This is a genomic window from Myxococcus hansupus, from assembly GCF_000280925.3.
GTDB classification, from domain to species: Bacteria; Myxococcota; Myxococcia; order Myxococcales; family Myxococcaceae; genus Myxococcus; species Myxococcus hansupus.
Genome location: NZ_CP012109.1, coordinates 6,150,061 through 6,207,129 on the forward strand (window position 1 = coordinate 6,150,061; position 57,069 = coordinate 6,207,129).

Genomic DNA, 57,069 nt, shown 5'->3' on the forward strand with positions numbered 1-57,069 from the left:
TCACGCCAATACTGGAGGCCGGGGGCTGGAACTACCAGCCTTCCTTGTTCCGGACTTCGCGCAGCAACCGGTCAATCTTGTCACCTTCCCCCACGGACTCGTCGAAGGAGAAGAAGATTTCCGGCGACACGCGCAGGTTGACGACCGACGTCACCTCGCGGCGAACGAAGCCCTTGGCGGCCTCCAGGCCCTTCTGCGTGTCCGCGCGCTCCTGCTCGGTGCCCATCATCGAATAGAAGACACGCGCCACGCGCAGGTCCGGGGAGACCTTCACGCCGGTGATGGTGATGTAGCCGATACGCGGGTCCCTCAGCATGCCCCGGGTGAGCAAGTCACCGATGGCCGCCTGGATTTCCTGCCCCACCCGCTCCGGTCGGGAATGCGTCGTCATTTCTTCTCCCAGTCTCGCGGGTTGCGCAGGGAGCGGGCCCGAGCCCGCGCCTCATCAATCGTCATCCGTCCACCGCTCGACGGAGACGGGCGGCCCGTGCCGCCGTCCATGCCGCCCTCGTGGCGGCTGTCCCAATCCCCCAACCCCTCGGCCTCCGCCAGCGACGAGCGCTCGCCCCGCAGGAAGCGGGCGATGGCGGCCTCCGAATGCGCCGCAGCCTGCTCCGCGGAGAGCGGAAGCCCTTCCAAATCCTCATCCACCCCCTCCGCCGAGAAAGCCGCCCGGACAGAGGGCCTGACGGCCGGGCCGCTCGCGAAGAGCTGGTCGCCCATGCCCAGGATTTCCGTCTCCCGCGACAACAGCGGGGCGACGTACATCTCCTCGACGTGGTGGATGATTTTCTCGAGCTGCTCATCCACGTGGCGGCGGTCATTGCCCACCACCGCGAGCGCCAGGGAAGCCTTCTGCCAGAGGTCCTGGTCCTCGACCTCGGCCACCGCCACGTTGAAGCGGGCCTTGAGCCGGTCCGTCACCCGGCGGACCACCTGCCGCTTGGACTTCAGCGAGCCGCTGTCCGGAATCTGCAGGGTGAGGCGTGCGACACCAACGAACATACGAGTCCCCCATGCCACGGGTCACCGCGCCAGAGGCGGCGGCAACCCGGGCTTCAGCACCCTGGGAAGATGGGGTCTTCCCAGGGTTTCAGGGAGGCGCTGACGCTCTCCTTGCGACTAGGTGAGGCTCTGGCGGGTCTCTTCGATTTCGTACGCCTCGATGATGTCGCCCGGCTTGAGGTCGTTGAAGCTCTCGATGCCGATACCGCACTCGAAGCCCTGCGCGACCTCCTTGACGTCATCCTTGAAGCGACGCAGCGACGCCATCTTGCCTGAGAACAACTGCTTGTTCTCGCGCATGAGGCGAACGAAGGCGCCGCGCTTCATGACGCCATCCAGCACCGCCGCACCGGCGATGGTGCCCAGACGCGGCACGTTGAAGGTGTTGCGCACCTCCGCACGGCCCAGCTTGCGCTCGGTGCGGATGGGCTCCAGGAGCTCCTCCATCTCCGTCCGAACCCCGTCGATGAGCTCGTAGATGATGGAGTAGCTCTTGAGCACCACTTCCTGCGCCTTGGCCGCGGCCTCGGCACCGGACTCCGGGTTGACGTTGAAGCCCAGCACGACGCCCTTGGAGGCCGCCGCCCGCATCACGTCGCCCTCGGTGATGGCGCCCACGCCGGAGTGAACGACCTCCACCTTGACCTTGTGCGTGGTCAGCTTCTGGACGGCCTGCTTGACGGCCTCGGACGAGCCCTGCACGTCCGCCTTGATGACGACGCGCAGCTCCTTGGGACCGCCGCCCGCCTTCGTCTTGGCGAAGAGCTGCTCCAGGGACTCGCGGCTGACCTTGGACAGCTCGGTCTGCCGCTCCTTCATGTTGCGGTGCTCGGCGATCTGCTTGGCCGCCTTCTCGTCCGCCACCACGTTGATGGCGTCACCCGCGCTCGGCACGCCGGAGAGACCGACGACCTCGGCGCAGTAGCCCGGCTTCACTTCCTTGACCTGCTCGCCGCGGCTGTTCGTCATCGCGCGGACGCGGCCGTAGTGCGAACCGGTGACGACGGCGTCGCCCAGCTTCAGCGTGCCTTCCTGCACCAGCACCGTGGCGACGGGGCCACGGCCGCGGTCCAGCTTGGCCTCGATGATGGCACCCACCGACGGGCGGTTCGGATTGGCCGACAGCTCGAGCACCTCGGCCTGGAGGGCCAGGTTCTCCAGCAGCAGCTCCAGGTTCTCCTTCGTCTTCGCGGAGACCGGAACCATGATGGTGTCGCCGCCCCACTCTTCCGGGGTGAGCTCGTGGTTGGCCAGGTCCTTCTTCACGCGGTCCGGGTTCGCGCCCGGCACGTCCATCTTGTTGATGGCGACGACGATGGGCACCTCGGCCGCCTTCGCGTGCTTGATGGCCTCCACCGTCTGCGGCATCACGCCGTCGTCGGCGGCGACCACCAGCACCACGATGTCCGTCACGTCGGCGCCGCGGGCGCGCATGGACGTGAAGGCCTCGTGGCCCGGCGTGTCGAGGAACGTCACGTCACCGCGCGCGGTGCTGATGCTGTACGCGCCGATGTGCTGGGTGATGCCACCGGCCTCGCCCTGCGCGACGTTGGCCTTCCGGATGGCGTCCAGGAGGCTCGTCTTGCCGTGGTCGACGTGGCCCATGATGGTGACGACCGGCGGACGGGGACGCTCGTCCTCGGGACGGGCCTCCACCTCGGGCAGGTAGTCCTCCACCTCGAAGCCCACGCGTTCGATCTTCCAGCCGTAGTCGCTGGCGACCGTCTCCGCCGTGTCCGCGTCCACCATCTGGTTCGCGGTGGCCATCTTCCCCATGCCCATCAGCTTCTTGATGAGCTCGTTGCTGCGCACACCCATGCGCTGGCCCAGGTCGGACACCGAGATGCCCTCCTGCAGCTTGATGACCTTCTTCTCCTCGGCCATCTGGGTGATCTGCGTCTTGGCGCCCTTCTTCGTGGGCTTGCGCTTCTTGCCACGGATGGGGATGGTGACGCGGCCCCAGACCATGTCCGTCAGTTCCTGCTTGGACACGCTCTGCGTATCACCGCTGGTGCGCTTGCGCTGACCACGCTCCTTGTTCTTGGAGACGTCCACCAGCTCGCGGCCACGGCCCAGGTGGTCCGGGACCACCTTGTACTCACGCCGCTCGGGATGCCCGTGCGGCCCGGCGCCATGGGGTACTGCTTGGCGGCGCCCGCCGTGGGCGTCACGCGGCGCACCTGGATGAGCGGGCGCGAGATGACGACGGCCTGCGTCGCCGTGGGGCGGGCCTGCGAGCCCGTCGGCGTCACCTGGGCGTGGGGCACGCCGCCCACCATGATGGTGGGACCCTGCGGAACCGGAGAGGCCGAGGCCGAGGCCTGGACACCCGTGCCGGGCGCGGAGGTCGGACGCACCGGCCCCTGACCGGGACGCGAGCCCGGGCCCTGGTACGAGCCCTGACCCTGGTACGAGCTCTGCCCCTGGTACGACGGACGACCGCCCGGACCACCGGGACGACCACCCGGGCCGCCCGGACCACCGGGACGACCACCCGGGCCGCCCGGACCACCGGGACGACCACCCGGGCCGCCCGGACCACCGGGACGACCACCGGGACCACCCGGGCCACCGGGGCGACCACCACCGGGTCCGCGCTGCTGATAGCCAGGCGCGGGGCCCCGGGAGACGACGGTCGCGGACGAAGGAGTGCTCGAAGGCGTCCGGACAGTCGGCGGTACCGGTGAGCGTGGGGGGGGTTGGGGCAAGGTGGTGCTCTCCTGAACAGGGGGACGAGGCTGCGCGACGGCAGGAGCCGGGACGGCAGCCGGAGGAGCCTCCGCAGGGGCCGCAGGGGCCTCGGCGGTGGGCGTGGCGGGAGCCACCTCGACGGCGGCGGGGGCCCGAGGGACCTCGGCCACCGGCGCGGGGGCGTAGAAGTGACGGGAGTCGCGGCGACCGGCTCCGGCGTGGAGACGGGGGCTTCGACCCGCTGGGGTTCCGGCGCGCTCGGCGCCTCGACGGGCGCTCGCGGCGCCTCCGGGGGCTCGGCCTGGACCGGGACCTCGGGAGCCTGGGCGACCGGCTCGGACTGTGCGGAGGACGGCTCGTAGCCCTGAGCGGACTCCGCAGCGTAGGCCGCCTCGGCGCCATCCGCCGTCGCACCGGCGGGCGGGCCCACCTTGCGGCGCACGACGAAGCCCTTCGCCGTCACGGGCGGCGTGGCCTGCTTCGGCTTGCGCTTGTCCAGAATCTTCTGGACGGCAGCGGTCGCCTGGTCGTCATCGAGAGACGACGAGTGGCTCTTGACGTCGTAACCGAGGCTCGACAGCTCGGTGACGACCTCCTTGTTGTCGAGCTCAATCCCGTGGCTCTTGAGTTCCTTGGCGATTTCGTGGACGCGCTTCTTCGACATATTGCCCTTGTTGGCCTTCTGCTCCGCCGACTCCGGGGCGCAGCACCCTAGTCCGAACCCGAAAATGTGTGCGAGTGGTGACTAACACCCACTCCCCCCCGCACCCCTCCGCTCACCGACCCCCGGCTCCCATGCCTGTCCGAGCTGCGACGGGTCAACCTGGCCCGCCTTTCCGCGAAAGGCCCTACCAAACGCCTTCCGCTTCAGCGCCGCCGTCAGACAACCGGCACCGCACAGGTAGGCGCCCCGTCCAGGCAGCCGCCTCTTCCTGTCGACCTCGATGGCACCCTCGGGATTGACCCCGAACCGGGTGAGCTCCCTCTGAGGCCGCCGCGACCCGCATCCGACGCACGTCCGGACCGGACCTGACTCCGTGTTCTGCGCATCCGGCCCAGGCCGGCCTGCGGGGCGCCGCACGTCCCCTCCCTTGCCTAGCTTACGGCGACTTGGTGGCTTCCGCGCCACCCTCAAACGTCGCCGCCGTTGCGCCGCGCTCGGCATTCAGCTCCGCGCGCAGCTTGGCTTCCTCCACCAGGTAGTTTTCCGCCGCGCTCTTGAGCTGGCGGGCCTTCTTGATACCCACGCCCGGAACATCGCCCAGCTTCGCCAGGTCCTTCTCGTTGGCGATGTCCTCCACCGAGCGGTACCCGGCGAGGATGAGCTGCTCGATGGTCTTCTCACCGACGCCCCGGACACGGGCCATGCGCTCGGGCTGGCTGAGCTCGTCCGGATGCCGGCGGGCTTCCGCGATCCGGGCCTGCTCCCTTTCATAATCCATGCGAGAGAGTTCCGCCTGATCCTCGACCATCCGGGTCCGGGCAGCCTCCTGCATGGAGGGGATGCGAGCCGGGTCGATACCCGGCAACTGGGCCAGCATCTCCGCGTTGGCCTCGGCGATGTCCCGGGCCTGGCGGAAGCCGTGAGCGTAGAGCGTCTCCACCAGCATCTCGTTGACGCCAGGGAGCGAGCCCAGCGAGCGGTTGGCGAACTCGCGCAGCTCGCGCACCCGGCTCTCGCTGTTGATGTCCAGCTTCCAGCCCGTGAGCTGGGCGGCCAGGCGGACGTTCTGGCCGCGGCGGCCAATGGCCAGGCTGAGCTGGTCGTCCGGGACGATGAGCTCCATGGCGTGGTTGGCCTCGTCGATGATGACGCGGCTGACCTCCGCCGGTGCCAGGGCCGAGCACACGAACCGGGCCGGGTCCTCGTCGAACGGGACGATGTCGATCTTCTCGCCGCGCAGCTCCTGCACCACCGCCTGCACGCGGCTGCCCTTCATGCCGACGCAGGCGCCGACCGGATCCACGTCGGAGTCCCGGCTGGAGACGGCGATCTTCGCGCGGCCACCCGGCTCACGCGCCGCCGCCTCGATGACGACGATGCCCTCTGCGATTTCGGGCACCTCCATCTCGAACAGCTTGGTGAGCAGGTTGACGGACGCGCGGCTGAGGACGATCTGGGGGCCCTTGGACTCACGGAGCACGTCCAGCACGTAGGCCTGGACGCGGTCACCGGGGCGGTACGTCTCGCGCGGGACCTGCTCGCGCACCGGCAGCACGGCCTCGGCGCGGCCCAGGTCCACGATGATGTTGCCGCGCTCGAACCGGCGGGCGATGCCGGTGACGATTTCATTCTTCCGGTCGCGGTACTCGTTGAAGACGTTCTCGCGCTCGGCGTCGCGCGTGCGCTGCAGGATGACCTGCTTGGCCGTCTGCGCGGCGATGCGGCCAAAGCCGCGGCGGAAGGTCTTCAGGCGGAGGATGTCACCGTACTGGTCGTCCTGCGCCTTGGCCTCGGCGGCGTCCTCGTCCCGGTAGAAGATCTGGAACACGAGCTCGTCGCCCGGCTCCACTTCCATGCCCTTCTTGTGGGCCTCGACCAGGGAGATCTGATTCACGGCCTGGACCGGATCGACAATCTCCTCCACCACGGTGATGGCCTGGAACAGCTCCACAACGCCCTTGTCCGGGTCGTACTTCGCCTCAAGCTCGCGGTCCTGGCCAAAGTGCTTCTTGGCCGCGGTCTTCATCGCGTCCTCGAGGGTGGCAATCAGCACAGCCCGGTCGATGCCCTTGTCCTTGGCGACCTGGTCCAGGACGAGGTTGAGGTTGACGCTCGGGTTGGCTTGCTGCGTGGGCATGGTCTTCTCCTAAAAGGGTCCACGGGCGCCCTCGCGCGGAGGGGCACCCTGTATGTCGGCGTCTAGAACTGAAACTCCAGATTCGCCTTGGCGATGTCCTTGAACAGGATGTGGAAGGTTCCGGCACCTTCCACTTCCACCGCGATCCCGTCGCCCGCCACCTCGGTCAGCGTGCCGGTGAAGTTCTTGCGCGGGGGCTCTCCCACCGGGCCGAACGTCTTCACCTTCACCTTCTGACCCTTCACCCGTTCGAAGTGCACCGGCTTCCTCAACGGCCGGTCCACTCCGGGACTGGAGACCTCCAGGCTGTACTCGTGGGGAATGAAATCCTCCACGTCGAGCGATGGATCCACCGCTCGCGACACCTGGGAGCACTCGTCCAGCCCCACGCGGCCACCCGGCTTGTCGATGAACAAACGGAGAACCCAGCCCTCGCGCTCCCGGAGGAATTCCAGGTCCGCGAGCTCCAGGCCTTCACCCGCGACAATGGGTTCGAGCAGGGCCAAGGCCCTCTCCTCCACCGTCTGCTTGAGGTTCTTCTCCGACATAACCGGGAAACCAGTCTCCAAAAACACGAAAAGCGGGCACGGGGCCCACTTTTCGAAGTGCATCATCGAAAAATGTCGGGGCGTCCGTAGCACACGCCCCGTCGGGGTGTAAAGGAAGGACGCACCCTCCTGCTCCGGGTGAAACCCGCCCGACAGCGCGAGGAATTCCCAGGGGTTCCGCGCTTGTGCGGGAGTTATAACGCGGCCATGCACCTCATCGCCGCCGCGCAGATGGTGTCCACCGCCGACAAGGCGCACAACCTGGAGTCCGCCACCCGGCTCGTCCGGCGGGCCGCAGGATTGGGCGCCAGACTGGTGGGCCTCCCCGAGAACTTCTCCTGGATGGGCCCGGAGCCCGAGCGCCAGGACGCCGCCGAGGGACTCGACGGTCCGACACTGTCCCGGATGGCCAGTCTGGCCCGGGAGCTGAAAGTGACGGTGCTGGCCGGCAGCGTCCTGGAGACGGGCGCCCCGGGGGGCCGCCTCTACAACACCAGCGTCCTCTTCGGTCCCGGGGGCGAGCGGCTCGCCGTCTACCGGAAGATTCACCTGTTCGACGTGAATGTAGGAGATGGTGCCACCTACCACGAGTCCGCGGCGGTGGCGCCGGGCACGGAGGTGGTCTCCGCCGATACGGAGGTGGGACGGCTGGGGCTGTCCGTCTGCTACGACCTGCGCTTCCCCGAGCTGTACCGGCGGCTGGCGAAAGACAACGCCACCCTGCTGGCGGTCCCCGCGGCCTTCACCTTGATGACGGGAAAGGACCACTGGGAGGTGCTCCTGCGGGCGCGCGCCATTGAAAACCAGGCGTACGTGCTGGCGCCCGCCCAGGGAGGACGGCACTCCGCCAACCGGCTCACCTATGGCCATGCCATGGTGGTGGACCCGTGGGGCCTGGTCACCGCCCGCGCCTCCGAAGGCGAGGGCCTGGCATTGGCACCGGTGGACCCGGAGTTGCAAACCCGTATTCGCCGCAACCTGCCCTGCCTGGAGCACCGCCGTTTGGACTAGCGTGCGTGTGCCCGTGCCCGCCCCCTCGGGTCCACCTTCGATAGACTTCGGGTCCCCGGAACTCCACTCGTGAACGGACGACGCTGGTCACCCATGCTGCTTGTGCTCGCGCTTTCGGCCCTTCCCGCCGGCTGCACCGCCGACGAGCGCCCGTCCGCGCCCGACGCGGCGACACCGACGCCCGTGGCCACGCTCCGTGCCCACCTGCGCACCATCAAGGGGGGCGTCCAAATCAAACGCGCGGCGGCGGATGAGTGGAGCCCCGCGCGCGAAGGCCAGCCCCTCTTCGAGAACGACAAGGTCCGCACCGAGGCGGGCGCCGGCACCGACATCGTCTTCTCCGCCAACGGCAGCACGGTGCACCTGGGCGGGGACTCGCTCATCAGCATCGCGGAGACGCGCCCACGCCCCGGACAGCAGCGCACGGACCTCACCGTGCTGCGGGGCCGCATCGACGCGGAGCTGGAGAAGCCCGCGACCCAGTCCCTCTCCGTCACCACGCCGTCCGCCACCATCCAGGCGGGAAGGGAGATTGTCTTCCAATGAAGGCGGCGCTCCTGCTTCTCACATGGCTGGGCGCCGCGCCGCCGGACACCGTGGTGGTTGGCCCGAACGAGTCGCTGCGACAGGTGGCCGAGCGAACCCTGGGCGACCCGAAGGCCGCGGAGGAGCTGCAGTCGCTCAACGGGCTGTCCTCGGAGGTGGTGAGCGCGGGGACCCGGCTGAAGGTGCCCGGCCATGAGCGCGTGCTGGCGCAGAAGGCGATGGAGACCGCGCGCACGCTGCTGGCCAGCGCCAAGGATACGAACGTGCCACCCGAAGCCTCGGCGCACCTCCAGGACGCGGAGACGCACTTCCGCGGCGCCCGGTACGCCCAGGCCTCCGAGGCGGCCAACACGGCGGGGAAGCTGGTGGCGGCGGTCCGCTCGCCGCAGTCCTCCGCGTTCTCCGTGGAGGTCGGCGACAGCGGCGACAGCACCACCGTCACCGTGAAGCAGGGCCCACCGGTCCGCGTGGAAGCGGAGGGTGTCACGCAGCCCGTCGCCAAGGGTGAGGCCGTCCGCGTGGACAAGGGCCGCCCTCCCCCGGTGCCCACGCCGCTGCTGGTGGCCCCTGCGCCGGCGCAGCCGGAGAACGCCGCGAAGCTGAAGCGTCGTCCGGACGGCGACGGGCACCTGGGCCCGGTGAAGCTGACCTGGGCGGCGGTGTCCGGCGCCGAGCGATACGAAGTGGAGGTGTCGCGCGAGCAGGAGCAACGCGCCGTCTTCACGCAGACGGTCACCACCCTGGAGGCGAAGCTGCCCGTCCTCCCCGCGGGGCGCTACCGATGGACGGTGCGCGCCCAGGGGGCCGCGGGCCGGTCCGAGCCCAGCGCGCCGCGCCACTTCGAGTTGGTGCCCGAGCGGCTCAAGCTCGAGGTGAAGAAGGGGCAGTGGCAGTAACCCCCGGAGGAGCCACACCGTGCGCCTGTTCAAAGCCATCCTCCTCTTGATGCTGATCGTGGGCGTCGTCCCCACGCTGATGGTCGGCTGGCTCTCCGTCTCCCACACGCGCGAGCTGCTGGTGCGCGACGCGCAAGAGCTGGCGCAGGAGCGGGTGAAGCAGCTCCGCCTCAAGGCCGAAATCTTCCTGGGCGAGCCCACCGACGCCGTGCTGGGCCTGGCCCGCATCCCCGGCTTCTTCGGCCTGCCGCTGGAGGCGCAGCAGACGCATCTGGCCTCGGTGCTCAACCAGCGGCGTGAAGTGCTGGCGCTCACCGTGTTCGACGCGGAGGGCAAACGACTGCCGGGGCTTCAGGCCTTCTCCAAACACGACGTGCCCCCCACCGCCCTCGCCGGCCATGAGGAACGCGCGCTGGCGCTGCTCCGAGGCATCGAGGGCGTGCGTTACGCGGACGTGGTGAAGGACACCAGCGGCGGAGAGCCCGTGCTGACGCTGGCCTTCCCCGTGGGCGAGCCCGTCCGCGGATACGTCGCGGCGGACCTGTCGCTCGCGGACCTGCGGAACATGCTGGAGCAGGAGCGCGTGGGCAGCACCGGCTTCGCGTACCTGGCGGACCGGCGCGGGCACCTCGTCGCGGGAGGCGGCGGCATCGCGGACCTGGGCGAGGACGTGTCGAAGCGCGGCCCCGTGGCGCACGTGCGCCAGCAGCTCGAGGGCAAACCGGACATGGAGATGTTCCACGTCGGAAACTTCGGCGAGGGACGGGACGCGGTGGTGGCCGCGTACACGGCGCTGCCCGTGCTGGGCTGGGCCATTGTCTCCGAGCAGCCCGTGGAGCACGCCTACCGCCAGGTGGACACCATGGAGCAGCGCATCCTGCTGGGCCTGGGCGCCGCCATCCTGGTCGCCGTGGTCCTGGCCGCGCTGTTCTCCCGGAACCTCACCCGGCCGCTCAAGGGATTCATCAGCGGCGCGCTGGAGCTGGCGCACGGCAAGTTCGGCGTCGAGGTGGACATCCCGCAGAAGAACGAGCTGGGCGAGCTGGCCCAGACGTTCAACTACATGAGCAAGCAGTTGCTCGCGTATGACATGGAGAACCGCGGTCTCTACGAGAGCCTGGAGAAGGGCTACCTGGAGACCATCGTCGCGCTGGCGAACTCCATCGACTCCAAGGACGCGTACACGCGAGGCCACAGCCAGCGCGTGGGCGACGTGTCCGTGCAGATTGGCCGGGAGCTGAAGCTCACCGAGCGCGAGCTGCGGCAGCTTCAATACGGCGGCATCCTCCACGACATCGGGAAGATTGGCATCGTGGAGTCCATCCTCTGCAAGCAGACGAAGCTCACGGACCAGGAGATGGCCATCATGCGCGAGCACCCCGCCATCGGTGACGCCATCATCGGCCCCGTGAGCTTCCTGGGCGCGGTGCGCGCCTGCGTCCGCCACCACCACGAGCGCTGGGACGGCACCGGCTACCCGGACAAGCTCAAGGGCGAGGACATCCCCCTGCTGGCCCGCATCGTCGCGTGCGCGGACACCTTCGACGCCTGCACCTCCACCCGCCCGTACCAGAAGGCCATGCCGCTGGAGAAGGCGATGGAAATCCTCGACAACCTCTGCGGCGCCCAGTTGGACCCCAAGGTCGTCCAGGCCCTGAAGCAGGTGCTCGCGAAGCAGGGCGTCCGGTTGGAAGGGCACCGGTTGCCCGTGAAGCTCGCCTCCTGACGCCGGAAGGATGGTAGGGAGGACGCCGGACTGTTGAGACGCTGGAAGGTGAAACGTTGAGCTTCTGGGACCGCATCAAGCCCGCCCCCCAAGCCGTCACCGCGACGGATGCACGCCTGTCCTCGGACGGTGGCCGCCTGGACCTGACCTGGGATGATGGCGTGAAGTCGGGCGCCACCGCGCAGGTGCTGCGTCAGCAGTGCCCCTGCGCCGCCTGTGTGGACGAGTGGACGAACAAGCGGACGCTGGACCAAACCAAGGTCCCCGCCGACCTTCGCATCCAGCAGGTGCAGCCCGTGGGCAACTACGCGCTGGCCTTCAATTTCAGCGACGGCCACACCACCGGCATCTACCCCTGGAAGCTGCTGCGCGACGTCACCCAACCCGCCACCTGAACGGGTGAGGGCCACCCCGGCCTGGAGGGCCCGTGAACGAACGTTACCGGCTCGTCCGGCCGCTGGCCTCGGGAGGCATGGCGGAGCTGTTTCTCGGCGTGGCGCGCGGCGCGGAGGGCTTTGAACGCCCGGTGGCCATCAAACGCGTGTTGCCACACCTCGCGCGCGACCCCGACATCGCGCGCATGTTCCTGGCCGAGGCGCGGCTGTCCACGCTGCTGCAGCACCAGAACATCGCCACCGTCCACGACGTGGGCCAGGGCCCCGAGGGGCTCTTCCTCGTGATGGAGCTGGTGGACGGCTGGGACCTGGGCGTGTTGCTCGCCTCGGCCGCGCGTCGGGGCATTCGCTTCCCGCCGCAGTTGGCCGCGTTCATCGTCCACCAGTGCCTGGCGGGGCTTGGGCACGCGTACCGGAAGGTGCATGACGGGCGGCCGGTGATGATGGCCCACCGGGACGTCTCCCCTTCCAACATCCTCGTGTCGCGCGAGGGAGAGGTGAAGCTGACGGACTTCGGCATCGCCCGGATGGCCGGCCCCCAGCACACCGCGCCCGGCATCTTTCGCGGGAAGGAGGCCTACAGCGCGCCCGAGGTGCTGCGCGGCGAGCCCGCGACCGCCGCGAGCGACCAGTTCTCCCTGGGCATCGTGTTCCATGAGCTGCTCACCGGACAGCATCCGTTCCATGCCGAGCAGGACCCGGGCGCGGTGGCCTACGCGATTCTGACGCGACCGGTGACGCCGCCTCGGGACGTGCCCGGGCCGCTGGCGGGCGCGGTGACGCGCATGCTGGCGACAGTTCCAGCAGCGCGCTTCCACTCGCCGGAGTCACTGAGCGACGGCTTCGCGCGGTGGCTCGCGCAGTCGGGATTGCCGGCGACGTCGCAGACGCTGGCCGCGTTCATGCGCGAGCTGGGCTTGCCGCCGACACTGCGCGAGCAGGCTGAGGCGTCGGGGCTCCGCGTCGAGACGGCGTCTCCCGCGCACGCGCCCTATCGTGCCGAATTCGAGGAGGAGCCCCTCTCACTGCCGGGTGGCCCGGCCCTCAGCAGCAGTGGGCGCATGGTGCATCGGTGCCTGCGCTGCCAGCACGTCCTCGCCGCGCCGGGCGCCCCGTGCGAGCACTGCCCTCCGTCAGCGCGGAGCATCGGTACGCCAGCGTCCACGCTGCCGCGAGATACCGCTGGGGTCTCCCGCCCGACAGCGCGCGCCGCGCCGGGTCCGCACCTGGAACTCTCGCCGCAGCAGTCGCTCGCGGAGAGCGTGCCCCAGTCGTTCTCCACCGCGGGCGTGCGGAGCGTGCTCCAGACGGATGCGGACGCGCTGGAGCTCGCGGAACGTGACCTGCCTCCCGACAGCGACTGGCCCGACGACGCGGTCCGGCTCAAGCGACAACGGCGCAAGCGAGTGGTGGGCATCCTCGTCGCGCTGGGAGTGCTCGCGGGCGGCGTCTGGCTCTGGCCCCAGCGCTCCACCCTGCTCATCCAGGTGCTTTCCGCGACGGGGCTCCGCCTGACGACGCCGACGCTCACCGTCGAAAGTGAGCCTCCGGGCGCCGCCGTCTGGGTGGATGACGTGCAACTCGGGACGACTCCGCTGCGAATCGACAATCGATTCCCGGCGGGTCGTGTCTCCCTCCAGGTGCGCCTCAAGGGCTACCGCACGTGGAAGGGAACGTTCACGGGCGGAGCGCCCACGAGCCTCGAGGTGAAGCTGAAGCGGTGAGCGCGCTCCGGCACGGATGCGATGGCCCGGCCAAGAGCAGCAGGTCAGCGTGAAGCACGCGCCTCACCTCACCAAACGTCGCTGTCCCCGGCACGGATGCGATGGTCCGGCCGGGAGCAGCACGTCAGCGCGGAGCAAGCGCCTCACTTCACCAGGCGCAGGTGTCCCCGGCGCGGCGGTGATGGCTCGTCCGGTGGCCCGTCCGTGGGCGGTGGAACCTCGGCGGGGGGCTCGTCGCGCCGCTCGCCTTGCACCTCTCGGAGGAAGGTGCGTGGACGCTCCGCGACGGCGGGCGCCGGGGCCATGGGCAGCGGCTGGGCCGGACGCGACGCGGCCGTCTGCTGCAGCAGCTCCGGCGGCATGTCCTCCGGATACATCCAGAACTCCTTCGTCACGTGGCTGGCGATGGCGAACAACGCCGACCACGGCACCGCGATGGTGAATCGCGAGCCCGAGAAGCTCAGCGTGGAGCGCACGCCCCACTCCCCACCGTCAGGTCTGGTGGGTCGAAGCGGTACGAGAGATTGAGGCGCAGGTGGGCCTCCGTCTTGACGGAGGCTGGGACGAGCACGCCCGGACGTCGCGCGTCCAGGTGGATCATCACCATGCCCTGGTCGAGCGCGGCCAGCAGCCGCTCCTTCTTGTCGAGAACCTTCTTTTCGTCCATCGGTGTACGGCGAAAGAACTTCGGGCGCCCCTCTCAACGTCGGCGCATCGCCCGGTCCATCTCCCGCTTCGTCTCCCGCTCCTTGATGTCGTGGCGCCGGTCCTCGTGCGTCTTGCCCCGGCAGAGCCCCAGCTCCACCTTGGCACGCCCTTTCCTGAAGTACAGCACAAGCGGGATGATCGAATAACCCCGCTCACGCACCTTCGCCGCCCAACGGTCGATTTCTCCTCGGTGCAGCAACAACTTGCGGCTCCGGGTGGGAAGGTGGTCGAAGAAGCTCGCCGCCTTGTACGAGCCGATGTTCGCGTTGTGCAGGAACATCTCGTCCCCCTTGGGGAGCGCGTAGGAATCCGACAGATTGGCGATTCCGTCCCGCAGCGACTTCACCTCGCTTCCCGTGAGCGCCAGCCCGGCCTCAAGCTTCTCGTCGACCGTGTAGTCGAAGCGCGCACGACGGTTTTCCGCGATGACCTTCACGCCGGGCTCGCTGCCCACTCCCTTCGCCTTCCCTCCGGATGTCATACGGGTCCCGCGTTCTCCTCACCACCCAATGGCATGTTGTCGATGAGGCGCGTCGTGCCACTGAAGGCCGCGACAAGCAACCGGGCAGGCTGCCCACGCTCCACCGAGGCCAGGGGCGTCAACCGCTCCGCATCCACCAGTTCCACGTAGTCTTCCCGAAGCCCCACCGCTTCCAATTCGCGCCGAACGGCCCCAACCAGGGGGCCCGACTCCCGCGTGCCCTCGCGCACCAGCGCCTGGGCGGCCCGCAGCCCACGCGAGAGCGCCAGCGCCCGCTGCCGCTCCTCGGGGGACAAGTAGGCATTCCGGCTGCTCATCGCCAGACCATCCGCCTCGCGCACGGTGGGCATGCCGACGATGTCCGCGCCCAGGTGCAGGTCGCGGTTGAGCGCCCGGATGACCTGGAGCTGCTGGTAGTCCTTCTCGCCGAAGAGCGCGACGTCCGGACGGAAGAGGCTCAGGAGCTGGGTGACGATGGTGGCCACCCCTCGGAAGTGCCCCGGCCGCCGCGCGCCACACATCCCCTGGCTGACGTCCGTCACCTCGACGTACGTCTGATAGCCCGCCGGGTACATCACCCCCGGGCCCTCCGGCGCGAAGATGACCTGCGCGCCCGCGCTGACACACTTGGCGACGTCGCCCTCGAAGTCGCGGGGGTAGCGGGACAGGTCCTCGCGCGGCCCGAACTGCGTGGGGTTGACGAAGATGGACACGGCCACCGCGTCGGCGCGGCGACGGCCCTCGCGAATCAGCGAGAGGTGACCTTCATGCAGGAAGCCCATGGTGGGCACCAGCGCGAGCCGGTGCCCCTCCCGGCGCAGCCCCGCCGTCCAGTCCTTCACATCCGCGACGGTTTTCAGGACGGCGGGAGCCATGACTAGGCGGGTCTCCCGTAGACGGGGCCCATCTTCTCGCCGCCCTCGGCGGGCGCGGACGGCTCCACCCGGGCCGCCGGAGCCGGAGCCCCCGCCGCCAGCCGGATGTTCTTGTTCGCCTTGAAGGAGTGCTCTTCGTCCGGGAACGCGCCCTTGCGGACCTCCGCGAAGTACGCGCCCGCGGCCTCCGTAATCGAGCCGTGGAGGTTGGCGTAGCGCTTGACGAACTTGGGCTTGAAGTCCGGGTTCATCCCCAGCAGGTCGTAGCAGACGAGCACCTGACCATCACAATCCACGCCGGCGCCAATGCCGATGGTGGGGATGGACAGGCTCTGCGTCACCGTGCGGGCCAGGTCCATGGGCACGCCTTCGAGCACCAGCGCGTAGGCACCGGCCTGCTCCAGCGCCAGCGCATCATCCAGAATCTGGCGCGCCTGGTCCTCACCCCGGCCCTGCACGACATAGCCGCCCATCTTGTGGACGGACTGCGGCGTCAGCCCCAGGTGCCCCATGACGGGGATGCTGGCGCGGACGATGGCGCGCACCGTGTCCGCGAACTCGGCGCCGCCCTCCAGCTTGATGCTGCCCGCGCCGCCTTCCGCCACCAGCCGGCCCGCGTTGCGGACCGCGTCCTGCGTCGACACCTGGTAGCTCATGAAGGGCAGGTCGGCCACGACGTGCGCCCTGCGCGCGCCCCGGGCGACGGCGGCCGTGTGGTAGACCATCTGGTCCATCGTCACCGGCAGCGTGGAGTCGTGCCCCTGGATGACCATGCCCAGCGAGTCGCCCACCAGCAACACGTCCGCGCCCGCTCCTTCGAGGATGTGGGCGAACGTGGCGTCGTAGGCAGTGACCATGCAGATCTTCTGACCGATCTGCTTGAAGCGCTTCAGCGTGTGGATGGTGACCTTGTCCTTCACGGTTCACCTCCTATGGCAACGGGTGGAACGGCCTGACGTGCCCATTCGCACCTCGCCGTCCGCTGGGGATCGCCGGGAGCTCAGGGCACGCCACCGCACTCTAACGCCCCCGGGCCGGCCGTGGGGCATTGAAGGCGGGCGTCCCACCAGGAGCCTGGCTTTCAGCCCCGGCGGGATGCCTTCGGAACGTAATGCTGCGTTCCCGGCTTCGCCTTCCGGATGGTGGCGAGCAGGTCTTCCCTGTCTGCCTCGACATTCACGAAGTCGATGTCTGAGGTATCCACGACCAGGAGCGGGGTGTCCGTGTAGTGGAAGAAGAAGTTGTTGTAGGAGTGGACGAGCCCCTCCAGGTACGTGGAGTCGAACTTGCGCTCGAACTCCCGGCCGCGCTTCTTGATGCGGTGCAGGAGCACGTCCAGCCGGGCCTGCAGGTAGATGACCAGGTCGGGCTTGGCCACGCGGGGCCCGAGCGCCTCGAAGACGCGCTCGTAGAGGGCCAGCTCATGCGCGTCCAGGTTGAGGTGCGCGAAGATGCGGTCCTTGGCGAACAGGTAGTCGCTGACCGTCATCGAGCTGAACAAGTCCTGCTGGAACAGCTCCTGCTGCTGCCGGAAGCGCGAGAGCAGGAAGAAGATCTGCGTCTGGAACCCGAACTTCTGCCGGTCCGTGTAGAAGTTGGAGAGGAAGGGGTTCTCCTCCACCACCTCGAGGACGCGGCGGCCCGACAGACGTTCCGCGAGGATGTTGGAGAGGCTCGTCTTGCCCACGCCAATGGGCCCTTCCACCACGATATACCGGTAGTCCATCCGCCCGAGGCCTCCCGCCCGCGGAATGCGCGTTGAGACCGCGCGCGCGAGACTTCGCGCGAAAGCGCGGCCACGCACGCGGGCGGATAACACAACACGGCCGCTGGAATCCGGCAATTTTCCACGGCGGCGGGCGTCCCTTGACGCTCCGGGACGCATCCCCTACGGTCCGCGCGACTTCATTGGTGTGTGCGCGGGGCGTTCTCCGGACATGAGTGGCAGACAGCGGGCGAAGACAGTGGTGCGGCTGGAAGAGGCTCGCCAGAGCACGCCCACCGCCCAGCGCGCGCCCACACCTCCCGTGGAGCCGGATCCGCTCTACGGCGTGGTGCTCCTGAAGACGGCCATGGAGCTGAAGCGGCGACAGGACGGCAGCGTGGAGGACATCCTCCGCAGCGTGCTCGCCCGCATGCGCATCCCGGAGGCGGAGTTCTTCGCCTACCTGGAGCAGCAAGGCGGCCTGCTCCAGGCGCTGGGAATGCGCGCGCGCTAACGCCTAGGCCGCGGGAGGCGCCGTCACCGGCCCCAGCGCGCGCTCGATGGCCGCGAACTCCTCCACGGACAGGGTCTCCGCGCGTCGCTGCGGATCCACCCCCGCCGCCGCCATGGCCGCGAGGAGCGCCTCCTGCGTGCCCAGCGTCGGGTCCGACTTGATGGAGTTGAGCAGCGTCTTGCGCCGGTGCGAGAAGGACGCCTTCACCACGCGCGTGAAACGGGCCTCGTCGATGATGGGCGCGCGAGGTGCCTTGCGGCGCGTGAGCCGCAGCACCGCGGAGTCCACCTTCGGCGGCGGGTGGAAGCGCCACGCCTCCAGCGTGAGGACGTTCTCCGCGTCGTAGTGCATCCCGAGCAGCACCGTGAGCAGGCCATAGTCACGGTTGCCGGGCTCGGCGGCGAGCCGCTCCACCACTTCCTTCTGCAGCGTGAAGACGGCGCGCGACACGTGGGCGCGCTGCTCCAAGACGCGGAAGAGGATGGGGCTGGTGAGGTGGTACGGGAGGTTGCCCGCCACCGCGACGTCAGGCGCGCCGGCCACCTGGGCGAAGTCCACCGTGGCGGCGTTGCCGGAGACCACGCGCACGCCGGGGATGGCCTCCTTCTCCAGGACCATCACCATGTCGCGGTCCCGCTCCACGGCGGTGACGCGAGCCCCGGTGGCGGCCAGGAAGCGCGTGAGGTGTCCCAGGCCCGGGCCCAGTTCCACCACCGGCTCCTCCGCGCGGAGGGTCAACGCGTCCGCGATGGCCTCCAGGGCGTCCTCGTCTCCGAGGAAGTTCTGTCCCCAGCTGTACTTGGCGCGCAGGCCATGCCGCTTGAGGATTTCTCTTGGCGATTCCACCCGTCTGCTCCCTCTACATGCGCCAGGCCGGGTCTGCGGCGAGGCGGAAATCTCCGCGCAGGCCGCGGCGGTACGCCTCATACCCCGCCACCGCGATCATCGCCCCATTGTCCGTGCACAGTCGCACCGGGGGCAGGAACATGTTCAGCCCGCGCTCCTCGGCCCGCGCCTGACACAGCGCGCGCAACCGCGAGTTCGCCGCCACGCCGCCGCAAATCACGAGCTGCTTGTGGCCCAACCGGCGCGCGGCGGCCACCAGCTTCTTCGACAGCACGTCCGCCACGGCCTCCTGGAAGGACGCGCACAGGTCCGCCAGGGCCTGCCCCTGGGGCACGCCGTGCTTCTGCACGTGGTGCAGCACCGCCGTCTTCAGCCCGGAGAAGGACACGTCGAAGTTGTCGCCGGGCAGCGCGCGCGGGAAACGGATGGCCTCCGGGTTCCCCTGCTGCGCGAGCTGGTCGATGGGCAGACCGCCGGGGTACGGCAGTCCGAGGATGCGCGCCGTCTTGTCGTAGGCCTCGCCGGCCGCGTCGTCACGCGTGCTGCCCACCAGCCGGTACTGGCCGTACGCCTGCACCTCGTAGAGGCTCGTGTGCCCGCCCGAGACGACGAGCCCGAGGAACGGCGGCTCCGGCGCCACCTCCAACAGCCGGATGGCCAGCAGGTGGCCCTCCAGGTGGTTGGCGCCCACGAAGGGCTTGCCCGTCGCCAGGCTCAGGCCCTTGGCCACCTGCACACCCACGAGCAGCGCGCCGATGAGCCCGGGGCCGGAGGTGACGGCGATGAGGTCCACGTCGTCGAGCGTCTTGTTCGCCCGCGTCAGGGCCTCGTGGACGACGGGCAGCACCTGGACGATGTGGTTGCGGCTGGCCAGCTCCGGCACCACCCCACCCCACCGCCGGTGGATGTCCACCTGCGTGGAGACGACATCCGACAACACGCGCCGGCCGTCCTCCACGACGGCGGCGGCGGTCTCATCACACGAGGTTTCCAGTCCAAGGACGAGCAAGGCGGCTCACTTCTCGGGGCCATTGAGGGGAAGTGGGACCGCCACCCGCTCAGTTGCCCAGCCCCCTGAGCAACGTGCGGACCTCTTCGGCGGAGGACCCCGTGGGTTCCAGCAACAAGTACTGCTTGTAGGCCTCGGCTGCCTGGGAATTCTTACCCGTGAACTGCAGCGCCATGCCGAGCGAAATCCAGGCCCGGGCGTTGGTGGCCTCCTCCTTGACGACTTCCTGGAGCAGCTTGGCCGCTTCGCGGTAGGCCGCGTCGGACGTGAAGCCATTGACCAGGGCGATGCCCAGGCCCGCCTTCGCCTCCGTGTCCGACGGCTTGATGGCCAGCGCCTTGCGGAAGCCGCCCGCCGCGGAGCGGAAGCGCTGACCGACGATGGCCGCCCTCGACTGCTTGACCAGCGTGGCGAACTCCACCTCCGGGTCCACCGCGGGCGCGGTGGGCGTCTCCGGCGTCGGCGTGGCCTCGGGGGGCGTGGTCTCCGGAGGCTTGGGCGCCTCCGCGACCGCGACGCCCGAATCCGGCGTGGCGGCGGGAGGAGGCTCCGGGGGCGTCTCGGGAACCTTGGCGTTGGCTTCCGGCGGCGGCGCTTCGAGCGGCGGCGTCCCGGTGTTGGCAGGCGGCTTCGACTCCACCACGGGCGGCGGCTTCGGCGGAGGCGCCTCTGTGGAGGCACCGTTGCCTGTTCCCGCGACGACGGCCGCGACGGCACCGATGAGTACCAACGCGCCACCGATGATGAGTCCCGTGCGCTTCGGACGGGGCGCGTCGTCGCGTGCGGACGAGGACGCGCCGGCCGTGGCTTGCGCGGGCTTCGCGGAAGCAACAGGAGGATTCGAGGATGCCCCCGGCGTGGCGCCAGCAGGATGCGCGGACGCACCCGGTGCGGCGCCGGCGGAACTCGTGGATGCCCCTGGTGCGGTGCCAGCGGGATTCGCGGACGCACCCGACGCAGCGTCAACCGGGTTCGCGGATGCCCCTGGCGTCGTGCCGGCGGGACTCGGAGACGAACCCGCCACAGCGCCCGAGGGATTCGCGGATGCCCCTGGCGTCGTGCCGACGGGATTCGGAGACGAGCCCGGCGCAGCGCCCGAGGGATTCGTGGATGCGCCCGCCGTCGCGCCGACAGCGTTCGTGGATGCACCCGACCCGGTGCCAACGGAATCCGTAGATGCGCCCGACGTGGCGCCGACAGCGTTCGTGGATGCGCCCGGCGTGGCGCCCGCGGAACTCGTAGAAGCCCCCGGCGTGGCGCCAGTCGCGTTCGTCGCCCCACCCGGCGCGCCGTGAGTCGAGGAGGCACCTCCGGTCGACGCGTTCGTGGCAGCGGAGGGCGAAGGCGTAAGGGGCACAGCGGCCGGGTCGACGAGGCTGGACAGCGGCGCGCTCGGTGTGGGCGGCTCGACGGCCAGCTCGGGGACGCCGTGCCCTGGATAGGGCGGCAGCGCGAGCTGGGGCGTGGCGGGCACTTCCTCGGCAAGGGGAATGGGCTCGGCGTCGGCGTACACCGGGGCCATGGGCGGCACGGGCGGCGTCGCGTAACCGATGCCACTCACCAGCGTCACCTCGGACGACGGCGGCGCGGGCGTCGGAGGCGGAACGGGTGGGAACGGATTGGGCGCGATGGCCGCGCCACCAAAGATGGGCGCACGCGGAGATGGCGTGGGGTCGTTGAACGCCGTGCTCGCGAACGCGGACGTCGCCCGGGGCGCGCGCGGCGCATGCGACCAGGAAGAGCCCGGCCCCCACGTCGTCGGCGCGTTGATGCCCTCGGTGTCGACGCGGCTCCAGTCCAGCAGCAGGCTGCGGCGCGCGTGGTCCACGGCACGGTGCGCCGGAGGCGGCTCCACCAGGAAGGACGAGCCCTCCTGCGCGGGAGACAGCGAAGCGGGCGAGGCGTCCGTGTCCTCGCCATCATCCACGGACTCTGGACGCCGGGGCCGAGGATGGAAGACCACCACGTTCGCGGGCTGCGGCGGCGCGGCGGGCGTGGGCTCTGGCGCGGCGGCGGGCTCATCCTCCACCCCCGCGGGCGGTGCCAACACGCTCTGTGGCATCGGGCGCGGCGCGGGCTCGGGCGCGGCGGCGACGGGCTCGGGCGGCGCTTCGGGGACCGCGGCCTCGGGGACAGGCTGCGGCGGGCTCTCCGGCGCGGCGGGCGCGGGCTCCACCGCCGCGCTGGCCGGAGGCGCGGTGTTGAGCCACTGCTCGATGCCGGGCTTGCTGCTCTGCACCGGCTCCATCGGCGCGTGCCCCAGCTCGCGGATGAGGCCTTCGAAGTACAGCTTGCTGATGATGCCCAGCGCGGCCAGGTCCTCGAAGTCCGAATCCTCCACCACGCGGCTCAACGCGCGCTTGCCATCGAAGAGCCGCAGGAGGCCGTTCACCTCGTCCGGAATCTCCGACAGGCGGTCCGCGAGCTGGTGGTAGTCAATCTCGAACACCGTCTCGAGCGGCGGCAACTGCTCGAGCATGCGGCCCCACTCGTCGAGGCGGCGCATGCCCTCCATCAGCAGGCCCTGCGTGGAGATTTCGATGCGCTCGGTCCGGTCGAGCGCGCTGAACTGCACCTCGAACTGACCCTCGAAGGTGTTCAGCATCCGGTAGAAGGCGTTCTCGCCCTTGAGCCTTCCCAGCTCCGCGTCGATGACGCGTCCGTCCTTGAAGTAGACGGTGCCGGTGCGCTCGCCCTGGATGTTGATGAGGCCCGTCTTGCGGCCAATCTCGAACGTCTGCACCAGGTCCACCACGCCCATGTCGGCGAGGCTGCCGGCGAAGCCGCCCTTCGTCGTCTCCCGCTTCTCGATCCTCTCCTTCTCCGCCTTCTGGAGGATCATCTTCACGCGGGTGACGATCTCTTTGATGTAGATCGGCTTGGTCAGGTAGTCGTCACCGCCAAGCTCCAGGCCGCGCACCTTGAACTCGACCGACTTCTGACTCGTCAGGAAGACGAACGGGATGAACTTGAAGCGCTCGTCGGACTTGAGCGTCTTGCACAGCTCGAAGCCGTCCATCTCCGGCATCTTCGTGTCCGCGAGCACGAGGTCCGGTGGACTGATCTGGACCTTCTCGAGCGCATCCTTGCCGTGAATGGCCGTCGTCACGGAGAAGCCAGCCTTCTTCAGGCTGACCTCCATGACCCGGAGGCTCTTCGCGTCACCATCGACCAGGAGCAGGTGCTGCTTGGCCACGTTCCATGCCTTTCGTCACTGCAGACGGCCCAGAGAGCCTGACGCGGGAGCATCCTGCCCGCTTTCGAGGCATGTCAATGGCTTGGGCCTCGGGGGAACCTGGCTGGCCTCCTGCTGGACAGGCGGCGAAAGCCAGGTGCGGGGAGGGTCGAATCGGGCCTGGGCGAACCACCCACACCCAGGGTGAGACCTGACGCGTCAGCGGAAGAAGCCTCCCTTCTTCGGGGGGTTCTTCTTGCGCATGTCGATGAGCCGCAGCTCCTGGTTGGCCTCCAGGTGCTTGGGGTTGGCGCGAACGGCCTCGCGGAAGCAGCGCTCGGCGCGGTCCATGTCGCCCTCGACGCGGGCGATGACGCCAAGCTGGTAGTGCGCGCGATCACAGTTCGGTTCGGTCCGGACCACGTCCATCATCATCTGCTTGGCCTTGGGCATGTCCGCCTTGCGCGCGGGGTCCATGTAGATGGCCCAGGCCCGTGCGGCCATGTACAGCGGCCGAGGGTCCAGCGCATGGGCGCGCTCGTAGTGCTCCGAGGCCGTCGTGAAGTCGCGCTTGCGGAAGAAGACCTCGCCCATCTTGTAGAGGTCGTCGGCGTTGCTGTCTGGCCGGCCCTGGGGACGCAGCACCGGGGCCGTGGTGGCGGGCGCCGAAGCGGGAGGCTTCGGCAAGGACTGCTGGGCCTGGAGGTTCTGCTGGTACGTCTTGCGGCGCGCGTCGTCGTAGAGGACCTCGTAGGCCTCGCGGATGGCCTCGAACACGGCCGTGATCTTCGGCGCCATGTGCGGCAGCGACGGCGGCAGCCGGTCCGGGTGGAAGATCTTCGCCAGGCTGAGGAACGCGGACTTCACCTGGTCGCGCGAGGCGTCCTGCGGAACGCCCAGGACGTAGAAGTGGTCCCGCTTGGCCTGGACATCCGAGTAGCGCTGCTCGAGCTGCTGGGCGAGGCGGGCCTCGTCGGGCTTGGGCGCCTCGGGGATCGCGGGGGCCGTCGCGGCGGCCTGCTCGGGCGTGGCGCCAGCGGCGGGCGCGGGGGGCGTGCGCCCTCCCAGGACACCCATGTTCTCCATCGCGCGGCGCAACAGCCGCTGACGGCGGAGCTTCGCTGCCTCGTCGGGGTTGGAGGGATCTGCCGACACGTCGTCCTCGTCAAAGTCCCAGTCGTCCAAATCTCCGGACGGCTCGTCCCAGTCAGTCTGGCCAGTTGGCCATGAGTTGTCACCGGGGAAGGCCCCCGATGAATCAGGTGCTACCGGTTCAATGGTCGCTTCGACAATGGCCTCGACGGGAGGCTCGTCGAAATCGATGTTCGGCTGATTGACATCCGAGCGGACGAGCGACTCCAGATGGGTGTCCACCTGCAGCAGCGCGGCCTCGAAGGAGGCGGTCAGCGTATCGGCGCCTTCGTCCTTGTCGAAGGAGACGATGCGCCAGAGGTCCTCGTCTCCCGCCTTGGGCGCGGCGGCGCCTGGACGGGCCTGCGACGGCGCGGGCGCCTGCGTGGCCCAATCGCTGTCCTCCTCCTCGTCGGGCGAGGCCTCCAGCAGGATGTCCGCGTCGTCGTCCCCCGTGGGCAAGAGGACCGGCGGACCCGCGTCGTCGGTGCGCGCGGACTGCGGGGCGGGCAGTGGCTCGGAGACGGCCCAGATTTCGGGCTCGGGTTCGACTTCGAGGAGCGGGAGCTCGGCCTCGGCGCCGGACGGGTCGCTGAGGGAGATCTGCGTGGTGCTCCAAGGTTCGTCCTGGACGGGGACGCGGTCCTCCGCGCGCGTGGGCGGAGAGGAGCGCGGCGGCTCGTCGGCGAGCCAGGGCTCCAGCGGCTGCGACTTCGAGCGGCGGAGCGCCTCCTCCATGTCCCGGACGAGCTCGGCCTGGGCCTTCTGCCGCGCGAGGCGCAGGGTATCTGGACTTTCGGCCCCGCCGGACAGGTCGATGGCGGGCGTGCCTGCTTCGGGGGTGGCGTCCGCCTCGGTGGGCGAGGCGGGCACCTCCGTGAGGAGGATGTCGCCCACTTCGAGCGTGAGGGCCTCGATGTCCTCGGCCGCGAGCTCGGGGATGTCGACGGCGGCGGGTGCGGTCGCTTCGGACTGACGGGCATCCTCGGCGAGACGGGCTTCCTCGGCCTGACGGGCCTGCTCGGCGGCGCGCGACTCCTTGCCGCGGCGAACCGCCTCCGCGCGGCGACGCTCGACCTCGAGACGGACTTCTTCGGCCTGGCGGGCCTCCTCGGCGAGACGGGCTTCTTCCTCGGCGCGAGCGACCTCCGCGAGACGGGCTTCCTCCGCGGCCCAGATCTCCTCCGCGCGGCGGGCTTCGGCAGCCAGATGCGCCGCCTCCGCGAGCCGGCGTTCCTCCGCGAGGCGAGCTTCTTCGGCAAGGCGCTCCGATTCGATGCGCGCTTCTTCCGCGAGGCGGGCCTCTTCGGCGAGGCGCTCGGCTTCCGCCGCGAGGCGCTCGGCTTCGACGCGCGCTTCTTCCGCGCGGAGGGCCACGTCGGCAATCCGCGCCTCTTCCATCAAACGGGCTTCGTCGGCGAGCCGTGCTTCGTCGGCGAGCCGTGCCTCTTCCGCGAGCCGCGCTGCTTCGAGACGGGCCTCTTCGGCAACGCGAGCCTCTTCAGCGAGACGCGCCTCCTCGGCCAATCGCTCCGCTTCAAGCCGAGCCTCTTCAGCGAGACGGGCCTCTTCAGCGAGACGGGCCTCTTCAGCGAGACGCGCCTCCTCGGCCAAACGCTCCGCTTCAAGCCGAGCCTCTTCAGCGAGGCGGGCTTCTTCAGCGAGGCGACGTTCTTCTTCGAGCCGGGCCTCCTCTGCTAGCCGGGCCTCTTCGGCGAGTCGCTCCTCTTCAAGGCGGGCCTCCTCTGCGAGTCGAGCCTCTTCCGCAAGCCGCGCTTCCTCAGCAAGCCGACGCTCTTCCTCGATGCGCGCCTCTTCGGCGAGACGTTCCTCTTCGGCGAGACGCTCCTCTTCGGCGAGACGCTCCGCTTCGAGCCGGGCTTCTTCAGCGAGACGCACTTCTTCAGCCACGCGCTCTGCTTCGAGACGCGCTTCTTCCGCGAGACGCGCTTCTTCTACGAGGCGACGTTCCTCTTCGAGGCGAGCTTCTTCCTCTAGCCGCGCAACTTCCGCTAGCCGGAGTTCTTCTTCCGCACGGCGCTCAGCTTCGAGCCGCGCCTCTTCGGCAACCCGGGCCTCTTCGGCCAATCGCTCCGCTTCAAGCCGAGCCTTTTCAGCGAGCCGAGCCTCTTCAGCGAGCCGAGCCTCTTCAGCGAGCCGAGCCTCTTCAGCGAGCCGAGCCTCTTCAGCGAGGCGACGTTCTTCTTCGAGCCGGGCCTCCTCTGCTAGCCGTGCCTCTTCCGCGAGACGAGCCTCTTCCGCAAGCCGCGCTTCCTCAGCAAGCCGACGCTCTTCCTCGATGCGCGCCTCTTCGGCAAGACGTGCCTCTTCGGCGAGGCGCTCCTCCTCAGCGAGACGCTCCGCTTCGAGGCGAGCCTCTTCCGCTCGGCGTGCTTCTTCGGCAAGGCGACGTTCCTCTTCGAGCCGGGCCTCTTCCGCGAGTCGAGCCTCCTCCGCCAAGCGCTCTGCTTCGAGGCGAGCCTCTTCAGCGAGACGAGCCTCCTCTGCGAGACGAGCCTCCTCCGCCAAGCGCTCTGCTTCGAGTCGAGCCTCTTCTGCGAGACGAGCCTCTTCCGCTAGGCGAGCCTCTTCCGCGAGTCGAGCCTCCTCCGCCAAGCGCGCTGCTTCGAGACGAGCCTCCTCTGCGAGCCGAGCCTCCTCTGCGAGCCGAGCCTCTTCAGCGAGCCGAGCCTCTTCAGCGAGACGAGCCTCTTCAGCGAGCCGAGCCTCTTCAGCGAGACGAGCCTCCTCCGCCAAACGCTCTGCTTCGAGTCGAGCCTCTTCTGCGAGTCGAGCCTCCTCCGCCAGACGCTCTGCTTCGAGACGAGCATCTTCTGCGAGACGAGCCTCTTCTTCGAGACGAGCCTCTTCTTCGAGACGAGCCTCTTCTTCGAGACGAGCCTCTTCTTCGAGACGAGCCTCTTCTTCGAGACGAGCCTCTTCAGCGAGACGAGCCTCCTCTGCCAAGCGCTCCGCTTCGAGCCGTGCTTCTTCCGCCAGCCGAGCCTCTTCAGCGAGACGAGCCTCCTCTGCCAAGCGCTCCGCTTCGAGCCGAGCCTCTTCTGCGAGCCGAGCCTCTTCTGCGAGCCGAGCCTCTTCTGCGAGCCGAGCCTCTTCTGCGAGCCGAGCCTCTTCTGCGAGCCGAGCCTCTTCTGCGAGCCGAGCCTCCTCCGCCAAGCGCTCGGCTTCGAGACGAGCCTCTTCCGCCAGCCGAGCCTCCTCCGCCAGCCGAGCTTCTTCGGCCAGGCGCTCCGCTTCGAGACGAGCCTCTTCCGCCAGCCGAGCCTCTTCTGCGAGTCGAGCCTCTTCTGCGAGTCGAGCCTCTTCTGCGAGTCGAGCCTCTTCTGCGAGTCGAGCCTCTTCTGCGAGTCGAGCCTCTTCTGCGAGACGAGCCTCTTCAGCGAGTCGAGCCTCTTCAGCGAGTCGAGCCTCTTCTGCGAGACGAGCCTCCTCTGCCAAGCGCTCCGCTTCGAGCCGTGCTTCTTCCGCCAGCCGAGCTTCTTCGGCCAGGCGCTCCGCTTCGAGTCGAGCCTCTTCTGCGAGACGAGCCTCTTCTGCGAGACGAGCCTCTTCTGCGAGGCGAGCCTCTTCTGCGAGGCGAGCCTCTTCTGCGAGGCGAGCCTCTTCTGCGAGGCGAGCCTCTTCTGCGAGGCGAGCCTCCTCCGCCAAGCGCTCTGCTTCGAGGCGAGCCTCTTCAGCGAGTCGAGCCTCTTCAGCGAGTCGAGCCTCTTCTGCGAACCGAGCCTCCTCCGCCAGCCGAGCGTCTTCAGCCAGGCGCTGCGCTTCGAGACGAGCCTCTTCTGCGAGACGAGCCTCTTCTGCGAGACGAGCCTCTTCTGCGAGACGAGCCTCTTCTGCGAGACGAGCTTCTTCGGCCAGGCGCTCCGCTTCGAGTCGAGCCTCTTCCGCTAGGCGTGCTTCTTCCGCCAGCCGAGCCTCTTCTGCGAGACGAGCCTCTTCTGCGAGACGAGCCTCCTCCGCGAGTCGAGCCTCCTCCGCCAGCCGAGCCTCCTCAGCGAGTCGAGCCTCCTCAGCGAGTCGAGCCTCCTCAGCGAGTCGAGCCTCCTCAGCGAGTCGAGCCTCCTCAGCGAGTCGAGCCTCCTCCGCCAAGCGCTCGGCTTCGAGACGAGCCTCCTCCGCCAGCCGAGCCTCCTCCGCCAGCCGAGCCTCCTCAGCGAGTCGAGCCTCCTCCGCCAGCCGAGCCTCTTCCGCCCGCCGCCGCTCCTCTTCGAGCCGCGCCTCCTCCTCCGCCCGCTGCCGAGCCTCTTCCTCCTCGCGCCGAAGCCGTTCGCGTTCGGACCACTCCTCCACGGAGAGCGCCTGAATAGAGCCCTCGCGCTCCAGCACGAGCAGCAGGGCCTCCTGTGCGGGCGTCAGCGCCTCCGGTTCCCGGAACTCCGCCAGCGTCTCCAGGAACGCCCGCTCCGACGCGTCCGAGATCCACGGGCCGCAGGCCTCGACATCCTCACACCGGAACACCCGCGCGGCCCCGTCGCGAACCGGCACCTCCAGTGCCGCGCGCACCACCCTCGCGCCCGCGATGGGCCGGAACGCCTCCGCCTCCACCACCCCTGGCTCGAACGCGGCGCGCTCCGCCAGCGCGCTCAGCCTCCGCACATGGGCCAGCACCTGCTGCTCCGCCACCACGTCCGGCACCAGGCCGAACTCCTCCAGCGTCTCCTCGTCCGGAACCCCTGCCCCACCGCGCGCCCACAGCGTGTCCAGCGCCTCGGCGCCGAGCAGCCCGGACTGGAGCAACGCCTGCGCGGGGCTCTGGAAACCAAAGCCCAACTGGGTCCCCACCAGGTCGCCTTCACGCAAGAGCAGCCGGGACTCACGCCCTCCCGAGGAAAGCGTGAGCCACCCGGTGGCTCGGGACTTGTGGGCGGAGTAAAGCGCTTCGGCGGCCTGCGACGGGGTCATGCGTCGCCGCAGTGTAGTCCCTCCTCACGGCCCCTCAACTTGCCGAGGTCGCTTGCCTGCCCGGTCAGGTGAAACGGACCTGTCGCAGGGCCTCGTAGGTCCCAATCCCCACCGAAGTGGACAGGTTCAGGCTCCGCCGGTCCTCCAGCATCGGAATCGTCACGGCCGTCCCCGTCCCCCCCTCCATCACCTCGGGGGCCAGCCCGGACACCTCCGAACCGAACACCAGGTGGTCCCCCTCCTCGAAGCGGGCCTCATACAGGGATGTCGCGGCCCGGGCGGAGAACAGCCAGCGGCGGGCCTCCGGGTAGTCCGCCACATAGGCCGCATAGGTTGGATACAGGCGGAGAAATACCTTGTCCCAGTAGTCCAGGCCGGCCCGCTTGAGCTGCCGGTCGTCAATGGAGAAGCCCAGGGGCTCCACCAGGATGAGGCGGCTGCCCGTCACGGCGCACAGGCGGGCGACGTTGCCCGTGTTGGGGGGAATCTGGGGAGAAACGAGGACCAGGTGGAGAGGACGCGCCAGGGGCTCGAGCATGGGGTAGAAGGCGCTACATGCGCTGGAAGGTGAACAACGAGACGCGGCAACGGCTGCTCGCGGACCGGGCAGAACGAGCCAGCTCGTTCGTCCAACGGTTCAAGGGGCTCATGGGGCGGCGCTCGCTGGCCGTGGGCGAGGGGCTGCATATCGCCCCCTGCAACTCCATCCACACTTTCTTCATGCGCATCCCCATTGACGTGCTGTTCCTGGACGCCCAGGGCCGCATCGTCAAGCAGATGCCCGCGCTTCCACCCTGGCGGGCCACATCCGTGTATTTCCAGTCACGCTCCGTCCTGGAGCTCCCCGCGGGCGTGCTGGCGGCCAGCGGAACCCAGGAGGGGGACCAGCTCAGTTTCGAGCCGGTCACCTGAAGCCCGGCCCGGTGGGCCCACGCCTGTCCGGCCGAGATGCACGAGTTTTGACCGATTTCCGAGCGCTTTGTTAACCTCCGGCGCCACGTTTCTCGCCCCTTTAGAAGAGTTCTCGCGCATGCGCATCGAGGTAGCTGGCAGCACCCACGTTGGGATGAAGCGGAATCACAACGAGGACAACTTCCTGATGCTCCCGGAAGAGTTTCTCTTCTGCGTGGCGGACGGCATGGGCGGCCACTCGTCGGGCGAAATCGCCAGCCGCATCGCGGTGGACGAGCTCGGTGAGTTCTACAAGCTCACGGCCAAGGACCAGGACTGCACCTGGCCCTTCAAGATGGACAAGGCGCGCAACTACGACGAGAACCGGTTGGCCACCGGCATCAAGCTCGCCAACGCGCGCATCTTCGAGAAGGCCAGCTCCGAGTCCAAGTACAAGGGCATGGGCACCACCATCGTCTCGGTGCACTTCGGCCAGAATGGCGTCTACGTGGGCCACGTGGGCGACAGCCGTGTGTACTACTTCCGCGGCGGGGCGCTGAAGCAGGTGACGGAGGACCACTCCCTGCTCAACGACTACCTCAAGGCGAAGAAGCTCTCGCCGGAGGAGGTCGAGAACTTCCCCCACAAGAACGTCATCGTCCGGGCGCTCGGCATGAAGGAGAACGTCCAGGTGGACGTGTCGCGCGTGGAGCCCCAGGAGGACGACGTCTTCCTGCTCTGCTCGGACGGCCTGAGCGGCATGGTGACGGACGCGCAGATGCAGGAAATCCTGCAGCGCACGCCGGAGCTGGAGAAGGCCTGCTCGCAGCTCATCGACATGGCCAACGCCGCGGGTGGCAACGACAACGTCACCTGCGTGCTGGCCCGCTACCACGCCGCCTGAGCGGCGCTCAGCGTCCGTTCAGCGGCGCGGCAATCCGGTGCGCGCCCCAGGCGAGCACCTCGGAGAGGGCCTCCTTCGAGGACACCACGGTGTCCTCGAAGACGGTGGCCCGCTCCAGCGTGGCCCCCGCGTCCACCCGGGCCCCCACCTCCAGCGACACACCGGGGCCCACGGCCGAACCCGCGGCCACCGAAGCCCCCTGCCCCAGGTACGCCGGGCCTCGCACCGTCCCGTCCACACGGGCCGAAGGCTGGGCCCACGTCCCCTCCGCGCCGCGGGTGGTGCCCGCCAGCGGTGAGTCCGCGCCCAGCCACTCCAGCCGCACACGCCCCGCGAGCACGTCCTGCACGGTGGCCAGGTAACGCGACGGCGTGCCCAGGTCGGACCAGTACCCGTCCACCCGCGCCCCCCGCACCGTCTGCCCCGCCGCCATGGCGCGCACGTAGACGCCGCGGTTGATGTCCTCCTCGCCCTCCGGCGACATGAAGTCGAAGACGCGCGGCGACATCACGTGCACGCCGGTGAAGTGCCACGGGGACAGACCCTCGCCGCCGGGGCCATGGCCCGCGATGCGCCGCACGTGCCCCGCCGCGTCCAGCTCCACCGCCGCGTAGGTCTCCCCCACCGGCATGGGCTGAAGCACCATGGTGGCCAGCGCCCCGGAGGCCCGGTGCATGGCCACCACCGGCCGCAGGTCCACCGGGTAGAGGATGTCCCCGTTGAACACGAGGAAGTCGTCGCCCGACAGGAAGTCACGCAGGCCGCGGATGCCGCCGCCCGTGCCCTGGATGACGGGCTCGTGCACCACGTGAAGCGGCAGCCCCGCGCGAGCGCACTCGGCGCGGGCCACCGAGGCCATGGTGTCCGGCAGGTGGTGGGTGTTGATGCCCACCGCCGTCACGCCCGCCGCCTTCAGCACCGCCAGGTGGTAGCGAAGCAGCGGCTGCCCCAGGAGCGGCAGCGCCGGCTTGGGCCAGCGCTCGGTGAGCGGACGCAGGCGCGTGCCCAGGCCCGCGCAGAGGACCATGGCCTTCATCTCAGGCCGCCAGTTCCGGCACGTACTTCGCCACCAGGTCCTGCAGCTTGCGCAGCTCCGGCCGCCGCGCGAAGCCTTCGCGCACGTAGCGCAGCGACGCGGGGATGGACACCAGGAAGCCCGGGTTGCCCTTCACGCGGTGGATGAACTCGAAGCGGCCCGCGTCCTTCAGCTTGCGCTGGATGGTGAGCAGGTCGAAGAAGGCCTTGAACGACGCCGCGTCGATGCGCTCGCCGCTCACCTCCTCGAAGGTGGCGATGTAGCGGTCCAACATCGCGTCCACGAAGTCGCGGTCCAGCTCCACGTAGCTGTCGCGCAGCAGCGCCACCAGGTCGTACTGGCGCGGGCCCTGGAGCGCGTCCTGGAAGTCGATGACGACCAGTTCGCCCTCCTTCACCATGATGTTGCGGCTCTGGTAGTCGCGGTGCGTGAAGCCCCGGGGCGCCGCGGCCAACTGCTTCGCGATGTCGCGGAAGGTCGCGTCCAGCTCCGCGCGCTCCTCGGCCGTGGGCTGCTTGCCGCTCCACGCCTCCAGGCCCCACTCGCGGAAGTGGTGCAGCTCCCAGTCGTAGAGGTCCTCGTCGAAGGCGCGGGTGAAGGCCAGGCAGTCCGGGTCCTCCGCCTTCTCCGCCGCGGCGCGCAGCCTCGCGAGCAGGTCCACCGCGCGCGTGTAGAGCGCCTCGTGGTGCTTGCCGCCCTCCAGCGCGGACTCGAAGGTGATGTCACTCAAATCTTCAATCACCATCATCCCCGCCGGCTCGTCGTAGCGGAGGATGCGGGGCACGCGCACGTTCAACTTCTCCAGGTAGCGGTGCACGTTGATGAAGGGCAGCTCCTTGGGCGGCTCCCCCTTGGTGGCCTCGTCGCTCTTCTTCGTCGAGTCAGGCGGCATCACCATCACCACCCAGCTTTCGGGCGGTGCGCCAACGCGGTAGTACGAGCGGCTGCTCGCCTCGCCCTTCAGCTTCGTGATGGCGGCGTGGGCAACGGGACGGCCAATGGCCTGTCCCACCTGGTCGCGCAGGGCGGCCTCGAGTTCCATATCGACGGGGTTCTCCGGAGGGGGTTGTTGCAAGCTCCCCGCGAGTATCGGAGGCGGCCCCGCCCGGGTCAAAGCCCTGTCCGGGTGGATGCCCGCAAGCCCCTCGGGCTGTCGCCCACCCGTCGGGCAACCAACCCTTCCCCACCCACGTCCGGGTGCGTCGGAACACCGTGCCCCCTGGGGCGGGTTCTCCGCAGTCCCAGGGAACAAGAGGCCACACGCTGTCGACCGGGCCCCAGCGGCGGCATATAAGACGCGCCGCGAACCCTCATTTACTTACGGAAACCGCGATGGACATCCACGAGAACATTCTCTCTGCCATTGGCAACACGCCGCTGGTCAAGCTCAACAAGCTCGTCGGACCGAACGACGCCACCGTGCTGGTGAAGTGCGAGTTCATGAACCCGGGCGCGTCCATCAAGGACCGCATGGCGCTCTACATCCTCGAGAAGGCCGCGCGGGAGGGGAAGCTCAAGCCCGGCGGCACCATCGTCGAGAACACGTCCGGCAACACGGGCATGGGCGTGGCGCTGGCCGCCGCGGTGAAGGGCTACAAGTGCATCTTCACCATGCCGGACAAGATGTCCCTGGAGAAGATCAACCGGCTCAAGGCCCTGGGCGCGCAGGTGGTGGTGACGCCGACGAACGTGCCGGCCGAGGACCCGCGCAGCTACTACGAGACGGCCAAGCGCCTGCACCGCGAGACGCCGGGCGCGTTCATGCTGAACCAGTACCACAACCCCGACAACATCGAGGCGCACTACAACACCACCGGTCCTGAGATCTTCGAGCAGACCGAGGGCAAGTTCGACTACTTCGTCGCGGGCCTGGGCACCGGCGGCACGATGAGCGGCGCCGGCAAGTTCCTGAAGGAGAAGATCCCCGGCCTGAAGAACGTGGGCGTGGACCCGGAAGGCTCCGTCTACGAGGGCTACTTCAAGACGGGCAAACTGACCGAGCCGCATGTCTACAAGGTCGAAGGTATCGGCGAGGACATGCTGTGCGGCGCCATGGACTTCACCCACCTGGACGACGTGCGCCAGGTCGATGACCGTCAGTGCTTCGTCGCCGCGCGCCGCCTGGCGCGTGAGGAAGGCATCTTCGCCGGCGGCTCCTCCGGCGCGGCCATCCACGTCGCGGTGCAGTTGGCCAAGGAAGTCGGCAAGGGCAAGACGATTGTCGTCGTGCTGCCGGACTCCGGCAGCAGCTACATCAGCAAGTTCCACTCCGATGAGTGGATGCGCGACAACGGCTTCCTGGAGGACAAGGGCTCCGGCACCATCCGCGACATCCTGGGCGACCACCGCAAGGACGTGAAGACGGCCCGCCGCGGCGACAAGGTGGACCAGGTGGTGGAGACGATGCGGGGCCACGGCATCAGCCAGATGCCGGTGGTGGACGCCGACGGCCGCACCGTGGGCATGGTGCACGAGTACGACCTGCTCAACGCGCTGGTGGCCGGCAAGGTGAAGTTCTCCGACACCATCGACGCCATCATCGCCCCGCTCCAGGGCGCGCTGTCGCTGGACACCAGCATCGCCCGCCTGCGCGAGGTGTTCGCCCAGGACAACGTGGCGGTGGTGAAGGACGGCGAGAAGGTCGTCGGCATCGTCACCAAGATCGACCTCATCGACTACCTGCACCGCACGGCGGCGTAGTCCCCGGCGCCTTCGCGCGCCAGGAAGCACGAAGGGCCTCCCGCTCCCAGCGAAGGGAACGTGGAGGCCCTGGGTGTTTCCGGCCCGGTCCTACCCCTGCGGGCGCCGGCCGAAGAGCACGTTGGCCAGCTCGGTCATCACCACCTCGTCCTGCTGGTTGCGGACCTCCATGCGCAGCTTGACGGCGCCCCGGTCCAGCTTGCTGCGCGACGGGGTGGCCAAGACGACCTCCACGCGCACGCGCAATTCATCCCCGGGCCGTACCGGCTTGAGCCAGCGCAGTTCGTCCAGCCCGGGCGAGCCCATGCTGGAGGTCTGCCCCAGGAAGCTCTGCACCAACATCCGGTGACAGAGGGACGCGGTGTGCCAGCCACTGGCCACCAATCCGCCAAAGAGGCTGCCTTGGGCGCCCTCGTCGCTCAGGTGGAAGGGCTGCGGGTCGAACTGCGTCGCGAAGGCGATGATTTCCTCGCGCGACACGACATGGGGGCCGTGCTCACTGACGTCCCCCGGCTGGAAGTCCTCGAAATAGCGCATGCGCGCTACTTCAACGCGTCGTGTCCTTGGATTCCAGTTCCTCCGGATGGAACACGCGCGATGCCACGCGGTCCAACACCTCGGAGTTCCACTTGATGCTGGCCTTCATCAGCCGGCGCATCTCCTTGGCGAAGGCGCGCTCGGAGGGCATGCGGGTGTAGGTCCGGGCCAGATAGAGCCCCCGGTTCTCCCGCTCGTAGTCCACGAAGCCGCCGCCCGCGTCGGTGCCTTCCCGCTCCTCCGCCTGGAAGGTCTCGATGACACCGGGCTTGGGCGGCTCGCGGAAGCGGTACACCAGGGCGCTGCACTTCAGCGCCTGGGTGTCCTCCAACCACTCGAAGTACAACGACGCGCCCCCCGCGTTGAGCCCACCGAAGCCCTGGGGATTGATGCCCGGGCTGGGCGGTGTGCCCTCCTCGTGGAGAAAACCCTGGACCAGACGCTGCGCCGACTCCCGCGTCATCGGGGTGTCGGCGGGAGCGGCGGGCCCCAGGCCTGCAATCCAGGACCTGAGCAGGCCAGCGAGGCCACTGCGGGGAGCGGTCGCCATGGGCTACTTGTTGAAGTTGCCTTCGCGGGCCTGGTCGAACGGCACGCGGTTCTTGAGGTAGACCTCTTCGAACTTGTGGCCGTCGAACGGGTTCAGGTGGAACTCGTTGAAGTGGTGGACCTTGGAGCCCTTGCCACCGTCCGCGATGGGGTTCCACGCGTCGGGGATGGGGCCCAGGCCGAACATGCTGGGGACCGGGTCGCCACGGTTCACGTAGTGCACGTAGTTGGGGCCGTCCGGGTACGTGGTGGCGGCGGCGCCGAACGTCTCCACGTTGATCTTCCCCATCAGCGCCTGGGCGTCCGTCTTGGACATCCCATCTTCGATGCGCAGCCGGTTGTACACGTCGTTCAGCGCGCGGCTGGAGATGAGGCCACCCTGGCTGTGCGCCATGAGGTGCACGTCACGGCCGGCCTTGATTTCGGTGTAGAGCGTGTCCGCCAGGGTGTCCACGGCGGGGTTGGTGCCCTTGTCCAGCTTGTCCTTGATGCACTGGGCCAAGTCCGCGCCCATGCCCTCGGTCGCGTTGTGGATGCCGATGACGCGCGAGCCCGTCGCGTTCGCGATGGCCTGGAGGCTCTCGGACTGGGCCTCCTTCGTCGTCAGGATGCCGTTGACGTGGATGATCGTCGACTGCGGATTCGGGTTGCCGGCCGGCGTCACGCCCGGGATGTCCGCCAGCGCGGTGCCCGGCGGGAACGTCTGGCCGCCCGCGCCCACCAGCTTGCCGTCGTGCACGCGGTCCGGCTGGTTGCCACCGCCGAAGAACTCCTGCACACCCCGGGCAGCGCCACCGACGACGTTGCCCACGCCCTTGGCGGCGCCCGTGGCGGCGTTCTCGAAGCCGTCCACGAACTGGCCGACCTTGCGACCACCGGCGGCCGCGGCGTCCTTCACGTTGCCGACAGCGTTGCCAACGGCGTCCTGCGTGCGGTCGATGGCCTTCTCTGCACCGGTACGGACCTTGTTGATGAACTTCCCAATGGGGTTCATGGGGGGCTCCAGGGCGATTTGAAAGGAAAGAACGACAGTGAGGGGATTATCGCCCCGCAGTCTCAGAAGTTGCGGTGCCCCTCACTTTGCCGCACCGCGGCACGGGATCAGCGCCCGAAAACGCGGTCCGCCACCCGGTTGAGGACGGTGCTGCTCCACTCGAGGCTGGCCTTCATCAGCCGCTTCATGTCGTCGTTGAAGATGGGGATCTGCGGCGCCGTGGTGTAGGTGCGGCTGAGGAACAGGGACTTGTTCTCCGGCTCGAAGTCCACGGTGCCGCCGCCGGTGTCGGTGCCCTTCTTCTGCTCGTCCTGGAAGCCCTCCAGGATGCCCGGCTTGGGGTTGTCCCGGAACTTGTGGATCAGCGCGCTGCACTCCAGCGCCTGCTCCTTGTCGTGCCACTCGAAGTAGAGCTGGGCATCGCCCAGGGCGACGCCACCGAAACCCTGGGGGTTGATGCCGACGCTGTTGGGGTTGCCGTTGGCGGCGAGGAACGCCTGCGCCAGCATCGTTGCTTCTTCGCGGGTCATGGGGTGTCGGTCTCCAGGGGCACGGACTGCCTGAGCCCTCAGCCTAGCAAATCGGTACGCCGCCTCCAGCCTGGAGCAAACGCCAAGGGCCTCCACACGCCGCGCGAAGGCGAACGTGGGAGGCCCCATGAAAGGCGCGAGGGCGCCTACGGTGTCACTTCGCGGCGTCGAGCGCCTGGGCCAGGTCGTCCACCAAGTCCCGGGCGTCCTCGATACCCACCGACAGGCGGATGAAGCCGTCGGTGATGCCGAGCTTCTCGCGCGACTCCTTGGGGATGGAGGCGTGGGTCATGATGGCTGGGTGCTCGATGAGCGACTCGACGCCGCCCAGCGACTCGGCGCAGGCGAACACCTTCACCGTCTTGAGGAACGTGCGGGCCGCCTCCAGGCCGCCCTGGATGTCGAACGTCACCATGCCGCCGAAGCCGGACATCTGCTGCTTGGCCAGGGCATGCTGAGGGTGCGACTCCAGGCCCGGGTAGGTGACCTTCTTCACCTTCGGGTGGGTTGCCAGGAACTGCGCCACCTTCATCGCGTTGGAGGCGTGGCGGTCCATGCGCACGTGCAGCGTCTTCACGCCGCGCAGCACCATGAAGCTGTCGAAGGCGCCGGACACGCCGCCCACCGCGTTCTGGAGGAAGTACATCCGCTCAGCCACGTCCTCGCGGCTGGTGCAGACGAAGCCGCCGATAACGTCGCTGTGGCCGTTGATGTACTTGGTGGTGGAGTGCGCCACCACGTCGAAGCCGAGGTCCAGCGGGCGCTGGAAGTACGGCGTCATGAACGTGTTGTCCGCGACGGAGAGGATGTTCCGCTTCTTGGCGACCTCGGCGATGCGCGCCAGGTCGATGAGCTTGAGCATCGGGTTGGTGGGGGACTCCACCCACACCATCTTCGTCTTCGGCGTGATTGCCGCCTCGAAGTTCTCCGGCTTGGACAGGTCCACGAAGGAGTAGTGCAGCCCGGCCCGCCGGAACACCTTGTCGAAGATGCGGAAGGTGCCGCCGTACACATCGTCCGAGACGATGACGTGGTCACCCGCGTCCAGCATGTGCATCAGCATGGCCGTGCCCGCCAGGCCGGAGGCGAAGGCCGCGCCGTGCTTGGCGCCCTCGAGCGCGGCCAGACAGTCCTGGAGCGCGTTGCGGGTGGGGTTCTGCGTCCGGCTGTACTCGAAGCCCTTGTGCTCTCCGGGGCCGTCCTGGACGTAGGTGGAGGTCAGGTAGACGGGCGTCATGATGGCGCCCGTGGTGGGGTCCGGCTCCTGACCGGCGTGAATGGCAAGCGTGTCGAAGCGCATGGCCGGGGACGTAACACAGACCCTCGGGGCCGCGCAGCAGGACCTGCCTATTCGAACTTCCCGTGACGCCCCGCCCCCTGGGCAAATCGCGTGGCGCCGGCGAGGGACTCCGACTCCAGCACCTTGACGCCGCGCGAGAATTCCTGACGCAGTGCTTCCTCCAGGCCCAGGCCCCCCTGCTCATAGGCCGAGCGCCGGTCCGCCTTCATGCACGCCTGGGGGAACGCGGCCACCTCCCGCGCCAGTGCCTCGGCCGCCTCGCGCGCCTGTCCCCGGGGCACCACGCGGTTCACCAGCCCCATGGCCAGCGCCTCCTGTGCGGGGACGGGCCTGCCGGTGAGGATGAGGTCCAGCGCCCGCGACAGGCCAATGAGCCGGGGCAGCCGCAGCGTGCCGCCGTCGATGAGGGGCACACCCCAGCGCCGGCAGAAGACGCCCAGCACCGCGTCCTCTTCCGCCACGCGCAGGTCGCACCACAGGGCCAGCTCCAGTCCACCCGCCACCGCATGCCCGCCAATGGACGCGATGACGGGCTTGGACAGCAGCATGCGCGAGGGGCCCATGGGGCCGTCGCCATCCAGCTCCAACCGGGGCAGCCGCCCCTCCGACACGGCCTTCAGGTCCGCGCCCGCGCAGAAGGTGCCGCCGTCCCCGTGGAGCACGCCCACCTTCGCGTCCGGGTCCGCGTCGAAGGCCCGGAAGGCGTCCGCCAGCGCCTGGGCGGTGACGCCGTCCACGGCGTTGCGCACCTCCGGGCGGTGCAGGATGACGGTGGTGACGGGGCCGCTCTTCTCGACGCGCACGCTCATGGCGCCGGAGTCTTCTTCCCTCGGGCGGGGACCGCAATCGTCCAAGCGCCGCGCGGGAGGCCTTTCCGCGCTTGTCGTCCGCCGGAGAGTCGGGGATGAGGGGGCCGCGGTGGTCTGGACGGAAGGACGCTTGGGCATGGTGGATACAGACGGGAATCAGGGCTCTCACGACGCGAACGGCCCATCGGGCATGTTCGCCAACCGCCTGCGCAAGGGCGACAAGCGCTTCCGCAAGTGGGCCCGGACGCAGGGCCTGACGGCCTTCCGCGTCTACGACAGGGACATCCCCGAGTACCCCTTCGCCATCGACATCTACGGCGACTGCGTCCACGTGGTGGAGTACCCCCGCCGGCGCGCGATTGCCTCCGGCGCCGCGGACGCGCAGCGGGAGGAGGTCCTCGCCGCGGTGTCACAGGCGCTGGCCGTCCCGCCCGAGCGCATCTTCGTGAAAACCCACACGCCCCAGCCCTGGGGCCGCTCCCAGTACGGCCGGGTGGGACAGGACAGCGGGCGCCTGGTGGTGGAGGAGCAGGGCCTGAAGTTCTGGGTGAACCTGGGCGACTACCTGGACACCGGCCTGTTCATGGACCACCGCAACACCCGCGCGCGCGTGCGGGAGGAGGCCCGGGGCAAGCGCTTCCTCAACCTCTTCGCGTACACCGGGGCCTTCACCGTCTACGCCGCCGCCGGGGGCGCCGCGAGCACGATGACGGTGGACCTGTCCAACACGTACCTGGACTGGGCTGAGGACAACCTGGAGCTCAACGGGCTGGCCGACGCGCGCCATGTCCTGGTGCGCGCGGACGCCAAGGCCTGGGTGGAAGCGCAGGCCGGCGCGCCGGAGCGGTACGACCTGGTGGTGTGCGACCCGCCGTCCTTCTCCACGTCGAAGAAGATGTCGGGCAGCTTCAACGTGCAGCGCGACCACCCTCGCCTGCTGGCCGCCATCCGGGCGCTGCTGGCGCCCGGCGGCGTCCTCTACTTCTCCAACAACTTCCTGGGGTTCCAACTGGACCCGAAGGCCACGCGGGGGATGGAGGTGGAGGAAATCACCCCGCGCTCCATCCCCGAGGACTTCCAGCGCAAGGAGATCCACCGCTGCTGGCGCATGGTGGCTCCCTGACGCGGGCGTCCGTCCCGGCTACAGCCAGCAGACGTTGTCGAGGCAGCGCTCGCCGGCCGGGCACTCGCAGTTGGCCTGGCAGCTATTGCCGCTGCCCGTGTTGACCGGCTTGCAGGCGCCATCCGTGCAGACCTGACCGGCGGGGCACTCGCAGTTGGCGCGGCACACCGGGGTGGACGTCCCGGCGTCCAGGACCGGCGGAGGCGGCGGCGCCTTGCACTGGCCGTTGGAGCAGACCATCCCCGAGGGGCAGTCGCAGTTGGCCTGGCAGGCCGGGCCCGTGCCCGCATCCGGCGGCGGAGGCGGCGGCGCCGGCGGACGGCAGTAGCCACCCGTGCAGACTTCACCCGAGGGGCAGTCGCAGTTGGCCACGCACGTCTGGCCCGGGTCCGGCTCCGGCGCCTTGCACTGGCCATTGAAGCAGACCTTGCCGGCGGGGCAGTCGCAGTTGGCGCGGCACTCGCCGCCGTCCGGGATGGGCAGGCAGTAGCCAATCTGGCAGGCGTAGTTCTCCGGGCACTGGGTGGTGGATTCGCACGCCGCGCGGCACTGGCCATCCACGCAGTCCTTGCCGCCCGAGCAGTCCGCGGCCGTGGAGCAGTGATTCGGGTCCACCGGGCGGGGGCGGCACAGGCCGCTCACGCACATGTCCGAAGCATCGCACCAGGTGTCGTCATGGCAGCCGCGGATGCACTGGTTGTTGATGCAGTAGTTCCCCGCGCCGCAGTCCAGATTGACCCGGCACGCCTGGGGACCGGAGCCACCGTCCACCGCGCCGCCGTCCGGGCGGGTGCCACCGTCCGAGCCCGCATCCGGGCGCGTCCCGCCGTCCGTGCCGGAATCCGGGCGGGTGCCACCGTCAGAGCCCGCGTCCGGGCGAGTTCCACCGTCCGTGCCGGCGTCCGGGCGCGTCCCGCCGTCCGAGGAGCCCGTGCCCACGCAGAAGCGGTCCTGGCACTTCTGGTCCGCGCCGCACTGGGAATCCCGCGAGCAGGGCTGCACGCAGTAGCTGTTGATGCAGATCTGCGAGCCCGAGCAGTCGATGGACGTCGAACACTGTCCCGTGCCACGCGGAATGTCGCGACACACCCCGCCGCGGCAGCTCTGGCCGCTGTCGCAGTCCCGGTCGGACGCGCAGAGGCAGATGTCGTCGTCGAAGTCGTCGTACCAGTCGTCCTCACCATGGACAATGCAGCTTGGGAGGACGGCGAGTACCGCGAGCAGCGGCAGCCACATCAGGCTACGACTGGGTGTGTTCCGCATGGGTGGGGACTCCAAATGCGTGGGGAACCGGTCCGGCCACCGGAGGGGTTGTCCGGTTTCTGCACCGATGGACTCCGTAGCCCAGACGGATGATCAAAAAATTTATTTGATCGGCATTCGTCTTTCCGGAGACCCATGGCCATGGAGGTATGTAGTGGCCTGGACCTTTCATCTGGTCAGCGGACTTGCCCCGGCCGGGGTCGGGCCGTTGCCCTCGGCCGAGGGAGAACCCCTGGTGTTCCTGCGTGGAGCCCGCTCATTCGCGCACGCCACCAGCCTCCCGGAGGCGCGAACGGGCACCGCCACGTCTGGCGCGCCCGCGTTGGATGAATCACGGCTCCAGGGATTGGTCCGCCGCATCCAGGACGGGGACCTGACCGCCTTCGAACAGCTCTACGCCCTCACGCACGCGGACGCGTCCCGGACGCTGTGGCACCTCGTGGGAAACCGCGTGGACGTGGAGGACCTCCTTCAAGAGGCCTACATCCGGCTGCTCACGGCCGTGAAGGGCTACCGGGGCGAGTCCAAGTTCCGGACCTTCTTCTACCGGGTGTGCTCGAACGTGGCCCTGTCCCACCTGCGCTGGAAACGCCGCAGGCCCGAGGACAGCTTCGGGGAGCTGCCGGAGACAGAGGCCCACGGGGAGGACCCGGAACGCGCCGCGGCGAGGCGTCAGGCGGCGCGGCTGGTGGAGCTGGCTCTGGAGAAGTTGAAGCCGAAGAAGCGCATCGTCTTCGTCTACTACGAGCTGTGTGGAATGAGCCCGGACGAGATCGCCGAGGCCGTGGGAAGCTCGCCCAACACCGTCCGCAGCCGGCTGCACCACGCGCGGCTGGAGTTCAACGAAGCCATGCAGCGTCTGCTCGGCGAAAGCCGTTCTGGAGGTTCCCATGGCGCACCCTGAGCACCTCGCGCTGTGGGCCCTGGCCGCGGGTGAGCTGGACGCGGAGGCTCGCGTCCGTGTGGAAGCGCACGTCGCGGACTGTGAGGCGTGCGCCCAGGCCCTGGAACAGGTCCGCCAGTCCCGCGCCGTGCTGCAGGACGCGCGTGATGTGTCACCCGCGATGCGCACGAACGTGATGAGCGAGCGGCTGCGCTCGGAGGCCGCGCGACGGCTGGGGGGCTCCCGCCCGACGGTCCGTTGGCCGTGGGCGGTGGCCCTCGCCGGGACCTGCGCGGTGCTGCTGGTGCTGTGGCTGGTCCGTGCTCCGGCGGGTCTCGGCGGCGCGGATGGGCTCGTGGCGGAGCGCCCTGCGCGCGAGGCTGGCTCCCTGCCAGCGCGAGGAACGACGGGGCGCGCGACGACAGATGTACCGGATGGCACCGCACACGGAGAGGACGTGCTCCCTGGGGGCATCGCCCAGGCGCCTCCGCTGAACGATGAACCGACTGGCGGCGACACCCCACCGGGAGAGCGCGTGGCCATCGTGGAGGCCGAGCGTACCGCCACCTCCGGTGCCGTCATCCGGGAGACCGGAGGACAGGAACGCGCCTTGGCACCGGGCATGCGGCTGCGGTCGGGCACGGCGGTGCGAACCCCCGCCCGGTCCAGCGCGATGCTGCGCCTGCCCGACGAGAGCCGGGTGAGGCTGTCCGCGGGCTCGGAGGTGGAGCTCTCCCGGGCGGAGTCCCGCGACGTCCACCTCACGGTGAAGCAGGGACGCCTCTCCGTGGAAGCGTCACACGCGGAGCGGCACGGCTTCCTCGTCGAGGCCGCGGGCATGCGCGTGTCCGTGGTGGGAACCGTCTTCACGGTGGAACGGACGAAGGATGGCGCGGCGGTGGCCGTGGCCGAGGGCCAGGTCCGTGTCGAGGCGGACGGTCAGCCCGCGCGGCTGGTCAGCGCGGGGGAGCGGCTGGAGCTCCACTCGCAAAAGCACACGCTGAGCCCACGGAAGATGTCGAAGCCGGACCTGCGGGCGTTCGCGGAGCTGCGCGAGCCCGCCGTCACGGAGCCGGTGCGGCCCAGCGCCACGCGCCCCGTGCAGAAGACCGAAGCACCGCGCGCGTCGCCAGACACCACGCAGGGTGGCATCACGGGGGTGCCCCCCGGTCCGCTCGCGCCGGCCGACCCGCCGCCAACCACTCCAGGCGCCATCGCCGCGGCCACGCCAGGGACGCAGCCCCCAACGACGCCGGAAGCCACGTCGGCGGTGACGCCCGGAACGCAGCCTGAAGCCATCTCGGCGGTGACGCCCGGTCCGAGTGCGCCACCTCCCGCCAATGCCCTGGCGCCGGTGGGCGCCGCTGGCAACGCGGCACTGGCGCCTCCAGCCCCCGTGGACCCCGGCCAGGAGTTCGCGCCCTACCCGCTCCCATCGGTGAATCCCCCGCGCCCGCCGCCCCGGAGGCGCAACCCGAGGTGGTGGCCAAGAAGGTTCCGAAGAAGCGCGAGCCGCTGATTCCCATGGCCCTGGTCTCGAAGAACGCGGACGAGCGGTTCCTGGGCTACGCCCGGATTCAAATCAGCTCGCGCAAGTGTGAGAACTTCCTCGTGGGCCTGGAGGAGATTGCCGAGCGCAGCCCGCGCAAGGCCCACCGGGAGCAGGCTCGCTACCTGCGGGCGCGGTGCTTCGAGGAGAAGCTCGAATCCCACCGGGCCCGGGACGAGTACCGCATCTACCTCCAGGAGTTCCCGCGCGGGAAATACATCAAGGAGGCCCGCGCGGCCTTGCTGCCCTGAGACCGGCTGCCCTCAGGGGAGCGCTGGGCGGGAGCCCCCGAGGGCGCAACGCGGACACCGCCGACGTCGCCCTTCGATACTCCGTGCGCGGTCATTGGAGCCTCCGAAGCACGGCAGAGGTCAGCACTGCACGCGCATTCGCGGCCGATCGCCCCGCTCAGCGCGCCAAGCGCCAGCGCTCGGTTCCGCTGGGCGTCCAGCAGCCGACGTCCGGCAGCCCTGGCGTCAGCCCTCGGTGCCCGTGCGCGGCAGCTTCTGCGGTGGCTCGGTGGCGTTGCCTCGCGCCACCAGCTCACGCACCACGGACTCCAGCGCGCGAATGCGACGGCCCGCCCGGCCCGGGGCCCACTGCTCCACGTCCGGCCCTCGGAGCAGCTCCATCGCCTGCTCCACCCCGCCCGCCTTGCCCTTCAACGCGCGCGCCGTGGCCAGCCGCACGCTGCTTGACGGCCGCCGGGAGATGCCACCCGCCCACAACAAATCCAACGCGAAGGTCGTCCACACCGCCAGCTCGTCGTCGGGACGGAGGAAGGCCTCGAAGCGATTCATCGCCTCCAGCCGGGGCTCGCCCGCGCGGAGGACGTCCTCGGACAGCTCCACGTGCAGCGGCGTACTGTAGGCCAGCGGCTGCTCGGGCGCGATGACAGCCTCGAAGCGCTCGCCTGTGGACGGTCGGCACGCCACCGCGTGCACCAGCTCGGTGGGAAACTCGTCGCCGCCCGCCGGGTGCGCGTTGGCCTCGCCGTAGAAGAGGACCAGCTTCTCGAAGCGCTCGGCCAGTGAGCGCAGCTCCAGGGGCGGACGCCACGGCCCGAAGTAGATGCGGCGCCGGTTGGGCGACGTCCGCGTCGACTGCCGCTCCAACTGCGTGTCCACCATGTACTCGAACGCCCGCAGCATGGTGTCGAAGCGCGCCGGGTCACCTTCCAGGATGCCCAGCATCTCCACCACCGCCTCGATGGTGGACACGCAGTGGTCCGCGGGCTCCGCGCGAATGCGGTAGTTGCTCGGTCGGCGCGGCACGAAGCCGATGCGCGGCAGGCCCGCCAGCACCGGGTTGCGCGAGACGACCTTCTTCGCCTGTGGCCAGGTGCCATCCACCACGATGAGCGTCTTGGGCGGATTGAGGCTCGCCTCCTCCACCGTGATGGCGTCCTCGCCCGGGAACAGCACGGCCACCGACTCCGGCTGGGCCGCCAGCGCTTCCAACCGCGCGTGGCCGGTGAAGTCGACGCCCTCGTGCAGCTCCGAGTTGCTCAGCGACAGGTGGGCCATGCGCGCGGTGCCAATGGCGACGCGGCTCTCACGCGGGTGCTGGAGGAACACCACGCGCGTGCGCGTCTCCAGCCGGGGCGGCAACTGCGCGCAATAACACGTGCTCTCGGGACGACGACAACGCAGACAGAGGTTACGCACGGCCACCGCCTTTACGGCACCCCTCGGAACCGGGCAAGTCCCGCCACCCGAGAAGCCGGGGCAGGCGGGGGGCCAGGGGGCTGGCCTCCCCCTGGACGGCAAAGTACAGAGCCCTCCGTGAATCTGCTGCTCCTGCTCGACGACGACTTCCTGCCAGACGGCACCGCGCGGCTCACCGGGCGGAGGGCCCAGCATGCCCGGGAGGTGCTTCGGGCCGAACCCGGCGAATCCCTCCGCGTGGGGCGGCTGGGCGGCCTCACCGGCACCGGCGAGGTCCTGGAGAACAGCGCGGGCGTGCTGCACGTCCGCGTCACCCTCACCGAGCCACCGCCCCCGCGCCCAGGCATCGACCTGCTGCTGGCCATCCCCGCCCCAAGGCCTTGAAGAAGGTGCTGCCCGCGGTGGCCTCGCTGGGCGTGGACCGCATTGTCCTGGTCAACGCGGCGCGCGTGGAGAAGAGCTACTTCGACTCCAAGGTGCTGGACGCCGCCTTCGTCCACGAGCTGCTCATCCAGGGCCTGGAGCAGGCCCGCGACACGCGCCTGCCGGAGGTCCTCGTGCGCGAGCGCTTCCGCCCCTTCGTCGAGGATGAACTCGACGCCGTGTTCGGGAAGGAAACACTGCGCCTGCTCCCCCACCCGCCCGCGAAGCAGCCCCTCCGCGCGCTGGGCGTGGGGACGGCTCAGCGCGTCGTACTCGCCATTGGCCCGGACGGAGGCTGGGTGCCCTTCGAAACGGACCTTCTGGAAGCCCACGGTTTCCACCCTTTTTCGTTGGGGCCCCGCATTCTTCGCGTGGAGACAGCCGTGCCCGTCCTCCTTGGGCAGGTCACACTTCTACGAGAAGACATCACCGCGCCCTCCGAGCCAACTCGGGCTTGAAGTACCGCCGCGCGCGGGTGAAGAGTGGTCCATGGCCACGAACCGCTCTTCCGCCGCCGCTCAGCCCGCCCTGGGCGAGCAACAGCCCCTCGTCACGTCCGAGGAGCAGGCTCCCGCCGCCGCGCCGGCGAAGCCCGCCACGCACGACACGGTGCCGCCTCCGGCCCTGCTCGACTTCATGATGAAGGACTGGAAGCCGCGCTCGAAGAAGCTTCCGCCCAAAATCAAGAACGCGGAGTCCTTCAAGGCCCGCCGCCGCGCGCTCTCCAAGCTGTTCCCTGGCGAGACGCTCGTCATCCCCAGCGGCCACGAGAAGGTGCGCGCCAACGACACCAACTTCCGCTTCCGGCCGGGCAGCGACTTCTACTACCTCACCGGCAACATGGAGCCGGACTGCGTCATCGTGCTCCAGCCCAAGGAGAAGGGCGGCCACACCGACGTCCTCTTCGTGGAGCCCAACCCGGGCCGCACCGACGCCACGTTCTTCACCGACCGCGTGAAGGGTGAGCTGTGGGAAGGCCCGCGGCTGGGCGTGAAGGAGAGCCAGGCCCGCTATGGCGTGGACCAGGCGCGCGGCCTCAACGAGTTGCCGGACTTCCTCGCCAGCCTCGGCGGCGAGTCGAGCCCGTCCACCCGCGTGCTGCGCGGCCTGTCCCCCAAGGTGGACGGCGCCGTGAAGGAGCCCGCGGAGAAGGACAAGGAGAAGCAGTTGGCCCAGGCGCTGTCGGAGATGCGCCTGCTCAAGGACGCGCAGGAGCTGAAGGAGCTGCAGACGTCCATCGACTCCACGCAGCGCGGCTTCGAGGACGTCATCCGCGGCCTGAAGACGGCGAAGACGGAGCGCTACGTGGAGGGCATCTTCAACCTCCGCGCCCGCGTGGAAGGCAACGACGTGGGCTACCGCACCATCGCCGCGGCGGGCTCGCACGCGTGCGTGCTGCACTGGCACCACAACGACGGGCCGCTGGTCCCCGGCGACTTGCTGCTGCTGGACGCGGGCGTGGAGGGCCAGACGCTCTACACCGCGGACATCACCCGCACCCTGCCCATCACCGGCAAGTTCACGTCGGAGCAGCGCGAAATCTACGAGCTGGTGCTGAAGGCGCAGGACGCGGCCTTCGCGCAGGTGAAGCCGGGCAACGACTTCATGGAGCCCAACCGCGCCGCCATGCGCGTGCTCGCCGAGGGCCTGGAGTCCCTGGGCATCCTCGACAGCGCCGAGGAGGCGCTCAAGGACGAGCACCAGTTCTACAAGCGCTACTCGCTCCACAACGTCAGCCACATGCTGGGCCTGGACGTGCATGACTGCGCCCAGGCGCGGCAGGAGGCCTACAAGTACGGGAAGCTCCAGGCCGGCATGGTGCTGACGGTGGAGCCGGGCCTGTACTTCCAGACGGACGACCTCACCGTGCCCAAGCGCTACCGCGGCATCGGCGTGCGCATCGAGGACGACGTCGTCGTCACCGCGCGCGGCTGCAAGGTCCTCTCCGCCGACATCCCCCGCGCCACCAAGGACGTGGAGTCCTGGATGAAGGGCCTGTGGGCGGAGGACAAGGCCGGCAAGAAGAAGAAAAAGAAGAAGTAGGACGGGCCTACTTCGCCTTTGGCGTGGTGGCGGGCTTCACGCTCGCCGCCGCCCGCTCCTGCCACTCCGCCAGCGGCAGGGGCTTCACGTCCTTGAGCGTGGACACGTCGACGTCGAACGTGCGCGGCGTCGAGCTCGGGTCCGACCCGGCGGTGAAGCTCAGCCGGTGGATTTCGTGCCCGTCCTCCGTCTCCAGCACCACGCGCCACTTGCCGGGCTTCAGGTTGGACGTCGTCGCGTAGTAGCGGTAGCCGCCGTCCGTGCCGTTGCTGCTCACGTCGGCCACGAAGCCGTTGCCGTACGTCGTCCAGCCCTTCTGCGGGTCGTCGAAGTACCAGCGCACGCGGACCTTGTAGGCCTGGAAGTGCTTCGGCGCGAAGATGCGGAAGAAGTAGTAGGGCTTGTCCCCCTGCTGCATCAGGAAGTCCGGGTCGCCCCACGTCCACGGCTTGTACCAGGTGCGGGCGTCCACCGAGGACAGGTGGTAGATGCCCGGGCTCACCCGCTCCACCTGGTGGTAGATGCCCGCGAACTGCACCGACACCGGCAGCGGCGGAATCACGCCCACCACGTACAGCCCCAAGAGCGCCGCCTGCACGCCGAAGCCGGGGATGGCCACGTTGCGCAGCACGTAGCGGCGGTCATCCGGGCGCCAGCGGGCAATGAGGCGCATCATCCCGAAGATGCTCGCCGAGCCCAGCGCGACGGCCAGCAGGAAGACCCAGAAGCCCATGCGCCCGAGCGCCACCGGGAGCAGGCAGACGAAGTACATCGTCACGCTCAGGCTGAGCAGCACCATGCGCATGACGGGGCCCAGCTTGCGGAACACCGGCAGCTCGTTGGCCGCCAGCAGGGCGAAGATGCCTCCCACGAAGAGGTACGGCAGCGCGCCGGACGAGCTCTTGAAGAGCAGCAGCATGAACGCGCTGAGCAGGCTTCCGAAGAGGAAGTGGATGGCGTCCTCGCGCCAACGCCACACCTTCACGAGGAACTTCGGAGGCTCCACGCCGTCCGGGTAGCGCTGCTCCATGAGGAGCAGGCCCGTGAGGACCAGCAGGTAGCCGAAGTTCTGCACCAGCGTCAGCGTGTCGTCGATGCGGCTGATGGTGATGACGTCGTAGAGAAAGCCTCCGAAGAAGAAGAGGGCCATCTCCCACTTCTCGTGACGGGCGCGGAACTGCTGCACCTTGTCCAGGAGGGTGGGCGTCTTCGCCGTGTCCACCAGGTCGTCCGGGTCCACCGTCACGCCGGGCGCATGGGCCGGCAGGACGGTGTCCGTCAGGGCGACGGCGGCGTTGGTATCAGCGACGGGGACGTTCGCATCGACAGCCGGGGTTGCGGGCACGTCGGCGGCTTCGTCCGGGTTCTGGGGAGCGTTGTGACGGTTGGCGGTGACCACGGGGGTTCCTCGGGGCAGCGGCCTCCCATCCTAGCCGCAGCGAGGGGAGTCGGTCTCCCCTCGCCCGTCATGCCCGAGGCCCCGTCCGCTAGGCCGGGCTCTTGCCCGCGACCAGGTCGGCCAGCTCCCCGCGCTCATGCAGCTCCATGAGGATGTCGGAGCCGCCGACGAACTGCCCGTTGATGAAAATCTGGGGAATGGTGGGCCAGTTGGTGAAGTCCTTGATGCCCTGGCGAATCTCCGGATCCGACAGCACGTCCACCGTGTGGACCTCCCCCAGGGGCTGCAACAACTGCAGGGCCCGCGCGGAGAAACCACACTGCGGGAACAAGGCATTGCCCTTCATGAAAAGGACAATCTTGTGCGACTGCGTCTCCTGCTCCAACCGGGCCTTGAGTTCAGGCGTCATGGGTACCGCTCCTTCTTAGCGTGTCCCGAGCTTCTTCCACTGCTCGGGAGAATAGGTTTTTAGCGCGAGCGCATGCAGCTCGCCGCTCTTCAGCCACTGCTGCAGGGGCGCGTACACGAGCTGGTGCTGTTGCACCATCGCTTTCCCCGCGAAGTCAGGGCTCACCACCCGGGCCTCGTAGTGGTCTCCCGTCCCGGTGTAGTCCCGCACGTCCACCTCGGAGCCCGGCAGGGCCTCCAGGATGCGGGCCCGGATGAATTCAGCGTCGAGCATCAGTTCATTCCCCTTCCCATCACCAGCATGGCGGGGTCCACCCCCATGCTTCGCAACGTCGTATCCCACAGCTTCGAGGGCTCGAGCCCCAGCACCGACTCCGTCGTGGCCTCGGTGAAGAGCCAGGAGCCGGCGGCGATTTCGCTCTCGATTTGCTTGGGCCCCCACCCCGCATACCCCAGGCAGAAGCGCAGGCGTGGGTTCGGATTCGTCAGCAGGGGGCCCAGCGCGTCCAGCGTCACGCTCAGGAACAGGCCGGGAAGCACCGCGTGCTTCTCGCGCTGCTCCGGGTCATCGTGGAGGACGAAGCCCCGCTGGGGCTCCACCGGGCCGCCCAGGAACACGGGGTGCTCCTTGCGGCCCGCGGCGACGCTCAGGTTCTGCCCGCGCGCCAGCTCACCGAGCGTCAGCGGCGCGCTCCGGTTGATGACGAGCCCCATGGAGCCCGTCTCGCTGTGCTCGAGCATCAGGACGACCGAGCGGTAGAAATTCGGGTCGCCGAGCTGGGGCATGGCGACCAGCAAGCCGGGAGCGAGGTTCTTCACGCAAGGAGCATCAACCGTTCACGCGGATGGCGCAACCGGAACCCGCCCCGGCGGCCCCTGCCGGAGGGGCCGTCAGTGCCAGCTCGTGTGCCTGGACTGGAGCGCCTCGGCCAGCCGCTGGGGGTCCAGGGGCTTGCCGATGAAGAGGTCCGCGCCCAGGCCCTTGCACTTGCGCGCCATGGCCGCGTCGCTCATGGCGCTCACGCCGATGAGCACGGACTGCGGGAAGCGCTCGCGCAGCCGGGACATGAGGGTGGCGCCGCTGCGGCCGGGCAGGAAGACGTCGACGATGGCCGCGTCCATGCGCTTGTTGCGCACGGCGAACTCGGCCTCCTCGGCGCTGCCCACGGGCAAGGGCTCGTAGCCCCAGCCCGCCAGCATCTCGACGAGGATTTCGCGGTGGGAGGGGTCGTCCTCGACAACGAGCACCGCGCCGCGCGCGGGCTCCAACTTGAGCGTGTCCGCGCGCTGCTCCTCGCGCTCGCGGGTGTCGAGTTCGGTGGAGGTGGCAAGCTCTTCGCTGGTCGTGAGGGACATGGCGTCACCGATGTGGGCAAAAGGTTTCCGTGTGAGGAGAACCCCTCCCTCAACGTTGGGAATTCCACTTCGGAGCGGAGCCGACGGTCCGCTCACGCCGTCCGTCAGGCTGCCCTGCGAGGTGCCCCGGAAAGCGCCTGGGAGGCGAGCGAGGCGCCGAGCACCAGCAGCACGAGCAGGGCCCAGGCAGGCAGCACGACGCGGCCTCCGCCTTCGTAGATGAGGGCCGCGTAGCTGGTGCCCAGGTAGCGGCCCAGGGACATGGGCTCCATGCGGGCGATGCCGAAGAAGCTGACGGTGGACTCGGTGAGGATGGCGGCGGGCAGGCGGGAGAGGAACACCGCCAGGGCGAAGGGGCGCAGCGCGGGCCACAGGTGGACGCGCAGCAGGTGCAGTCCTCCGCCGCCGAGCGCCCGCGACGCCGCGACGTATTCCTGCGATTCGAGCGTCGCCAGGCGGTTGCGGAACATGCGCGCGGGACCGGCCCAGCCGACCAGGGCGAGCGAGGCGACCATCAACCCGAACGGGCCCAGGCCCCCACCCTGCCCCGCGTCCGCGAGCGACTGGCCCGCGAGTTGGAGCACCATCACCACGAGCACGTCTGGGAGGGCGAACACGGCGTCCACGGCACGGAGCAGGGTCTGCTCGACGACGCCTCCGGAGAGCCGCGCCACCGCCGCGACGGTGAGGCCGATGAGCGTGGAGAGCGCGCCCGCCGCGAGGCCCACGGCGAGGGAGACCCAGAGGCCGCCGAAGGCCAGCTCGCACACGGTGCGGTCCGGGCGCGTGGGGTCCATGCCCAGGGGGCACGTCTGGGCCAGGGCCTCTGGGAAGAGCCGCCCCGCGAGGAGGCTCAGCAGCCCGAGCCCGACGAGGAGCGCCAGTCCCACGCGAGCGCGCACCGGGACGCGGTTCATGTGGTTGCCTCACGGGAGCGAGGGTCCACGGCGTAGCGCAGCACCTCCACAGCGAGGCTCACGATGACGAGCAGCGTGGCGAAGGTGGTGGTGGCGACGACGACGACGGCCACCTGCTTGTTGAGCACGGCGAGGACGTAGAGCTGCCCGAAGTACGGCAGCCCGAGGACGCGCTCCGCCGCGAACGAGCCCGCGAGCAATGATGTGGCCACGGGCCCCACGGCGTCGAGCATCGCGGGCCACACGTTGGGCAGGACGTGACGGCGCAGCACGGTGGCGCGGGACAGGCCCTTGCCCAGCGCCGTGCGCACGTAGTCGCGAGACAACTCCGCCTCCAAGGAGTCCCCGACCAGCGTGCCCAGGAAGATGCCGGGCCAGATGGACGTCACCAGCGCCGCGCACAGTTCCGGGAGCAGGTTGCCGCGCTCCACCACGGCGGGGGCCAGCAGCAACGCAGGGATGAAGACGGGGGTGCCGAACGCCACGGCGGGGACCACGTCGCCCATGGCGGACCAGCGGCCCTTGCGCCATCGGGTGCGCAGCAGCGCGAAGCCCAAGGCCCACGTCAGCGCGAGCGGCAGCGCCATCAAGCCCACGCCCACGCTGCCGGAGAGCTTCGTCAGCAGCTCATCACCGGTGATGCCCTGGGCGCTCGTGCCCAGGCGCTCGCCACGAAAGAGCTTCTCCCACGGGCGCAGAAAACCCAGGGGCTCGCCGATGCCCAGGTCGCGCCGATACGAGGCGGCGAGTTCACGCGACACCTGCCGTTTGGCATCCGTCTCGGTGGTGAGCGGCAAGGCGGCCATGAGGAAGTACGACGCGATGGCCACCACGGGCACCAGCACCACCTGCCGCACCAGCCGCTGAGCCACGGCCTTCATGGCGCGCCCCAAGCAGGGACAGCGCGGGCACAATCGTGCTCAGTGCCGTTCGCTCGCCCAGTGCCTCCGCTGACGTCGACAGGGGCAGCGGCCGCCATGGAGAAGCCACGCACAGTAGCGCCCCGAAGCGCGGCCCCTCCGCGACTGTCCGCAGGTGCGGCGTACGCAGCGCCTACGACGAAGGGAATGCGCACGATACCGCCGCTACGAGAGGCCCCTCCGCGACTGTCGGCCGGTGCGGCGTACGCAGTGCTTACGACGAGGGGACCACGCGTGGCACTGCCGCTGCGGGAGGCCCCTCCGCGACTGGCGGCAGGTGCGGCGCACGCAGTGCCTACGATGAAGGGAACACGCGTGGCACCGCCGCTGCGGGAGGCCCCTCCGCACATAGCGACAGGTGTCGCGTCTGCCGCGCATGCGATGAACGGAACACGCGTGGCACCGCCGCTGCGAGAGGCCCCTCCGCGACTGTCGGCAGGTGCGGCGCACGCAGTGCCTACGACGAAGGGACCGAGCACCACGCAGCTCCTGCGCGCGCTGCCGCCGCCGAACAGAACGTCAGCACGGAAGCGGCCGCTCACGGCGCCTCCTGTGCGACAGGCGAATCCATCGTCACACGCAGTGCTCGCAACGCGAGGAAGTTGAACGGGTCCACGTCCAACCCACGCAGCCGCTCATGCGCGCGGTAGTAACGGTCCGGGTGGTACAGAGGCGCAATCACCGCCTGTTCTCCCACCAGCACCTCCTGCGCCTCGACGTACCGCGCACGGGCACTCACGTCGTCCGGAGCAGCATCCCCGGCCTCCAGCAGTCGCTCGAAGCGCGCCAGGGGCTCACCACCCGCCTGCGTCTCCCAGCCCGTCTGGTGGTTGCCCTCGCGCTCGAACAGCGTGAAGAACGTATTCGGGTGCGCGTAATCCGCCCCCAGCCGCCGCAGGTACAAGTCATACGTCCGAGGCCCCTGCGCCGAGCGCCGCGAAATCTCCGCCGAGAAATCCGAGCGCGCCTCCAACACCACCTTCACGCCCACCCGCGCGAGCTGCGCCGCCACCCGCTCCGCGATGGCCACCTCGGGCACAAACCCATCTCCCGACCTGTAGACGAGCCGCAACGGACGACCCAACCCCGCCACACCCGCCAGCTCCGCCCGCGCCTGCTCCGGCGCGTAGTGCGGCAATCGCCCCGCCTCCTCCGCGTTCGCGGCCAGAGGAAGCTCCGGAGGCAACAGCACATGCGACGGCCGCGCCGCGGGCAGCAATCCCGCCACCAGCGCTTCACGGTCCAGCGCCCTCGACAGCGCGCGCCGAACCTCGGGCCTGTCCAACGGCGCCTTCTCCGTGTTGAACGCCAGGAAGTACGTGGACAGCAGCGGCTCGCGGCGCAAGTCCGCGGGCCGGTGGATGCGCAGCGCCGCGGCACTGTCCACGAAGACGAACTCCACCCGCCCCCGCTCGTACAGCGCCGGGCCAATCTCCGACTTCATCAGCGTGATGACGGGCGCGGGCACCTCGCCCGGCGCCAGCGGCGGAGGAAACGCCGAGCCCGGGTTGTACACGAGCCGCACCCGCTCCCCCGCCCGGTCCCACTGGTCGACGCGGTAGGGCCCCAGCGCCAACGGCCGCCCCTCGCGAGGACGGTCGAAGTAATCCCGCACCTCCTCGTCGGACTTCCCCTCCAGGTCCGCCGAGGGCGCCGGATAGAACAGGTACACGTTGGCCACACGGGCCAGGAAGTAGCTGCGAGGCCGCGCCAGCATGACGCGCAACGTGTGCGAGTCCACGGCCTCCACGCCCACGCGCTCCATCGCCGCGTGGACCTCCGCCTCGGGCGCGCCGCGCTCCTGGAGCGCCAGCACCTCCGACGCCCCGTCGATGTCCGCCATCTCCCCGCGCTCACGGCCCTGGAGCGCTCGGCGCCACCCCACGACGAAGTCGCGGGCCACGAGCGGCGCGCCGTTGGACCAGCGCACATCCTGACGCAGGTGGAACGTATAGACGTCCCGCCCCCGCGCATCCGTGACGCGCTCCCACCGCTCCGCCAGCCCTGGCCCCACGGTGTGGTCCGGCTGCAACTGCGTGAGTCCGCGCTGGGTGGCCAGCATCACCGGGTAGTTCGCCCAGCTATCCGGATCCGAGTGGCTCCAATCCAGCGTGGCGGGCATGGACGGCACCACGACCTTCACGCCGGGCTCGGGCTGGAAGCCGCACGGCCCGCACGAGGCGGCCACCACCGCCACCAGGTACCACCACCACCGGAGTCGAGCGCGCGGAGCCACCAGGGCCCCTTCTACCCCGAAGCTCCAGGCGCCAGAAAAGGAGAAGCCAGGAACCCGGCGACCTTGGTCGTCCGGCATCCTGGCTTCCCTTCAACGCGGCCCGGCGGGCGCGGAGGCCCACCGGGTGCTGTCTGCCTCCGCTAGGCCGGGGCCACGGCCGGAGACGAGGCCGGCAGCTCCGTGCCCAGCTTGCCGCCGTCCGTCGAGGGCTTGCGGCCGAACTCCTCCGGCTTCTCCAGCACCAGCGCCTCGCGCAGCACGTCGTCCACGAACTCCACCGGGACGATGCGAAGCTGCTTGCGAATCTTCAGCGGGATGTCCTTCAGGTCCTTCTTGTTCGCCTTCGGGATGAGGACCGTCTTGATGCCCGCGCGGTGCGCGGCCAGCGTCTTCTCCTTCAGGCCACCAATGGGGAGCACCCGTCCACGCAGGGTGATTTCACCCGTCATGGCCACATCGCGGCGGATGAGCACGCGCGTGAGCGCGCTCACCAGGGCGGTGCAGATGGTGACGCCGGCGGACGGACCGTCCTTCGGAATCGCGCCTTCCGGCAAGTGGACGTGGATGTCGTAGTTCTCGAACACCTTGCGGTCGATGCCGAAGCGCTCGGCGCGGCTGCGCACGTAGGACATGGCCGCCTGTGCGGACTCCTGCATCACCTCACCCAGCTTGCCGGTGATGATGAGCTTGCCCTTGCCCGGCATCACCGTGGCTTCGGTGGTGAGGATTTCGCCGCCCAGCTCCGTCCAGGCGAGGCCCGTGACGATGCCCACCTGGTCCTCGCGCTCCGCCACGCCGTAACGGTAGCGAGGCGTGCCCAGGAACTTCATGGCCATCTTCCGGTCCACCTCGATGTCCCGCTTGCCGTTCTTCAGCACGTCGCGGGCAATCTTGCGGAACACGCCACCAATCTCACGCTCGAGCGAACGCACGCCCGACTCCCGCGTGTAGCGGTGGATGATGGTGCGCAGCGCCGGGTCGGAGATGTCGACCTTGAGGTCCGCCAGCCCGTTGGCCTCCTGCTCCTTCGGGATGAGGTAACGCCGGGCGATGGAGAGCTTCTCCGGCTCGGTGTACCCCGCGATGCGAATCACCTCCATGCGGTCCTGCAGCGGACCGGGGATGTTGTGCATCGTGTTCGCGGTGCAGATGAACATCACCTTGGACAAGTCGTAATCGAGGTCCAGGTAGTGGTCGTTGAAGTTGTGGTTCTGCTCGGGGTCCAGCACCTCCAGCAGCGCCGCGCTCGGGTCGCCTCGGAAGTCCGTGGACATCTTGTCGATTTCGTCGAGCAGGAAGACGGGGTTGTTGCTGCCCGCCTTCTTCAGCGACTGGATGAGCTTGCCCGGCATCGCGCCGATGTACGTCCGGCGGTGGCCGCGAATCTCCGCCTCGTCACGCACGCCGCCCAGCGACAGGCGCACGAACTTGCGGCCCGTGGCCCGCGCGATGGAGCGCGCCAGCGACGTCTTGCCCACGCCCGGAGGACCGACGAAGCACAGCACGGGGCCCTTGAGCTTCTTCACGAGCTGCTGCACGGCCAGGTACTCGAGGATGCGCTCCTTCGGCTTCTTCAAGCCGTAGTGGTCCTCGTTGAGCACCGTCTCCGCCTCGGTGACGTCCAGACGGTCCTGCGTCTCGTCGTACCAGGGGAGGCTGATGATCCAGTCGATGTAGTTGCGGACGACGGTGGCCTCGGCGCTCATCGGGCTCATCATCCGGAGCTTCTTCAGCTCCTTCTTGACCTTGAGCGTGGCCTCCTTGCTCATCCGCTTGTTCTTCAGCTTCTCTTCAATCTCCTGAATCTCGTTCTTGAACTCGTCGCGCTCACCCAGCTCCTTCTGAATGGCCTGCATCTGCTCATTCAGGTAGTACTCCTTCTGGGTCTTCTCCATCTGCTTCTTGACGCGCGTGCGGATCTT

48 protein-coding genes and 3 pseudogenes (1 of these 51 only partly in view) are annotated in these 57,069 nt (G+C 69.2%); 16 read left to right on the forward strand and 35 right to left on the reverse strand.

The features are described 5' to 3' along the window. Nucleotides 1-31: 31 nt before the first annotated feature. The 6 genes and pseudogenes from rbfA to A176_RS23820 form a co-directional block, all read right to left on the reverse strand. Nucleotides 32-391, reverse strand: coding sequence for a 30S ribosome-binding factor RbfA (rbfA, locus tag A176_RS23800; RefSeq protein ID WP_002636435.1), 360 nt, complete (start codon nt 389-391; stop codon nt 32-34). Then, nucleotides 388-1,005, reverse strand: a complete 618-nt coding sequence (locus tag A176_RS23805; RefSeq protein WP_002636436.1) for a DUF503 domain-containing protein — start codon at nt 1,003-1,005, stop codon at nt 388-390. Before A176_RS23805 ends, rbfA begins: the two co-directional genes overlap by 4 nt. Nucleotides 1,006-1,122: 117 nt before the next feature. Further along, nucleotides 1,123-4,360 (reverse strand): annotated as a pseudogene (gene infB, locus A176_RS23810) (translation initiation factor IF-2). An 81-nt stretch (nt 4,361-4,441) separates the two neighbouring features. Continuing rightward, nucleotides 4,442-4,861, reverse strand: a complete 420-nt coding sequence (locus A176_RS38170; protein WP_226993969.1) for a YlxR family protein — start codon at nt 4,859-4,861, stop codon at nt 4,442-4,444. Further along, nucleotides 4,797-6,497, reverse strand: coding sequence for a transcription termination factor NusA (gene nusA, locus A176_RS23815; protein ID WP_002640704.1), 1,701 nt, complete (start codon nt 6,495-6,497; stop codon nt 4,797-4,799). The genes A176_RS38170 and nusA overlap by 65 nt, the downstream gene beginning before the upstream one ends. 62 nt (nt 6,498-6,559) lie before the next feature. Next, on the reverse strand, nt 6,560-7,045 hold the full coding sequence (locus A176_RS23820; protein WP_002640705.1) for a ribosome maturation factor RimP: 486 nt from the start codon (nt 7,043-7,045) through the stop codon (nt 6,560-6,562). Nucleotides 7,046-7,252: 207 nt separating this feature from the next. On the opposite strand from A176_RS23820, the gene A176_RS23825 reads away from it, so the two are divergent. The 6 genes from A176_RS23825 to A176_RS23850 all read left to right on the forward strand — a co-directional run bounded on the left by A176_RS23825 (nt 7,253) and on the right by A176_RS23850 (nt 13,343). Then, nucleotides 7,253-8,056 carry a carbon-nitrogen hydrolase family protein gene (locus tag A176_RS23825; RefSeq protein ID WP_002640706.1) on the forward strand — a complete coding sequence of 268 codons (804 nt, stop codon included), beginning with the start codon at nt 7,253-7,255 and terminating at the stop codon, nt 8,054-8,056. Nucleotides 8,057-8,149: 93 nt separating this feature from the next. Then, nucleotides 8,150-8,602 carry a FecR domain-containing protein gene (locus tag A176_RS23830; RefSeq protein WP_002640708.1) on the forward strand — a complete coding sequence of 151 codons (453 nt, stop codon included), beginning with the start codon at nt 8,150-8,152 and terminating at the stop codon, nt 8,600-8,602. Next, nucleotides 8,599-9,498 carry a fibronectin type III domain-containing protein gene (locus tag A176_RS23835; protein WP_002640709.1) on the forward strand — a complete coding sequence of 300 codons (900 nt, stop codon included), beginning with the start codon at nt 8,599-8,601 and terminating at the stop codon, nt 9,496-9,498. The genes A176_RS23830 and A176_RS23835 overlap by 4 nt, the downstream gene beginning before the upstream one ends. 19 nt (nt 9,499-9,517) lie before the next feature. Next, on the forward strand, nt 9,518-11,224 hold the full coding sequence (locus A176_RS23840) for an HD domain-containing phosphohydrolase (protein WP_002640710.1): 1,707 nt from the start codon (nt 9,518-9,520) through the stop codon (nt 11,222-11,224). Nucleotides 11,225-11,280: 56 nt separating this feature from the next. Then, complete coding sequence (locus tag A176_RS23845) at nt 11,281-11,619, forward strand: DUF971 domain-containing protein (protein WP_002640711.1); 339 nt, start codon at nt 11,281-11,283, stop codon at nt 11,617-11,619. Between the two features lie 32 nt (nt 11,620-11,651). Further along, the gene (locus A176_RS23850) at nt 11,652-13,343 is read left to right on the forward strand and encodes a serine/threonine-protein kinase (protein ID WP_002640712.1); all 1,692 of its coding nucleotides are present in this window, start codon (nt 11,652-11,654) and stop codon (nt 13,341-13,343) included. Nucleotides 13,344-13,486: 143 nt separating this feature from the next. Here the strand turns inward: A176_RS23850 and A176_RS23855 are convergent. The 5 genes and pseudogenes from A176_RS23855 to A176_RS23875 all read right to left on the reverse strand — a co-directional run bounded on the left by A176_RS23855 (nt 13,487) and on the right by A176_RS23875 (nt 17,133). Continuing rightward, nucleotides 13,487-14,010, reverse strand: a pseudogene (locus A176_RS23855) (ClpXP protease specificity-enhancing factor SspB). Nucleotides 14,011-14,043: 33 nt separating this feature from the next. Continuing rightward, nucleotides 14,044-14,532: an SsrA-binding protein SmpB gene (smpB, locus tag A176_RS23860; protein WP_044890717.1), complete on the reverse strand. Its 489-nt coding sequence runs from the start codon at nt 14,530-14,532 to the stop codon at nt 14,044-14,046. After that, a complete protein-coding gene (gene panC, locus A176_RS23865; RefSeq protein ID WP_002640715.1) occupies nt 14,529-15,407 on the reverse strand; it encodes a pantoate--beta-alanine ligase in 879 nt (292 codons plus the stop codon). Before panC ends, smpB begins: the two co-directional genes overlap by 4 nt. Nucleotides 15,408-15,409: 2 nt before the next feature. Beyond that, the gene (gene panB, locus A176_RS23870; RefSeq protein ID WP_002640716.1) at nt 15,410-16,327 is read right to left on the reverse strand and encodes a 3-methyl-2-oxobutanoate hydroxymethyltransferase; all 918 of its coding nucleotides are present in this window, start codon (nt 16,325-16,327) and stop codon (nt 15,410-15,412) included. 161 nt (nt 16,328-16,488) lie between these two features. Beyond that, complete coding sequence (locus A176_RS23875; protein WP_002640717.1) at nt 16,489-17,133, reverse strand: deoxynucleoside kinase; 645 nt, start codon at nt 17,131-17,133, stop codon at nt 16,489-16,491. A 211-nt stretch (nt 17,134-17,344) separates the two neighbouring features. Between A176_RS23875 and A176_RS23880 the strand changes: the two genes are divergently transcribed. Beyond that, the gene (locus tag A176_RS23880; protein WP_044890716.1) at nt 17,345-17,626 is read left to right on the forward strand and encodes a hypothetical protein; all 282 of its coding nucleotides are present in this window, start codon (nt 17,345-17,347) and stop codon (nt 17,624-17,626) included. Nucleotides 17,627-17,629: 3 nt separating this feature from the next. On the opposite strand, the gene rsmA is transcribed toward A176_RS23880, so the two are convergent. From rsmA to A176_RS23910, 5 genes are all read right to left on the reverse strand, one after another. Beyond that, nucleotides 17,630-18,472, reverse strand: coding sequence for a 16S rRNA (adenine(1518)-N(6)/adenine(1519)-N(6))-dimethyltransferase RsmA (gene rsmA / locus A176_RS23885; protein ID WP_002640719.1), 843 nt, complete (start codon nt 18,470-18,472; stop codon nt 17,630-17,632). Between the two features lie 13 nt (nt 18,473-18,485). Further along, complete coding sequence (gene tsaD, locus A176_RS23890; RefSeq protein ID WP_002640720.1) at nt 18,486-19,481, reverse strand: tRNA (adenosine(37)-N6)-threonylcarbamoyltransferase complex transferase subunit TsaD; 996 nt, start codon at nt 19,479-19,481, stop codon at nt 18,486-18,488. A 49-nt stretch (nt 19,482-19,530) separates the two neighbouring features. Continuing rightward, on the reverse strand, nt 19,531-22,677 hold the full coding sequence (locus A176_RS40145) for a response regulator (RefSeq protein WP_002640721.1): 3,147 nt from the start codon (nt 22,675-22,677) through the stop codon (nt 19,531-19,533). A gap of 198 nt (nt 22,678-22,875) precedes the next feature. Further along, the gene (locus A176_RS40150) at nt 22,876-28,710 is read right to left on the reverse strand and encodes a J domain-containing protein (RefSeq protein ID WP_226993970.1); all 5,835 of its coding nucleotides are present in this window, start codon (nt 28,708-28,710) and stop codon (nt 22,876-22,878) included. A 64-nt stretch (nt 28,711-28,774) separates the two neighbouring features. Then, on the reverse strand, nt 28,775-29,248 hold the full coding sequence (locus tag A176_RS23910) for a tRNA (cytidine(34)-2'-O)-methyltransferase (protein ID WP_002637378.1): 474 nt from the start codon (nt 29,246-29,248) through the stop codon (nt 28,775-28,777). 17 nt (nt 29,249-29,265) lie between these two features. Here A176_RS23910 and A176_RS23915 point away from each other — a divergent pair, with 17 nt between their 5' ends. Beyond that, complete coding sequence (locus A176_RS23915) at nt 29,266-29,622, forward strand: DUF192 domain-containing protein (protein WP_002637377.1); 357 nt, start codon at nt 29,266-29,268, stop codon at nt 29,620-29,622. Nucleotides 29,623-29,740: 118 nt separating this feature from the next. Further along, entirely contained in the window at nt 29,741-30,505 is a 765-nt protein-coding gene (locus A176_RS23920; protein ID WP_002637376.1) for a Stp1/IreP family PP2C-type Ser/Thr phosphatase, read from the forward strand. A gap of 7 nt (nt 30,506-30,512) precedes the next feature. On the opposite strand, the gene A176_RS23925 is transcribed toward A176_RS23920, so the two are convergent. Together A176_RS23925 and A176_RS23930 are read right to left on the reverse strand one after the other, a co-directional pair. After that, a complete protein-coding gene (locus tag A176_RS23925) occupies nt 30,513-31,541 on the reverse strand; it encodes a nucleotidyltransferase family protein (protein WP_002637375.1) in 1,029 nt (342 codons plus the stop codon). 1 nt (nt 31,542) lies between these two features. Continuing rightward, nucleotides 31,543-32,583 carry an aminoglycoside phosphotransferase family protein gene (locus A176_RS23930; RefSeq protein ID WP_002637374.1) on the reverse strand — a complete coding sequence of 347 codons (1,041 nt, stop codon included), beginning with the start codon at nt 32,581-32,583 and terminating at the stop codon, nt 31,543-31,545. A gap of 290 nt (nt 32,584-32,873) precedes the next feature. Between A176_RS23930 and A176_RS23935 the strand changes: the two genes are divergently transcribed. Then, nucleotides 32,874-34,241 (forward strand): pyridoxal-phosphate dependent enzyme, encoded by a 1,368-nt coding sequence (locus A176_RS23935; protein WP_002637373.1) that lies wholly within the window; start codon nt 32,874-32,876, stop codon nt 34,239-34,241. A gap of 90 nt (nt 34,242-34,331) precedes the next feature. Here the strand turns inward: A176_RS23935 and A176_RS23940 are convergent, their stop codons facing one another. From A176_RS23940 to A176_RS23965, 6 genes are all read right to left on the reverse strand, one after another. Beyond that, the gene (locus A176_RS23940; protein ID WP_002637372.1) at nt 34,332-34,778 is read right to left on the reverse strand and encodes a MaoC family dehydratase; all 447 of its coding nucleotides are present in this window, start codon (nt 34,776-34,778) and stop codon (nt 34,332-34,334) included. Nucleotides 34,779-34,788: 10 nt separating this feature from the next. Next, nucleotides 34,789-35,328 carry a hypothetical protein gene (locus tag A176_RS23945; RefSeq protein ID WP_044890939.1) on the reverse strand — a complete coding sequence of 180 codons (540 nt, stop codon included), beginning with the start codon at nt 35,326-35,328 and terminating at the stop codon, nt 34,789-34,791. A gap of 3 nt (nt 35,329-35,331) precedes the next feature. Then, a complete protein-coding gene (locus tag A176_RS23950; protein WP_002637370.1) occupies nt 35,332-36,321 on the reverse strand; it encodes a hypothetical protein in 990 nt (329 codons plus the stop codon). Nucleotides 36,322-36,428: 107 nt separating this feature from the next. After that, nucleotides 36,429-36,851, reverse strand: coding sequence for a hypothetical protein (locus A176_RS23955; protein ID WP_002637369.1), 423 nt, complete (start codon nt 36,849-36,851; stop codon nt 36,429-36,431). 154 nt (nt 36,852-37,005) lie between these two features. Next, complete coding sequence (locus A176_RS23960; RefSeq protein ID WP_002637368.1) at nt 37,006-38,151, reverse strand: cystathionine gamma-synthase; 1,146 nt, start codon at nt 38,149-38,151, stop codon at nt 37,006-37,008. A gap of 47 nt (nt 38,152-38,198) precedes the next feature. Next, entirely contained in the window at nt 38,199-38,960 is a 762-nt protein-coding gene (locus A176_RS23965) for a crotonase/enoyl-CoA hydratase family protein (RefSeq protein ID WP_002637367.1), read from the reverse strand. A 136-nt stretch (nt 38,961-39,096) separates the two neighbouring features. Here A176_RS23965 and A176_RS23970 point away from each other — a divergent pair, with 136 nt between their 5' ends. Further along, the gene (locus tag A176_RS23970) at nt 39,097-40,083 is read left to right on the forward strand and encodes a class I SAM-dependent methyltransferase (RefSeq protein WP_044890959.1); all 987 of its coding nucleotides are present in this window, start codon (nt 39,097-39,099) and stop codon (nt 40,081-40,083) included. Between the two features lie 18 nt (nt 40,084-40,101). Here A176_RS23970 and A176_RS23975 read toward each other — a convergent pair whose 3' ends face one another. Continuing rightward, on the reverse strand, nt 40,102-41,346 hold the full coding sequence (locus A176_RS23975; protein ID WP_044890940.1) for a hypothetical protein: 1,245 nt from the start codon (nt 41,344-41,346) through the stop codon (nt 40,102-40,104). A gap of 235 nt (nt 41,347-41,581) precedes the next feature. Here A176_RS23975 and A176_RS23980 point away from each other — a divergent pair, with 235 nt between their 5' ends. From A176_RS23980 to A176_RS40155, 3 genes are read left to right on the forward strand one after another with little or no spacing between them, the layout of a single operon-like run. Beyond that, complete coding sequence (locus tag A176_RS23980; protein WP_002637364.1) at nt 41,582-42,250, forward strand: RNA polymerase sigma factor; 669 nt, start codon at nt 41,582-41,584, stop codon at nt 42,248-42,250. Then, the gene (locus A176_RS23985) at nt 42,237-43,748 is read left to right on the forward strand and encodes a FecR domain-containing protein (RefSeq protein ID WP_226993971.1); all 1,512 of its coding nucleotides are present in this window, start codon (nt 42,237-42,239) and stop codon (nt 43,746-43,748) included. Before A176_RS23980 ends, A176_RS23985 begins: the two co-directional genes overlap by 14 nt. Continuing rightward, nucleotides 43,712-44,029, forward strand: a complete 318-nt coding sequence (locus tag A176_RS40155) for a tetratricopeptide repeat protein (RefSeq protein WP_226993972.1) — start codon at nt 43,712-43,714, stop codon at nt 44,027-44,029. Before A176_RS23985 ends, A176_RS40155 begins: the two co-directional genes overlap by 37 nt. Nucleotides 44,030-44,254: 225 nt before the next feature. Here A176_RS40155 and A176_RS23990 read toward each other — a convergent pair whose 3' ends face one another. Next, entirely contained in the window at nt 44,255-45,451 is a 1,197-nt protein-coding gene (locus tag A176_RS23990) for a tRNA-uridine aminocarboxypropyltransferase (RefSeq protein ID WP_021781577.1), read from the reverse strand. A 111-nt stretch (nt 45,452-45,562) separates the two neighbouring features. Here A176_RS23990 and A176_RS23995 point away from each other — a divergent pair. Both A176_RS23995 and A176_RS24000 read left to right on the forward strand, forming a co-directional pair. After that, a pseudogene (locus A176_RS23995) lies at nt 45,563-46,326 on the forward strand (16S rRNA (uracil(1498)-N(3))-methyltransferase). Nucleotides 46,327-46,357: 31 nt separating this feature from the next. Further along, nucleotides 46,358-47,911, forward strand: coding sequence for an aminopeptidase P family protein (locus A176_RS24000; RefSeq protein ID WP_002637360.1), 1,554 nt, complete (start codon nt 46,358-46,360; stop codon nt 47,909-47,911). Between the two features lie 7 nt (nt 47,912-47,918). Here the strand turns inward: A176_RS24000 and A176_RS24005 are convergent, their stop codons facing one another. The 9 genes from A176_RS24005 to lon all read right to left on the reverse strand — a co-directional run. Then, a complete protein-coding gene (locus tag A176_RS24005) occupies nt 47,919-49,310 on the reverse strand; it encodes a DUF2914 domain-containing protein (RefSeq protein ID WP_002637359.1) in 1,392 nt (463 codons plus the stop codon). Nucleotides 49,311-49,398: 88 nt separating this feature from the next. Further along, nucleotides 49,399-49,719 carry a Grx4 family monothiol glutaredoxin gene (gene grxD / locus A176_RS24010; RefSeq protein WP_002637358.1) on the reverse strand — a complete coding sequence of 107 codons (321 nt, stop codon included), beginning with the start codon at nt 49,717-49,719 and terminating at the stop codon, nt 49,399-49,401. Nucleotides 49,720-49,734: 15 nt separating this feature from the next. Further along, nucleotides 49,735-49,992 (reverse strand): BolA family protein, encoded by a 258-nt coding sequence (locus A176_RS24015; protein ID WP_002637357.1) that lies wholly within the window; start codon nt 49,990-49,992, stop codon nt 49,735-49,737. Next, nucleotides 49,992-50,537 (reverse strand): YqgE/AlgH family protein, encoded by a 546-nt coding sequence (locus tag A176_RS24020; protein WP_002637356.1) that lies wholly within the window; start codon nt 50,535-50,537, stop codon nt 49,992-49,994. The genes A176_RS24015 and A176_RS24020 overlap by 1 nt, the downstream gene beginning before the upstream one ends. A gap of 72 nt (nt 50,538-50,609) precedes the next feature. Further along, complete coding sequence (locus A176_RS24025) at nt 50,610-51,074, reverse strand: response regulator (RefSeq protein WP_002637355.1); 465 nt, start codon at nt 51,072-51,074, stop codon at nt 50,610-50,612. A gap of 104 nt (nt 51,075-51,178) precedes the next feature. Beyond that, a complete protein-coding gene (locus A176_RS24030) occupies nt 51,179-51,991 on the reverse strand; it encodes an ABC transporter permease subunit (protein WP_002637354.1) in 813 nt (270 codons plus the stop codon). Next, entirely contained in the window at nt 51,988-52,872 is an 885-nt protein-coding gene (locus A176_RS24035) for an ABC transporter permease subunit (protein ID WP_002637353.1), read from the reverse strand. The genes A176_RS24030 and A176_RS24035 overlap by 4 nt, the downstream gene beginning before the upstream one ends. Nucleotides 52,873-53,449: 577 nt before the next feature. After that, nucleotides 53,450-55,150, reverse strand: a complete 1,701-nt coding sequence (locus A176_RS24040; protein ID WP_044890960.1) for a peptide ABC transporter substrate-binding protein — start codon at nt 55,148-55,150, stop codon at nt 53,450-53,452. A 137-nt stretch (nt 55,151-55,287) separates the two neighbouring features. Further along, nucleotides 55,288-57,069, reverse strand: partial view of an endopeptidase La gene (gene lon / locus A176_RS24045; RefSeq protein ID WP_002637351.1) — the 3' portion only. The gene runs 669 nt beyond the window's last position; the window shows 1,782 of its 2,451 coding nt (coding positions 670-2,451); the start codon falls outside the window, past its right edge; the stop codon is at nt 55,288-55,290.

Excerpts from the sequence above, each read along its gene's own strand:
- rbfA (WP_002636435.1), bottom strand. The coding sequence starts at position 391 with ATGACGACGCATTCCCGACCGGAGCGGGTGGGGCAGGAAATCCAGGCG.
- A176_RS23805 (WP_002636436.1), bottom strand. The coding sequence starts at position 1,005 with ATGTTCGTTGGTGTCGCACGCCTCACCCTGCAGATTCCGGACAGCGGC.
- A176_RS38170 (WP_226993969.1), bottom strand. The coding sequence starts at position 4,861 with ATGCCGAGCGCGGCGCAACGGCGGCGACGTTTGAGGGTGGCGCGGAAG.
- nusA (WP_002640704.1), bottom strand. The coding sequence starts at position 6,497 with ATGCCCACGCAGCAAGCCAACCCGAGCGTCAACCTCAACCTCGTCCTG.
- A176_RS23820 (WP_002640705.1), bottom strand. The coding sequence starts at position 7,045 with ATGTCGGAGAAGAACCTCAAGCAGACGGTGGAGGAGAGGGCCTTGGCC.
- A176_RS23825 (WP_002640706.1), top strand. The coding sequence starts at position 7,253 with ATGCACCTCATCGCCGCCGCGCAGATGGTGTCCACCGCCGACAAGGCG.
- A176_RS23830 (WP_002640708.1), top strand. The coding sequence starts at position 8,150 with ATGCTGCTTGTGCTCGCGCTTTCGGCCCTTCCCGCCGGCTGCACCGCC.
- A176_RS23835 (WP_002640709.1), top strand. The coding sequence starts at position 8,599 with ATGAAGGCGGCGCTCCTGCTTCTCACATGGCTGGGCGCCGCGCCGCCG.
- smpB (WP_044890717.1), bottom strand. The coding sequence starts at position 14,532 with ATGACATCCGGAGGGAAGGCGAAGGGAGTGGGCAGCGAGCCCGGCGTG.
- panC (WP_002640715.1), bottom strand. The coding sequence starts at position 15,407 with ATGGCTCCCGCCGTCCTGAAAACCGTCGCGGATGTGAAGGACTGGACG.
- A176_RS23875 (WP_002640717.1), bottom strand. The coding sequence starts at position 17,133 with ATGGACTACCGGTATATCGTGGTGGAAGGGCCCATTGGCGTGGGCAAG.
- A176_RS23880 (WP_044890716.1), top strand. The coding sequence starts at position 17,345 with ATGAGTGGCAGACAGCGGGCGAAGACAGTGGTGCGGCTGGAAGAGGCT.
- A176_RS40150 (WP_226993970.1), bottom strand. The coding sequence starts at position 28,710 with ATGACCCCGTCGCAGGCCGCCGAAGCGCTTTACTCCGCCCACAAGTCC.
- A176_RS23910 (WP_002637378.1), bottom strand. The coding sequence starts at position 29,248 with ATGCTCGAGCCCCTGGCGCGTCCTCTCCACCTGGTCCTCGTTTCTCCC.
- A176_RS23915 (WP_002637377.1), top strand. The coding sequence starts at position 29,266 with ATGCGCTGGAAGGTGAACAACGAGACGCGGCAACGGCTGCTCGCGGAC.
- A176_RS23920 (WP_002637376.1), top strand. The coding sequence starts at position 29,741 with ATGCGCATCGAGGTAGCTGGCAGCACCCACGTTGGGATGAAGCGGAAT.
- A176_RS23925 (WP_002637375.1), bottom strand. The coding sequence starts at position 31,541 with ATGAAGGCCATGGTCCTCTGCGCGGGCCTGGGCACGCGCCTGCGTCCG.
- A176_RS23930 (WP_002637374.1), bottom strand. The coding sequence starts at position 32,583 with ATGGAACTCGAGGCCGCCCTGCGCGACCAGGTGGGACAGGCCATTGGC.
- A176_RS23935 (WP_002637373.1), top strand. The coding sequence starts at position 32,874 with ATGGACATCCACGAGAACATTCTCTCTGCCATTGGCAACACGCCGCTG.
- A176_RS23940 (WP_002637372.1), bottom strand. The coding sequence starts at position 34,778 with ATGCGCTATTTCGAGGACTTCCAGCCGGGGGACGTCAGTGAGCACGGC.
- A176_RS23945 (WP_044890939.1), bottom strand. The coding sequence starts at position 35,328 with ATGGCGACCGCTCCCCGCAGTGGCCTCGCTGGCCTGCTCAGGTCCTGG.
- A176_RS23950 (WP_002637370.1), bottom strand. The coding sequence starts at position 36,321 with ATGAACCCCATTGGGAAGTTCATCAACAAGGTCCGTACCGGTGCAGAG.
- A176_RS23955 (WP_002637369.1), bottom strand. The coding sequence starts at position 36,851 with ATGACCCGCGAAGAAGCAACGATGCTGGCGCAGGCGTTCCTCGCCGCC.
- A176_RS23960 (WP_002637368.1), bottom strand. The coding sequence starts at position 38,151 with ATGCGCTTCGACACGCTTGCCATTCACGCCGGTCAGGAGCCGGACCCC.
- A176_RS23965 (WP_002637367.1), bottom strand. The coding sequence starts at position 38,960 with ATGAGCGTGCGCGTCGAGAAGAGCGGCCCCGTCACCACCGTCATCCTG.
- A176_RS23970 (WP_044890959.1), top strand. The coding sequence starts at position 39,097 with ATGGTGGATACAGACGGGAATCAGGGCTCTCACGACGCGAACGGCCCA.
- A176_RS23975 (WP_044890940.1), bottom strand. The coding sequence starts at position 41,346 with ATGCGGAACACACCCAGTCGTAGCCTGATGTGGCTGCCGCTGCTCGCG.
- A176_RS23985 (WP_226993971.1), top strand. The coding sequence starts at position 42,237 with ATGGCGCACCCTGAGCACCTCGCGCTGTGGGCCCTGGCCGCGGGTGAG.
- A176_RS24000 (WP_002637360.1), top strand. The coding sequence starts at position 46,358 with ATGGCCACGAACCGCTCTTCCGCCGCCGCTCAGCCCGCCCTGGGCGAG.
- grxD (WP_002637358.1), bottom strand. The coding sequence starts at position 49,719 with ATGACGCCTGAACTCAAGGCCCGGTTGGAGCAGGAGACGCAGTCGCAC.
- A176_RS24015 (WP_002637357.1), bottom strand. The coding sequence starts at position 49,992 with ATGCTCGACGCTGAATTCATCCGGGCCCGCATCCTGGAGGCCCTGCCG.
- A176_RS24025 (WP_002637355.1), bottom strand. The coding sequence starts at position 51,074 with ATGTCCCTCACGACCAGCGAAGAGCTTGCCACCTCCACCGAACTCGAC.
- A176_RS24030 (WP_002637354.1), bottom strand. The coding sequence starts at position 51,991 with ATGAACCGCGTCCCGGTGCGCGCTCGCGTGGGACTGGCGCTCCTCGTC.
- A176_RS24035 (WP_002637353.1), bottom strand. The coding sequence starts at position 52,872 with ATGAAGGCCGTGGCTCAGCGGCTGGTGCGGCAGGTGGTGCTGGTGCCC.